The sequence below is a fragment of the Algibacter pectinivorans genome (assembly GCF_900112595.1).
GTDB lineage: Bacteria > Bacteroidota > Bacteroidia > Flavobacteriales > Flavobacteriaceae > Algibacter_B > Algibacter_B pectinivorans.
Map to the genome: position 1 here is coordinate 1 of NZ_FOMI01000010.1, position 57671 is coordinate 57671.

The 57671-nt window shown below is 34.0% G+C and carries 43 protein-coding genes (1 of these 43 running past the window's edge); 17 read left to right on the forward strand and 26 right to left on the reverse strand.

The annotated features are described in order from the left end of the window. The 4 genes from BMY96_RS13575 to BMY96_RS13590 form a co-directional block, all read left to right on the forward strand. Window positions 1-3426 (forward strand): T9SS type B sorting domain-containing protein (locus BMY96_RS13575; RefSeq protein ID WP_092853098.1); only part of this gene is annotated, 3426 nt, incomplete at its 5' end. A gap of 10 nt (window positions 3427-3436) precedes the next feature. After that, the gene (locus BMY96_RS13580; RefSeq protein WP_092853100.1) at window positions 3437-4363 is read left to right on the forward strand and encodes a PorP/SprF family type IX secretion system membrane protein; all 927 of its coding nucleotides are present in this window, start codon (window positions 3437-3439) and stop codon (window positions 4361-4363) included. A 13-nt stretch (window positions 4364-4376) separates the two neighbouring features. Then, window positions 4377-6302 (forward strand): OmpA family protein, encoded by a 1926-nt coding sequence (locus BMY96_RS13585; protein WP_175473580.1) that lies wholly within the window; start codon window positions 4377-4379, stop codon window positions 6300-6302. A 97-nt stretch (window positions 6303-6399) separates the two neighbouring features. Next, window positions 6400-8133, forward strand: a complete 1734-nt coding sequence (locus BMY96_RS13590) for an OmpA family protein (protein ID WP_092853102.1) — start codon at window positions 6400-6402, stop codon at window positions 8131-8133. A gap of 398 nt (window positions 8134-8531) precedes the next feature. On the opposite strand, the gene BMY96_RS13595 is transcribed toward BMY96_RS13590, so the two are convergent. Next, a complete protein-coding gene (locus BMY96_RS13595) occupies window positions 8532-9029 on the reverse strand; it encodes a CAP domain-containing protein (protein WP_092853104.1) in 498 nt (165 codons plus the stop codon). A gap of 178 nt (window positions 9030-9207) precedes the next feature. Next, complete coding sequence (gene pdxH, locus BMY96_RS13600) at window positions 9208-9855, reverse strand: pyridoxamine 5'-phosphate oxidase (protein ID WP_092853106.1); 648 nt, start codon at window positions 9853-9855, stop codon at window positions 9208-9210. A gap of 201 nt (window positions 9856-10056) precedes the next feature. On the opposite strand from pdxH, the gene BMY96_RS13605 reads away from it, so the two are divergent. After that, complete coding sequence (locus BMY96_RS13605) at window positions 10057-10470, forward strand: hypothetical protein (RefSeq protein WP_092853108.1); 414 nt, start codon at window positions 10057-10059, stop codon at window positions 10468-10470. Here BMY96_RS13605 and BMY96_RS13610 read toward each other — a convergent pair. From BMY96_RS13610 to rpsA, 7 genes are all read right to left on the reverse strand, one after another. Further along, window positions 10467-11372: a ribonuclease Z gene (locus tag BMY96_RS13610; RefSeq protein WP_092853111.1), complete on the reverse strand. Its 906-nt coding sequence runs from the start codon at window positions 11370-11372 to the stop codon at window positions 10467-10469. The two genes, BMY96_RS13605 and BMY96_RS13610, sit on opposite strands and share 4 nt — an antisense overlap. Before the next feature lie 3 nt (window positions 11373-11375). Further along, the gene (locus BMY96_RS13615; protein WP_092853113.1) at window positions 11376-11846 is read right to left on the reverse strand and encodes a DUF3291 domain-containing protein; all 471 of its coding nucleotides are present in this window, start codon (window positions 11844-11846) and stop codon (window positions 11376-11378) included. A 1-nt stretch (window position 11847) separates the two neighbouring features. Next, a complete protein-coding gene (locus BMY96_RS13620) occupies window positions 11848-12180 on the reverse strand; it encodes a ribonuclease Z (protein ID WP_092853115.1) in 333 nt (110 codons plus the stop codon). Between the two features lie 3 nt (window positions 12181-12183). Next, window positions 12184-13113 carry an aspartate carbamoyltransferase catalytic subunit gene (locus BMY96_RS13625; protein ID WP_092853117.1) on the reverse strand — a complete coding sequence of 310 codons (930 nt, stop codon included), beginning with the start codon at window positions 13111-13113 and terminating at the stop codon, window positions 12184-12186. A gap of 86 nt (window positions 13114-13199) precedes the next feature. Continuing rightward, window positions 13200-13739: a bifunctional pyr operon transcriptional regulator/uracil phosphoribosyltransferase PyrR gene (pyrR, locus tag BMY96_RS13630; RefSeq protein WP_092853119.1), complete on the reverse strand. Its 540-nt coding sequence runs from the start codon at window positions 13737-13739 to the stop codon at window positions 13200-13202. A gap of 138 nt (window positions 13740-13877) precedes the next feature. Beyond that, entirely contained in the window at window positions 13878-14651 is a 774-nt protein-coding gene (locus BMY96_RS13635; RefSeq protein ID WP_092853121.1) for a T9SS type A sorting domain-containing protein, read from the reverse strand. A 314-nt stretch (window positions 14652-14965) separates the two neighbouring features. Next, window positions 14966-16798 carry a 30S ribosomal protein S1 gene (gene rpsA / locus BMY96_RS13640; RefSeq protein WP_092853123.1) on the reverse strand — a complete coding sequence of 611 codons (1833 nt, stop codon included), beginning with the start codon at window positions 16796-16798 and terminating at the stop codon, window positions 14966-14968. A gap of 348 nt (window positions 16799-17146) precedes the next feature. On the opposite strand from rpsA, the gene BMY96_RS13645 reads away from it, so the two are divergent. Then, window positions 17147-17524 carry a LysM peptidoglycan-binding domain-containing protein gene (locus BMY96_RS13645; protein ID WP_175473581.1) on the forward strand — a complete coding sequence of 126 codons (378 nt, stop codon included), beginning with the start codon at window positions 17147-17149 and terminating at the stop codon, window positions 17522-17524. 90 nt (window positions 17525-17614) lie between these two features. On the opposite strand, the gene cmk is transcribed toward BMY96_RS13645, so the two are convergent. The 5 genes from cmk to BMY96_RS13670 all read right to left on the reverse strand — a co-directional run bounded on the left by cmk (window position 17615) and on the right by BMY96_RS13670 (window position 23339). Next, a complete protein-coding gene (gene cmk / locus BMY96_RS13650) occupies window positions 17615-18310 on the reverse strand; it encodes a (d)CMP kinase (protein ID WP_092853127.1) in 696 nt (231 codons plus the stop codon). A 144-nt stretch (window positions 18311-18454) separates the two neighbouring features. Next, the gene (gene porQ, locus BMY96_RS13655) at window positions 18455-19474 is read right to left on the reverse strand and encodes a type IX secretion system protein PorQ (protein ID WP_092853129.1); all 1020 of its coding nucleotides are present in this window, start codon (window positions 19472-19474) and stop codon (window positions 18455-18457) included. A gap of 74 nt (window positions 19475-19548) precedes the next feature. Then, window positions 19549-20073 carry a LysM peptidoglycan-binding domain-containing protein gene (locus BMY96_RS13660; RefSeq protein ID WP_092853131.1) on the reverse strand — a complete coding sequence of 175 codons (525 nt, stop codon included), beginning with the start codon at window positions 20071-20073 and terminating at the stop codon, window positions 19549-19551. Continuing rightward, window positions 20057-22507, reverse strand: a complete 2451-nt coding sequence (gene lon / locus BMY96_RS13665; RefSeq protein WP_092853133.1) for an endopeptidase La — start codon at window positions 22505-22507, stop codon at window positions 20057-20059. The genes BMY96_RS13660 and lon overlap by 17 nt, the downstream gene beginning before the upstream one ends. Window positions 22508-22688: 181 nt before the next feature. Next, on the reverse strand, window positions 22689-23339 hold the full coding sequence (locus BMY96_RS13670; RefSeq protein ID WP_092853135.1) for a rhomboid family intramembrane serine protease: 651 nt from the start codon (window positions 23337-23339) through the stop codon (window positions 22689-22691). A gap of 61 nt (window positions 23340-23400) precedes the next feature. On the opposite strand from BMY96_RS13670, the gene BMY96_RS13675 reads away from it, so the two are divergent. Continuing rightward, window positions 23401-24285, forward strand: coding sequence for a lysophospholipid acyltransferase family protein (locus BMY96_RS13675; protein ID WP_092853138.1), 885 nt, complete (start codon window positions 23401-23403; stop codon window positions 24283-24285). Between the two features lie 234 nt (window positions 24286-24519). Here BMY96_RS13675 and aroC read toward each other — a convergent pair whose 3' ends face one another. Beyond that, complete coding sequence (aroC, locus tag BMY96_RS13680; RefSeq protein WP_092853140.1) at window positions 24520-25581, reverse strand: chorismate synthase; 1062 nt, start codon at window positions 25579-25581, stop codon at window positions 24520-24522. Between the two features lie 187 nt (window positions 25582-25768). On the opposite strand from aroC, the gene BMY96_RS13685 reads away from it, so the two are divergent. Then, entirely contained in the window at window positions 25769-26629 is an 861-nt protein-coding gene (locus BMY96_RS13685; protein ID WP_092853142.1) for a UDP-2,3-diacylglucosamine diphosphatase, read from the forward strand. Between the two features lie 51 nt (window positions 26630-26680). Here the strand turns inward: BMY96_RS13685 and BMY96_RS13690 are convergent, their stop codons facing one another. Then, complete coding sequence (locus BMY96_RS13690) at window positions 26681-29590, reverse strand: FAD-binding and (Fe-S)-binding domain-containing protein (protein WP_092853144.1); 2910 nt, start codon at window positions 29588-29590, stop codon at window positions 26681-26683. 135 nt (window positions 29591-29725) lie between these two features. On the opposite strand from BMY96_RS13690, the gene BMY96_RS13695 reads away from it, so the two are divergent. The 3 genes from BMY96_RS13695 (at window position 29726) to BMY96_RS13705 (ending at window position 32860) form a co-directional block, all read left to right on the forward strand. Next, window positions 29726-30205: a hypothetical protein gene (locus BMY96_RS13695; RefSeq protein ID WP_092853146.1), complete on the forward strand. Its 480-nt coding sequence runs from the start codon at window positions 29726-29728 to the stop codon at window positions 30203-30205. Between the two features lie 209 nt (window positions 30206-30414). Then, on the forward strand, window positions 30415-32130 hold the full coding sequence (locus tag BMY96_RS13700) for an FAD/NAD(P)-binding protein (protein ID WP_092853148.1): 1716 nt from the start codon (window positions 30415-30417) through the stop codon (window positions 32128-32130). A gap of 169 nt (window positions 32131-32299) precedes the next feature. Next, window positions 32300-32860 carry a hypothetical protein gene (locus BMY96_RS13705; RefSeq protein ID WP_092853150.1) on the forward strand — a complete coding sequence of 187 codons (561 nt, stop codon included), beginning with the start codon at window positions 32300-32302 and terminating at the stop codon, window positions 32858-32860. Here BMY96_RS13705 and BMY96_RS13710 read toward each other — a convergent pair. The 9 genes from BMY96_RS13710 to BMY96_RS13750 all read right to left on the reverse strand — a co-directional run bounded on the left by BMY96_RS13710 (window position 32857) and on the right by BMY96_RS13750 (window position 44507). Then, window positions 32857-34383, reverse strand: coding sequence for a GH3 family acyl-acid amido synthetase (locus BMY96_RS13710; protein ID WP_092853152.1), 1527 nt, complete (start codon window positions 34381-34383; stop codon window positions 32857-32859). The genes BMY96_RS13705 and BMY96_RS13710 overlap by 4 nt on opposite strands. A gap of 82 nt (window positions 34384-34465) precedes the next feature. Further along, window positions 34466-35602 (reverse strand): N-acetyl-alpha-D-glucosaminyl L-malate synthase BshA, encoded by a 1137-nt coding sequence (gene bshA / locus BMY96_RS13715; protein ID WP_092853154.1) that lies wholly within the window; start codon window positions 35600-35602, stop codon window positions 34466-34468. 117 nt (window positions 35603-35719) lie between these two features. Further along, on the reverse strand, window positions 35720-38638 hold the full coding sequence (locus tag BMY96_RS13720; RefSeq protein WP_092853156.1) for a serine hydrolase domain-containing protein: 2919 nt from the start codon (window positions 38636-38638) through the stop codon (window positions 35720-35722). Window positions 38639-38933: 295 nt separating this feature from the next. Beyond that, entirely contained in the window at window positions 38934-39419 is a 486-nt protein-coding gene (locus BMY96_RS13725; protein WP_092853158.1) for an ABC transporter ATPase, read from the reverse strand. A gap of 74 nt (window positions 39420-39493) precedes the next feature. Continuing rightward, window positions 39494-40285, reverse strand: a complete 792-nt coding sequence (locus BMY96_RS13730; RefSeq protein WP_092853160.1) for a (Fe-S)-binding protein — start codon at window positions 40283-40285, stop codon at window positions 39494-39496. Window positions 40286-40438: 153 nt separating this feature from the next. Beyond that, complete coding sequence (locus tag BMY96_RS13735; protein ID WP_092853162.1) at window positions 40439-41092, reverse strand: hypothetical protein; 654 nt, start codon at window positions 41090-41092, stop codon at window positions 40439-40441. Window positions 41093-41094: 2 nt separating this feature from the next. After that, complete coding sequence (locus BMY96_RS13740) at window positions 41095-42408, reverse strand: 4Fe-4S dicluster domain-containing protein (protein ID WP_092853164.1); 1314 nt, start codon at window positions 42406-42408, stop codon at window positions 41095-41097. Between the two features lie 5 nt (window positions 42409-42413). Continuing rightward, complete coding sequence (locus tag BMY96_RS13745; RefSeq protein ID WP_092853166.1) at window positions 42414-43355, reverse strand: MlaD family protein; 942 nt, start codon at window positions 43353-43355, stop codon at window positions 42414-42416. 51 nt (window positions 43356-43406) lie between these two features. Continuing rightward, window positions 43407-44507 (reverse strand): N-acetylmuramoyl-L-alanine amidase family protein, encoded by a 1101-nt coding sequence (locus tag BMY96_RS13750; protein ID WP_092853168.1) that lies wholly within the window; start codon window positions 44505-44507, stop codon window positions 43407-43409. A gap of 173 nt (window positions 44508-44680) precedes the next feature. Here BMY96_RS13750 and BMY96_RS13755 point away from each other — a divergent pair, with 173 nt between their 5' ends. After that, the gene (locus BMY96_RS13755) at window positions 44681-47428 is read left to right on the forward strand and encodes a putative LPS assembly protein LptD (protein WP_092853170.1); all 2748 of its coding nucleotides are present in this window, start codon (window positions 44681-44683) and stop codon (window positions 47426-47428) included. A gap of 85 nt (window positions 47429-47513) precedes the next feature. After that, window positions 47514-47894, forward strand: a complete 381-nt coding sequence (locus BMY96_RS13760; RefSeq protein ID WP_092853172.1) for a Rid family detoxifying hydrolase — start codon at window positions 47514-47516, stop codon at window positions 47892-47894. 6 nt (window positions 47895-47900) lie between these two features. Here the strand turns inward: BMY96_RS13760 and BMY96_RS13765 are convergent, their stop codons facing one another. Continuing rightward, entirely contained in the window at window positions 47901-49277 is a 1377-nt protein-coding gene (locus BMY96_RS13765) for an ATP-binding protein (RefSeq protein ID WP_175473582.1), read from the reverse strand. A 169-nt stretch (window positions 49278-49446) separates the two neighbouring features. Here BMY96_RS13765 and BMY96_RS13770 point away from each other — a divergent pair, with 169 nt between their 5' ends. From BMY96_RS13770 to BMY96_RS13785, 4 genes are all read left to right on the forward strand, one after another. Next, entirely contained in the window at window positions 49447-50484 is a 1038-nt protein-coding gene (locus tag BMY96_RS13770; protein ID WP_092853176.1) for a GMP reductase, read from the forward strand. Between the two features lie 192 nt (window positions 50485-50676). After that, complete coding sequence (locus BMY96_RS13775) at window positions 50677-54003, forward strand: transglutaminase family protein (RefSeq protein ID WP_092853178.1); 3327 nt, start codon at window positions 50677-50679, stop codon at window positions 54001-54003. Window positions 54004-54313: 310 nt separating this feature from the next. Next, window positions 54314-56875, forward strand: a complete 2562-nt coding sequence (locus BMY96_RS13780; RefSeq protein ID WP_092853180.1) for a circularly permuted type 2 ATP-grasp protein — start codon at window positions 54314-54316, stop codon at window positions 56873-56875. 2 nt (window positions 56876-56877) lie between these two features. After that, window positions 56878-57671 carry the 5' portion of a transglutaminase family protein gene (locus tag BMY96_RS13785; RefSeq protein WP_092853182.1) on the forward strand. 97 nt of this gene lie beyond the right edge of the window, so 794 of the gene's 891 nt are visible here — the first part of the coding sequence; its start codon is at window positions 56878-56880; its stop codon lies off the right edge, out of view.

Here is a 57671-nt window from a genome sequence, read left to right on the forward strand (position 1 = left end):
AGCGTTCCAGAAAATGTTGTTACAGATGTACAATGTATTGCTGATGCTACCCTACCTGAAGCTCCACAATTAACTAATGCTTGTGGTGATGATATTACTCCTGTAGTTACTGAAAATGCAGACCCTGAGTGCGAAGGTCAAAAAATATACACCTTTACGTATACGGATTGTGCAGGAAACGAAGCCGTATATACATACACTTACAACATTGAACTTACAGCCTTTATCTTACCTGCTAATGGTTTTGAAACGGTTGATAATTTAGATGATGCTGTAGAGCCTACTCCTCCAACAGTAAACGATAATTGCAATAATCCAATTACACCGTCTGAACCTGTAAAAACTGAAACTCCAGATTGTCAAGGGTCTGTAACCTATACATATACGTACACAGATTGTGCTAATAACACAGCCAATTGGACGTACACTTACACTATAGAATTAGCACCTTTTACCGTGCCTGAAAATGAAACTTCTAGTGTGGAATGTATTTCTGAAGCTATCGCTCCAACACCTCCAACGGTTAACGATGCTAATGGCGATGAAATTATACCTGTAATGACTCAAAGCACAAATCTAGCTTGCGAAGGAAACAAAACATTCACATTTACCTATACAGACTGTGCCGGTAATACAGATATTTGGGAATATACCTATGAAATTAATCTTATAGAATCACCGGTTGTTCCGGAAAATGCAGGCACTACAGTTAGCTGTCTTGCAGAAGCTATTCTACCAGAAGCCCCAGTTGTTTCAGATACATGTGGTAATGCTATTATACCAACTGTTTCGCAAAGCCAAGATCCAGATTGTGAAGGTGAAAAATCATATACTTTTACGTATACGGACTGCGCAGGTAACGAATCGGTTTATGTATTTACCTATACTATCGAAATATCAACAGGACCAGTTGTACCCGAGAATGCTAGTTCTAACGTGGAATGTCTAGCAAATGCTACTTTACCAGAAATTGCTGAAGTATATGATTCTTGTGGAAATGAAATTACTCCAGTAATTACAGAAAGTCCAGATCCAGATTGTGAAGGTCAAAAAGTATATACCTTTACATATACAGATTGTGCCAATAACATTTCTGTTTTCACCTATACTTATACTATTGATGTAACAAATGCACCTGTAGTTCCTGCTAACGACGGTTCTATTGTTGAGTGTATTGAAGACGCTACACAACCAGCAATACCAGATGTAACAGACCCTTGTGGAAACGATATTACTCCTGTAATTACTCAAAGTCCAGATCCAGAATGTGAAGGCGACAAAGTCTATACATTCACATTTACAGACTGTGCTGGTAACGAATCGGTTTATGTTTACACTTACACCATTCAAAAAACAGCTCCAGAAGCTCCTATTAACGAAAGTACTACAGTAGAATGTATTGATGAAGCTTTACAACCTACAGCTCTTGTACTAACAGATGCTTGCGGAAATAACATAACTCCGGTTATTACAGAAAACGAAGATCCTGTTTGCGAAGGCGAAAAAATATACACCTTCACATATACCGATTGTGCTGGAAATGAAATCGTTTATACTTATACATATATCATTAAGGATAACACACCTCCAGTAATTTCAATTCCAGAGAGTGTAACCGCGGAGTGTAGTGATGATTTTTCTCCATTAACCCTCGATGAGGCAACAGCAACAGATAATTGCGACCCTAACCCTACTATTACGTTTAACGATGTAAGAACAAATGGTACGTGTAGTGGTGTTTATACCATAGTTCGTACTTGGACAGCAACAGATGCATGTGGTAACTCAATAAGTAAAGACCAAGTAATATCTATTGCAGATACTATTGCTCCAACATTCGATCAAGAAACACTGCCAGGACCTATTGTTGTAGAATGTAATAACATTCCAGAACCGGAAACTTTAACAGCTACAGATAATTGCGGTACTGCAATTGTAACTGTCGAAGACGAAAGGATTGATGGAAACTGTCCGTATAACTTTGTTATAAAACGTTCATACATTGCAACAGACGATTGTGGTGTAGCCAATATACATGTACAAAATATAACGGTTCAAGATACAACACCTCCGGTTTTTGTTGAAGATTTACCAAGCCCTAATTTAGTTGTAGAATGTGATGCTATTCCAGATCCTATAATATTAACGGCTACCGATACTTGTGGCAATGCAACAGTAAGTATTACCGATTCTAGAACCAATGGAACTTGTCCTAACAACTATACAATAACCCGTAGATGGGTAGCAACAGATGAATGTGGAATAACAACAACCCACACTCAAAACATTATTGTACAAGACACCACGGCGCCAACTTTTGTTGAAGCCCTACCAGAAAACGTAACGGTAGAGTGCGATATGATACCTGAAGTGGCTATAATTACAGCAATAGACAATTGTGGTGAAGCTAAGGTAACCGTTAGCGATGTTAGAACTGATGGTAACTGTCCTTCTAATTATATAATTGCAAGAACTTACCTAGCTACGGATGAATGTGGATTAACAGAATCGTATACCCAAATTATTACGGTACAAGATACTACTGCTCCTATCCCTACTTCAGACTTTCAAGACGTTCTTGATGTAAGTTGTACTGATATTCCTGAAGCACCAGAGATGACCTTTACAGATAACTGTTCTTCTAATGTAATTCAACAATTTACTGAAACTAATACATTTGATGAAAACGTCATTGCAGATTACCAAATTATAAGAACATGGACCGTAAGTGATGCTTGTGGAAATACAGAGGATTATACCCAAACTTTAAATGTTTCTCTCGATGAAATTATAAATGAAGTTGTTGCAGAAGATATATGTTTTGATAATGGTGTAGTAAACTTAGACGGATTCTTATCAGAAGGTGTAACAGGTGGTTCTTGGGAACTTATTGAAGGTAGTCCAGTAGCAACCATAAATGGAAGTATTTTTGACCCAACAAATTTAGACACTATTTATTCTGAAGAATTTAATCCTAATACGCAAGGTATTCAATATATTTTACGCCATACAGGTTTCCAATCTGGGTGTTTAAATATCACAGATGTCATTATGGTTGTAGACGCAACATGTAAAGTACTACCTTGTGGTGAAAAAGACATTAGCATCTCTACAGCATTAACGCCTAATGGTGATAATTTTAATGACACATTTGATATTGAAGGGATTACATTATGTGGCTTCGTTGCCGAAGTTAAAATATTTAACCGTTGGGGCGCCCTAGTTTATGAATCTAATGAATACACCTTAGGAAGCGAAAGAGAAGGAAATGCTTTTGGAGCTTTCGGAAAATGGGATGGGTCATCAACCAAAGCATCATTTGGTAATAATGGAAAATTACCTAATGGAACGTATTATTATATCATTAATTTAAGAAATAGTGGATTGGACCCAATTACCGGTCCTGTATACTTAGGAACCAAATAAACCTTAACCTATGAAGTTTATTAAATTTAATTTAATCGCTCTTGTATTATTTAGTAGTACAATTGCAGTTGCACAACAACTACCCCAATTTACCCAGTATATGTACAACACTATTTCAATCAATCCAGCGTATGCAGGAAGTAGAGAAGTTTTAAGTGTTGTAGGTTTACACAGAAGCCAATGGGTGGGTTTTAAAGGTGGACCAATAACGCAAACCTTATCTGTACATACACCGCTAAGAAATGACAGAATTGGTTTAGGTTTATCTTTAATTGAAGATGATTTAGGTCCGCAAAATTTCACTTATTTATATGGTGATTTTGCGTACAACATTCCAACAGGTAGAGATGGAAAACTAGCGTTCGGTATTAAAGCTGGTTTTACACAATTTAGTTTCGATACTAATTTTAGATTAGATGAAGATAACCAAAATGATCCTTTAATATTTGGTACAGAAGATAGATGGTCGCCAAATATAGGTGCTGGTGTATATTGGAGTACAAACCGTGTATACGCAAGTATATCCGCCCCAAGAATATTAAATAATGGCAGTAACAATAACAGATCCTTTGAGGCTTTAGATAATATAAGTTATTATTTTACTGCGGGTGGTGTTATTGATCTTACAAAAAGTATTAAATTTAAACCAGCTACTTTAATAAAAGCTACTAACGGGGCTCCTGTTTCTTACGATCTAACTGCCAATTTCCTTTTTAGTGAAAAATTTTGGATAGGTGGTTCGTATAGAATCAACGAAAGAACAGCAGCTATTGGAATCATTGCTGACTTTCAACTATCTAGACAATTACGTGTGGGGTATGCTTATGAGAAACCAACATCAGAAATTGCAGATTATACCACAGGAACCCATGAAATTTTACTTATGTATGAGTTTAAATTCTTAAGTTCTAAACTAAAATCACCAAGATATTTTTAATCCTAACTTATCTATGAACACTAAAAATTACATATTAGTTTGTATGGCTTTATTACTAAGCCTTTCTCTGTTCCCTCAACAAAGAAAACAAAAGAGAGCAGACACATTATTTAATAAATTCTCCTTTGTTAAAGCCGCAAAGCTATACAAAGAACTTGTTCAAGATAATTACAACAGAAACTACGCTACAAGAAAACTTGCGGATAGTTATGCCCTTTTAAGAGACCCTAGAAATGCCTCTCGATACTATAAAAGTGCTGTAAAACAAAAGGATGTACCGGTAGAGTATTATTATAAATATGCGCAATCGCTCCGAGGCATGAAAAAATACGACGAATCTCAAATTTGGCTCCAACGCTACAAGGATTCAGGAGGTGTTGTAGATACCGACGATTTTTCAAAAGACCTCAATTTTATAACCAGTGTTTTCGGGGCAAAACAACAATACTTTCTAGATCGAGTACGCTTCAATTCAAAATATAGCGATTTCGGTGCTTTTGAGCATGATGGATTAGTTTACTTTGCATCTTCTAGAGACGAAGGTGTTGCCATTAAACGCTTATATGGATGGGACGAACAACCCTTTTTGGATATTTATGTAACCAAAGCGGGCTCCAAAAGAAATGTAAATCACACTGCTAAATTAAAAGGTGATATTAATTCCATTTATCACGATGGACCTGTTACTATTACCAAAGATGGTAAAACCATGTATTTTTCTAGAAACAATTTCAAAGATGATATTGAGCTGAAGGATAAAAACGGACTTACCAATATGAAAATCTATCGCGCCACAAAAGTAGATAGCTTATGGACAAACGTAGAAGACCTATCCATAAACAGCGACGATTATTCTACACAACATGCTGCCCTAAATGTTGATGAAACAAAATTGTATTTTACATCCGATAGACCAGGAACGCATGGGGGATCGGATATTTGGACTGCCGATATTGCTTCAGATGGTTCTTTAGGAAATATTCAAAACCTTGGAGATGTTGTTAACACAGAAAAAGCCGAAGGCTTCCCGTTTATAAATAATGAAGGTGTTTTATTTTTCTCTTCAGACGGCCATACTGGCTTAGGTTTATTAGATATTTATGCCGCTATTAAAGGTGAAGACGAAGAAAGCATTGTAGATGTTATTAACCTGGGTGTCCCAGTAAATTCCAATAAGGATGATTTTGCTTTTACCATGAACCAAAACGGAATTACGGGATATTTTGCTTCTAACCGTCAAGGAGGCAGAGGAAGCGACGATATATATGCTTTTCATAGAGAACCAGCACTACACGTTGAAGGCGTAGTTACAGATGCTATTAATACCTTCCCTATTGTAGGCGCTAAAATCACTTTGTTTGATGACACCAATAATCAAATTGCTTTTATGGAAACCGACGAAAATGGTTACTTCCAAATAAATATAGATAGAAACCAAGATTATAAAATTATTGCAAATCAGGATAAGTATATTGAAGATTACAGAGAATTTACTTCAAAAAATTTACAAACTGAATTAACATCTGTTAGAGCCAACTTATTACTTAACCCAGTCCAAGATGTAGTTAAGCTTGCCGAGATAGACCTAAACACCATTTACTTCAACTTCGATAGTCATGTCATTAGAGATGATGCCGAAGTTCAATTAAATAAAATTGTAAGCCTAATGCAAAATGATTATCCAGAAATGGTAATTCGAATTGAATCTCACACCGATTCTAGAGGTACACTTTCTTATAACGATAAATTATCCATTGATAGGGCAAACAGTACTTACGAGTATTTAATTTCTAAAGGTATTGATCCTTCTAGGATTACAGAACACCAAGGCTTTGGAGAACGTAAATTAACCAACGGTTGTGAAGATGGTACAAAATGTGAAGAAGAAGAGCATCAATTAAACAGACGTACACAGTTTATAGTGGTAAAAATGGAATAGTTAATTTACCGCTATACCAAATAGATACTGCCAAACACGATTTAAATGTTTGGTAGTATATATCTTTAATATTTTTTTTAATTAAATAGCACCCCAAATGAAATTAAAAAACGATATAGCAACAGTATTACTGCTAACCATTTCAGTTTACACGTATTCGCAAAATGCTAAGCAACAAAAAGCAGATAATCTATTTAATAATTTTGCTTTTGTTCAAGCTACAAATGCGTATCAAGAATTGATTGAGCAAGGTATAAATACCGAATACGCTACTAGGCAATTAGCCGATAGCTATTCGTACTTAAGAAACCCCGATAGCGCTGTTATTTACTACGAAAAAGCAGTTAAACAACGTAATGTGCCAATAGCCTACTATTATAACTATTCGCAAGCCTTACGAGGTATTGAAGACTACGAAACGTCTAGATCTGTAATGAAACAGTTTAAAGATGCTGGTGGTGACATTGAAGAAGCGCTCTACATTAAAGATGCAGATTTTTTAAACGCTATTTTTAACTCAAAACAGCACTTTACATTAAATACCGTTAAGTTTAATTCTAAATTCAGCGATTTCGGTGCCTATAAACACGATAATAAACTATATTTTACATCGGCTAGAGATAAGGGCGATATAAAAAAACATATTAATGCCTGGGACCAGGAACCTTTTCTAAACATTTATGCCATTAATGCAAACTCTAATGATACTCTTATTGGTAACAAAGCTAAATTAAAAGGACGTGTAAATTCAGTTTACCATGATGGCCCACTTACTATCACTAAAGATGGAAAAACTATGTATTTTTCTCGAACCGATTTTATAAAAAATGTTTTAGGTCGTAATGGTAGTGGTATATCAAACCTTAAAATATATAAGGCCACATTAGTAAACGGAAAATGGAAAAACATTGAAGAACTTCCCTTTAATAGCAACTATTTTTCTAATGGACACCCTGCTTTAAATGAAGATGACACCAAATTATATTTCACCTCAGACCGACCCGGAGGACATGGAGGATCCGATCTTTATTATATAGACCTAAATAATGGGGCCTTTGGAAAACCTCGAAATCTTGGTCCTAAAGTAAACACGAGTAAAAATGAAAAATTTCCTTTCATAAATACCAAAGGTGCTCTGTTTTTTTCTTCCGATGGTCACCCAGGACTAGGACTACTCGATATTTACGGCACTGTAGCAGATAAGGATAAAAATATTGTTAGCGTTATAAATTTAGGAATACCTGTTAATTCTAGTAAAGACGATTTTTCCTTTTTTATGAATGAGGATGGCCTAACGGGTTATTTAGCATCCAATAGAAAAGGTGGTGCTGGAAGCGATGACATTTATGCTTTTGAAAGAGTTACAAAATTAGAACTTAAGGAAACTAATAAGGAAACGAATTTAGAACCACAAGAAGATAACCCTATTGCTAAAGCACCAAATAATACTATTGAGGTTGAAAGTCCTAAAAGGGTTAGCTTCGCTCCTATTCATTTTAATTTTAATAGTGCAAGTATTAGAAATCAAGATAAATCAGCATTGGATAATTTAGCCAATACGATGCTAACCGTATATCCAAAAATGAGTATTGCCATTGCTTCTTACTCTGACGCTCGAGGTACGGAAAGTTATAATGATATGTTATCGCAAAAAAGAGCCACTAACGTTTATAACTATTTACTATCAAAAGGTATACTAGCATCGCGCATTACAAGTTATATGGGTTACGGTGAGAAGAACTTAATTAATAACTGCAATAGCAATGCAAAATGCACCGAAGCACAACATCAACAAAATAGACGCACAGAATTTACTGTTCGCATGAATTAATTATTAATAAAAAGTAAAAAACACTAAAATGCGTTTAGGTTTTAAGGTTTTTTTATATAAATAACTTATTGATTTCATTATAAAGTAGTTTAAGCAAGTCTTAAATAAAGTGAGTTTCAATTCAATATACTTTTCTTTTTAATCAGAAGAAGGGAATTAAGAATCAACTATGTATAATACTAAACCCCACTAAACTTTCCTTTACTTAAATAGAAACAAAAAATAGAGCCAAAAAACGAAACTACCGTAAACGTCACAATTAACAAGAAAAAAAACCTCTCGTTAAATCGAGAGGTTTTTAGATTTGGGGCTATTAATCATAACCAATTTAAAACATTATTTAAGCTAATAAATAGTACATTAAAAAAGGTTATTTCATTTTATGCTCTTAAAAAGCATTATTTCTTTATAAAGATATTGGTATAATACCATTTACCTTCCTCATTCTTTTCTGCCGACACATCAAAATTGGTGTAGTCGCCTTCTAAATTTTCTTTATGTGCTTCACTTTTTAACCACGCTCTTACAACAGATTCTGCAGAACTATAGCCATAAGCTACATTTTCCGACACGTTTTTAGCACCAGCATTAGCTTTTAAATATTCACTACGTGTAAAAAAGTTATGATGCGATACTTCTCCTCTATCTACCATATAATCTGTGTGACTATAAGCTACAGATTTTACAATATTCATTTCTGTTAAAGCATTTAAACCTAACGAAGATCTATGGCTATTAATAAGCTTTAATATTTCGACCTCAATAGCTTTAGATTCTTGTTGTATAAGATTCATCTCAATTGCCGAAAATTCATTTTTATCGTTATCCGTGCTACAAGAACTAAAAGTAAATAAGGCATATAGCAATACCATAGGTAATTTTCTAAATAACTTCATAGGTTAAGTTAATTTAATGTTGTAATAGATTTGGTACTGTAAAATTAAACCTATACTATAAATTAACTGTTAAGAAAATGTTAAAATCGACTAAAAACATGTATTTCATCGGTTTTATGTGTTTTTAATCGTTTAAAAACATCCTTTATGAATAAAATCATGCATTTTATCGTTTTTTTTAAGGAGATAATCGATTTAGAAGCCAATTATAGTCCTCTTCAAGCAAATATCGAATACGATCATGAAGCCTGTTTGGTCGCCCCTGCCAAAATTCCATTTCTACCGGTTTAACAATATAACCACCCCAGTAATTTGGTCTTTTAATTTCTTTACCCAAATAAACATCTTCTAAATCTTTAAGTTTATTTTCTAAAAATGCCCGGTTAGGTACAGACTCACTTTGATTTGATGCTATTGCTCCGAGTTGACTTCCTCGTGGTCTAGATTCAAAATATCCATCGCTTAAATTAGGCGCTATCTTTTCGGCCTTACCTTTAATAATAATTTGTCGTTCTGCTCCATGCCAAAAGAAAGACAAACAAACATTAGGATTGGCAGTTATAGCCTTACCTTTTTCGCTATTATAATTGGTATAAAAAATAAACCCTTCAAAGGTGAATTTTTTTAGTAAAACGACCCTATTTTTAGGATAGCCATCCAAACCTATTGTAGATATTGTCATGGCATTCGTTTCATCTTCTACAAAATGCTTATCTACCTCGTAAAACCACTTTTGAAATAGTTCTATAGGGTTTTCTGGTACATCACTTAACAGTAACTCACCTTTTTCGTAAGATTTTCTGTAATTACTTAAGTCCTTTTCCATAATATGCAAATTAATTTTTTTTTAAAAAAATTATACAAATTTTTTAATATTTTAACTTACTAATTTACAGCTTGTTATTAAAAAATAAGTAAAGTTATATATGTATCAGTGTTTTGTAGTGCTAAATTATAATAGAAATAGGTAAAATAATATAACCGATTTTATCAATTTCAGTAAATTAGTAAATTATAAAACGAATTCATGACTATAGAAAATTACGCATTCTTTAAAACCTATAATTTTACAAAACTAGAATTTTCATTTGGAAATTTTTATCTTTCCAAAACATTTTTCGTAGGTGAAATTAATGAAGGGGTTCATTTTGATTGGACCTGTATTGAAGAAGCTTTTAAAAAAATAAAAGTCTTTTATGGCAAAGAAGCTAAAGTTGCTTATATCTCAAATAGAATAAAACACTACTCGATTGATCCTAGTAATTGGACTAAAGTTCAAAACAGTAACTTTCGTCCCATTGCTAGCGCAATTGTTATTTATAACAACTCTAGTTATATGAATGCCTCAATAGAAAAGAAATTTACTAATATAAGTATTAAACGCTGCATGTCGTTAAAGGAAGCCATAGACTGGGTTGAAAATTTAAATGAGTTTAATTAAAACTCAAATGTTCTACCGTCTTCAGCTAACTCAACTGTATTAAAAATGGATTTAGCTTCATCTTTAAAAGGATTAATAGTACCGTAGCGTGTTGAATAATGTCCTAGTATTAAGGTACCAATATTTGCCTGTTTTGCTATTTGTGCAGCCTCTTTAGCTGTAGAATGCTTTGTTTTAACCGCTAAATGAGCATGCTGTTCTAAAAACGTAGATTCGTGGTATAATACATCGGTATCTTTTATAATAGGAACAATATCCTCTTTATACATGGTATCGCTACAAAAAGCATAACTTTTGGGTTTAGGTCCTGGTTTTGTTACGGTTTTATGGTCTATTAGTATACCATCCTCATTTGTAACATCGAAACCTTGTGTAAGCTTTCTATAGTACGCCACATTTATATTGGCCTCTTCAACGGCATTCATTTTTAACTTACGTAAACCTTCTTTTTCTTTAAATAAATAACCATTAGTATAAATTCTATGGTTTAATGGAATGGTATGTACTTCAACCTTTTCATCTTCATAGATTAACTCCGATTCATTAGAGGTTAGCTCATGAAAATATAAATTATAATTTGTCCAGGAATCAGCCAACTTCATCTGTAAAACAACAATTTCTTTTATGCCTTTGGGCCCATAAATATGCAAATCTGTTTCTCTTGTAAGGAGTCTAAAGGTAGAAATTAAACCCACTAGTCCAAAAAAATGATCGCCATGTAAATGCGAAATAAAAATATGTTTAATGCGGTTAAACTTAATTTTATGTTTTCGTAATTGTACTTGGGTACCCTCGCCACAATCAATTAAAAACATGTGGTTATTAATTTCTAAAACCTGCGATGTTGTATTGTTTAAAGTTCGAGGTGTTGCACTGTAACAACCTAAAATGGATAATTTCATAAGCTAAAATTGCTTTTTATAAGTTAAGGCTTCGGCTAATGAAAAAGTATATTTAAATGTAAACGCATAGGGTGTAGCACCATTTGTGTTTAAATAATCTAAACGGTGTTTAGCATCTTGAAAAGTAGGTTGATAACCTTTTGGTACATACCAAAACGCCATATGCATTAGTTTCATTTTACTAAACCACTCTTTTTTGCGTTTAAAAACTTCTATGTGTCCAGATTTATAAGTGTAGTTAAAAAGGGCGTCGATATTTTTCCAAACCGATATGTTTATAATAATAGAATCGTCCTTAAACACCCAATTAGCTTCGTCTTTATCTTCGTCCTTTAAACGCCAAATAAAGCCTGGAGAGGCATCTGCAATAGCATTCATTTTATCAACATTATTAATAAAATCCTGCATAATTGGATCGTCCATTGGAGCCAACCGTTTGGCAATATTTACTTCAGCTAAATGGTAATGGTCCATATTACAACCCTAAATCACGTTCCATAACTTCCATTTCAATAATATCATGAGCTTCTACAACAGTAGGGACAACCACCAACTCATCGGGGACCGTGTCTATATCTATTTTATTGGATACTATAACAAACGAGTGTTTTGCTGCTTTATGTGTTTTAGATAAATCTAAAAACTCGGCAATGTCATCTTTACTAAGTTTATCTAAACTTGTTAAAGCCACAATTATATTATTGTTTTTATATTTAGGATATAGTGTTTGAAGCTTTTTAACCAACTCAATTAACGAAACTTTTTCTTGAGTAATTATTACTGTATTTCCATCTTGATCGAAAATCATAATCTATTGTTTTATTTTAGATGCCAGTAAATAAATTACGGCCATTCTTACTGCAACACCATTTTGTACTTGGTCTAAGATAATAGATTGTTTTGAATCTGCAACATCGCTAGTAATTTCTACACCTCTATTTATTGGTCCGGGGTGCATAATTGTTATTTCTTTATCTAAATTTTCTAGTAAATCTTTATTTACACCATACTGTTGGGTATACTCTCTAGTTGAAGGGAAATAACTAATATCCATACGCTCGTTTTGTACACGTAGCATATTAGCAACATCGCACCAGTTTAAAGCCTTACGAAGGTTAGTTTCTACTTTTACACCTAACTCATTTATATATTTAGGAATAAGCGTTTTTGGTCCGCAAACCATAACTTCTGCACCTTGTAATTGTAATGCGAATATATTGGATAAGGCCACTCTACTGTGCAGAATATCGCCTACTATTACCACTTTTTTCCCTTTAACTTCTCCCAATTTTTCCCGTATTGAATACGAATCTAATAAGGCTTGTGTAGGGTGCTCATGGGCGCCATCGCCAGCATTAATAATACTTGCATTAACATGTTTAGATAAAAATACACCAGCACCAGGGTTTGGGTGTCGCATAACAACCATATCTACTTTCATAGATAAGATATTGTTTACGGTATCAATTAAAGTTTCTCCTTTTTTAACAGACGATTGTGCAGACGAAAAATTAAGCACATCCGCCGATAATCGTTTTTCGGCAAGCTCAAAAGATAATTTTGTTCTTGTAGAGTTTTCAAAAAATAAATTGGCGATGGTAATATCTCTAAGCGATGGGACTTTTTTAATTGGCCTATTTATAACTTCTTTAAAATGATCGGCAGTTTCAAAAATAAGTTGGATATCTTTTTCTTTAAGATATTTAATTCCTAATAAGTGGTTTACACTTAATTCGCTCATAGTCTTTATTGGTCTTTCTTCTTTAGTTGGTAGTCTTTTAGATTTTAGATTTGGTTTCTCTAAAGTCTAAAAGCTAAAGTCTATTATTATTTCTCTATCAAATAAACCGCATCTTCATTATCATGTTCCTTCCAGTTCACCTTAACTTTCTCATTATTAATAACATCTACTTGCCTACCTCTGTAATTAGGTTGTATTGGTAAATGTCTACTAAAACGTCTATCAATTAACGTGAGAAGTTCAATTTCGTTAGGTCTCCCAAACGATTGAATGGCTGTTAAAGCAGCTCTTATACTTCGTCCGGTATACAAAACATCGTCAATAAATACTATGTTTTTATCTTCAACTATAAAATCAATTTTAGTTTTATTAGCCTCTAATGTTTTGTCTCCTCTTCGAAAATCATCTCTAAAAAAAGTAATATCCAAATGTCCCAACTTAATATCTTTAACCTTATAGCTTTCGCTTAAAATTTTAGCCAATCTATTGGCTAAAAACACGCCTCGAGGCTGTAAACCAATAAGTACGGTGTTAGAAAAATCGTTGTGTTTTTCAATTAGTTGACAAGCCAATCGATGAAGAATGATGTTTACCTCTTTTGTGTTAAGTAAAACTTTTTGACTCATATTGTATCCAAACGTATGTTGTGCAACAAAGTTAAGTTAAAAAAACAAAGTGTACAATGTGCTTTGAAATTAAGATTAAATAAAAAAAGACCATCTTAAGTATAGAAGGTCTTTTTTTATTTATGGTGGCAATATAAATTATTTCATAAATTTATATACTGCTTTATCTTTTACATTGTCACTATTAAGACTTAAAATATAAATTCCAGAATTAAATGAAGCTATATCTATTTTAGAAACAACGCTATTTTGTTTAGAATGAGCTATTAATTGCCCGTTAATATTATAAATATTAAACCCATTAAAAATTGAATTGTTTAAAATTTCTAAATTATTAACTCCATTAATTACTTTAATAGTAGATGTATAAAACTCTTTATAACTTAATGTAGCATCCTCAACACTAGTCATCTCTACTGTGGTGGCGTTAAACAAAGCCTCAATAGCTGGAGCTGCTAATCCTGTTGGTTTATACACACGAAGGTAAAATACATCATTAGCATTTACATTAGTTATAATTTCGTTTGAAAAACTACCACCAGGTGTTAAAGGTGGCAAACCAACAACAACATCAAAAGAACTACAAATAACTTCTTGTAAACTCATAATATCTCCTGCCGGAGCTCTTAAAATTTGATAATGAATTGTTGTATCCACACCGTAGTTAGTTTCCATTGAAACGGTAATTTTATTATCGCCACTAGAAATAGTGTTGTAATAAAAAGCATCGATACCTCCAGAAACACATTCGGGTGCCGATGTACTTGAAGCAGTAGTAGCATCTGACACGTGTTCTGCAATTATTGGTGTTGCATCAGGACATAAAACGGCATCTGTAATTTCATCACCATTTTGCGCAACAATAAAATTTGTAAAAAATAACATTAATAATAAAAAAGTAGTAGCTCTCATAAGGTAAGTATTTAGGTTAAGTATTAATTTTAAATTTTTAATTGAGAGACTACATTAATTAGTCATTCATTAAACGACTAATAATACTACTACAAACTTATATAAAAAATATTACAAATTATGTTTTTAATCGTGAAAAGATTTCTTTTTACTGTAATATTAATATATTTCAAAATAATTATTAATTAAGTATAAATACTTAGATTTATAGATAATATGCATAATTTTAATAATTAATACTTGGTATAAAGCCATAAAAAAAACCTCCAATATTTTGGAGGCTTTTTTAAAACTAAAATAAATTTATAGACTTACTATTTTTTTCCGTCCATTTTATCTTTAAGAGCTTGTAGAGCATCATTAGCATCACCTAAAGTTGGTTTTGCTTCGGCAGCTTGAGAAGCTTGCTTTTTAACAGCAGCTTTTACGTTAGCCATTTCTTCAGCTTTAAAAATTGCAGTATGCGAAGCTACTACTCTTTTAAACTCTTTGTTAAATTCAATAATTTTGAATTCTGCTTCTTCACCTTTATTAAGTTTAGAACCATCTTCTTTCTCTAAATGACGAGCAGGTACAAATGCAACGATATCTTCGTTAAAATCAATTGTAGCACCTTTATCAACTATTTCGGTAATAGCTGCTTTATGTACTGTACCTAAAGCGAATTCAGTTTCATACTTATCCCATGGGTTATCAGTTGTTTGTTTGTGACCTAAACTTAATTTACGTCCTTCAACGTCTAATTCAAGTACAACAACATCTAACTTATCACCTACAGCACAGAACTCAGATGGATGCTTAATTTTCTTAGTCCAAGATAAATCAGAGATATAAATTAATCCGTCAATTCCTTCTTCTAATTCAACAAAAACACCAAAGTTTGTAAAGTTACGTACAATACCTGTATGCTTAGAACCTAATGGGTATTTAGTAGTAATATCAGTCCATGGATCTGGAGTTAATTGCTTAATACCAAGAGACATTTTACGATCTTCTCTATCTAAAGTTAAGATTACTGCATCAACTTCATCACCAACAGTAACGAAATCTTGTGCAGAACGTAAATGTGTAGACCAAGACATTTCAGAAACGTGAATTAATCCTTCAACACCATCAGCTACTTCAATAAATGCACCGTAATCTGCGATTACAACAACTTTACCTTTTACTTTATCACCAACTTTTACCTCTTCTGCAAGAGCTTCCCATGGGTGTTTAGATAATTGTTTAAGACCTAATTGGATTCTAGATTTGTTTTCATCAAAATCAAGAATTACAACATTTAATTTTTGATCTAACTCAACAATCTCATTTGGATGGTTGATTCTAGACCAAGATAAATCTGTAATGTGTACTAATCCGTCAACACCACCAAGATCAATAAATACACCGTAAGACGTAATGTTTTTAACAATACCTTCTAATACTTGACCTTTTTCTAATTGACCAATAATTTCTTTCTTTTGTTCTTCGATATCAGCTTCAATAAGAGCTTTATGAGAAACTACTACGTTTTTGAATTCGTGGTTGATTTTAACAACTTTAAATTCCATAGTTTTATTTACATACTGATCGTAATCTCTAATTGGTTTAACGTCAATTTGAGAACCTGGTAAGAATGCTTCAATTCCAAAAACATCTACAATCATACCACCTTTAGTTCTACACTTAACAAAACCGTTAACGATTTCACCAGTTTCGTGTGCTTTATTTACACGATCCCAAGCCTTAATTACACGAGCTTTTCTGTGAGATAATATTAATTGTCCTGTTGCATCTTCACGCACATCGATTAATACTTCTACTTTGTCTCCTACTTTTAAGTCTGGATTGTAACGAAATTCGTTTAAAGAAATAACACCTTCAGATTTTGCATTGATGTCAATAATAGCATCTCTATCAGAAATATGCACTACTGTACCTTCAACAACCTCGTCATCTAAAGTGTCAACGAAATTTTCTGCTACTAATTTTTCAAATTCTTTAAGTTGTAAATCATCAACTTCATCAATACCTTCTTGGTAATTGTGCCAGTTAAATTCTTTTAAAAACTTTTCAGGATTTGCTTTTGCTTCAGATACCACTGGAGCTTCTACCGCTGGAGCTTCTGTTGCTTCAACTTCAGTTTGTTTTGCTTTATCAGCCATTTAATTAATTTCTGCGATACTTTATAAGGAGTTTTGTGTTTTCCAAATTACCTTTTACCGCGTTTGTATTCTGTTATGTTTCAGGGATTTTAAGCGAATAACACACAGAAGTGTTATATTATTTTTAAATTTCATTCCTTTCTTTATCCTGACGATTCGCTAAAAGGAGTGCAAAAATACATAATATTGCTATAAATACCTAAAAATGAACAAATAAAATAGATGTGACTAAAAAATATAAATGGTGTCTTAATTTTAGAACAATAACTTAGAAACATTTATTAAAATGCTTTAAATATTTTAGTATATTGTTCACTACAATTATTTACAAATTAATATTACTAAATCATGGTGAAAGCAAAGTATCAAGACGTTTTAAACTTAGGTGAAACGTTAAATATCCAAAACGGAGATGTATCTGAAGAGAATGGAGTTCTTAAAATTAAAGGAACAACTAATACTCCGTATGAAAAAAACATTCTTTGGGATAAAATTAAGGAAATAGGGGGTGAAAATCCTACCGATATTATGGCAAATATAACGGTAGCTGATGAAAGTATTTTTGCTAGACATACGGTAAAAAGTGGAGAAACTTTAGGTAAAATTGCTAAGCAATATTATGGTAATGCCTCAAAATATCAAGCTATTTTTAAAGCTAACTCTGATATTTTAAAGAATCCAGATGTTATTCATCCAGATCAAGAATTAATTATTCCTAATTTATAGGAATGCCTAATTTATAAAAACAGAAAAGCGAATCTTAAATAAGATTCGCTTTTCTGTTTTTATAAGTTTTTTAAAATGCTTCAATTAGACTTATTCGTAATCTTCGATAGTCATTTTAGCTAATTGAAATATTTTATTAAATTGCTCCTCTAGCGTCATGTGTGAATTATCTATCTCGATAGCATCATCGGCTTTAACTAAAGGAGAATCTTCTCGGTTAGAGTCTATATAATCTCGTTCTTGCACATTTTTTAATACGTCTTTATATTCAACCTGATCTCCTCGTTCTATTAATTCTTGATAGCGACGTTCCGCTCTAGTTTCGGCAGAAGCTGTCATAAACAACTTAAGTTCTGCATCTGGAAATACAACCGTACCAATATCTCTACCATCCATTACAACACCTTTATCCTTTCCCATTTCCTGTTGTTGTTCTACTAGCTTTCTTCGAACTTCCGATATGGAAGCCACTTTGCTTACAAAACTAGAAACCTCTAGGGTTCTAATTTGTTTTTCAATATTTACATTATTTAAATATACTTCGGCAAACCCTAAAGCCTCATTAAATTTAAAATTGATTTTAATATTTGGTAATTGATAAATTAAAGCTTCCGAATTAAAATCGGTAGCACTTATTAATCCGTTTTCCATAGCATAGAAGGTTACCGCTCTATACATAGCTCCTGTATCCACATAAATATAACTTAAATATTTTGCTAATTGTTTTGCTACAGTGCTTTTACCGGTTGACGAAAACCCATCGATAGCTATGGTTATTTTATTCATTTATCTATAAAGTTTGAAAGTGCCTAAAGTACTTAAAATGCCTAAAGTGGAAAAATACTAATCACTTTAATTATCCTCAGATGGGTAAAGAATTTTAATTGTTTGAGTAAAACTGAATACTGCAACTGTAAACTGAAAACTTTTTTACTGTAAATCTATTTGTAAACCAAAGAAATTAGAGTTTCCTGCACTTGTATATTTGGCGTGTGTATAACTAAATCTCATTTTGTTCATTTTTATGGAAAGGCCTGCAGAGAGTCCGGAGAAGTTACGCTCATCAATAATCCTTAGCTCCTCGCCTCTTCTAAAGTTATAGCCTAAACGAATATTAAAACCACTATCAGGAAATACTTCCGCACCAACAATAGTGTGTCTTATAACTTGACCAATAAAACCAACTTTTTCTGATGTTTGATTTCCAGATAAATCACTTATAGCTCGTGCCGGATTAGGCGTTGCTATTGGCCATTGCTGTAAATTCTCTAAAGTAACATGCCAACGTATAGGCACATGTTCTAGTTTTTGAGACATTCCAAAAGCAACCTCAAAAGGTAATCGCTCATTTAAATCGGCATACGTAGTAATTTGTGTTCCTAAATTACGAATTACTAATGCTGCATTAAAATCTAAGTATTCATTTACATAAATTAGCCCTACATCTATTGCAGCACCAAAGGAGCTATACTGCTCTAATTTTGATGTAATTAATTTGGCATTTGCACCTATATAAAAATCGGAATAGCCTATTTGCAAAGCATAGCCAAAGGATAGCGCCGTTTCATTACCTGAAAAGGTTCCTGTAGAGTTACCTTCTTCATCATAGCCATCGAAAGACCCATAATTTACATACGTAATACCTGCATGAAACGTTTGAGTACGCCTATCAACTGTATACGCATAAGATGCCGTACCATAGCCAATACCACCCAAATAACTAATATAATTTAAGGCCAATTGATTATCCATTTCTACATTAATGGTGGCTGGATTATAAAGGCCTTGAGCGACATCGTAATCTACATTTGTTAAAACTTTACCACCTAAAGCTGCTTGTCGCGGCGACGACACCAAGTTAAGAAATTGGTATGTGGCCTCACCACCTACTTGACTAAAGGCGATTGAAGTGATAGTTAAAAAACAAAATGTGGTAATTTTTCTTAGCATATTTTCGCTACAAAGTAAATGAATCTATACTAAAACGTCGATATCTAAGTTTTATTTTTTTAGTAAAATTAAATCTACTTTAAAAATAATTTTTGTCCTATGGCTAATTTATTACTTTTTAAACCATTTAAACGTTTTAAGGTTGCCACACTAACTCCTGTTTTTCTCGATATATTATAAAGTGTGTTGCCACTTGCTACTACCCAAACATTTAATGCTTCATTTTCTTTTACCGCTTCAAAATTTCTTACTCGAAGCTTTTGTCCTGCACTAATTAAGGAAGATTTTAATTTATTTGCTTGCTTTAATTTACTTGCTGTAAGTCCGTATTGCTTAGCTACATCATCTAAAGTTTCTCCTTGTTGGACAATATGATAATTCAATCTTTCAATTGAATTATCATCGCCATTTCTTCTAGCATTTACAATAGAATCGTTTCCTTTTGAATCTTTAAAAATAAATTCGCCAGTTGCTAACTTCAATTTGGCTTCTTTTCCATTTAGTAAAACATCTTTATAAACTACTCTTCCTTGTGCATGCATACTCATATAACATGCTAAAACCATTATAAATAATAATGCTCTATAATTTTTTTGCATTTTTTACTTTTTGTTTAGTTACCGCAATATCAATAACCTCACTCATTTCGGTAACATAATGAAAGGTTAAACCTTTTAAATATTCCGGTTTAATTTCCTCTATATCGCGTCTATTATCTTCACACAACAATATTTCCTTAATACGTGCTCGCTTTGCAGCTAATATTTTTTCTTTAATACCTCCAACTGGTAATACTTTACCACGCAAAGTAATTTCTCCAGTCATGGCTAAACTTTTCTTAACTTTCTTCTGTGTAAAAAGCGACACTAATGATGTTAACATGGTTACGCCCGCACTAGGACCATCCTTTGGAGTAGCACCTTCTGGTACGTGAATGTGCACGTTATATTTTTCGAAAATGCTAATATCTATACCAAAACTATCGGCATTAGATTTTATGTATTCCATGGCAATAGTAGCCGATTCCTTCATTACTTTACCCAAGTTACCAGTTATAGACATGGCGCCTTTTCCTTTAGAAAGTATAGACTCTATAAACAAAATATCGCCACCTACTCGGGTCCATGCTAAACCAGTTACCACACCAGCAACATTATTATTTTCGTATTTATCGCGCTCTAATTTAGGGCCGCCTAATACTTTAATAATATCTTCGTTAGACACTTTTATGTTGTAATCTTCTTCCATAGCAATATTTTTGGCTGCATAACGCACCATTTTTGCTACTTGCTTTTCAAGACCACGTACACCAGATTCTCGAGTGTAGCCTTCAACAATTTTTTCTAATTGTGGTTTGCCTATTTTTAAATGCACATCGGTTAAACCGTGCTCCTTTAATTGCTTTGGTAATAAATGACGTTTGGCAATTTCCACTTTTTCTTCAATGGTATACCCCGTTACATTTATAATCTCCATTCTATCGCGTAATGCAGGTTGAATGGTAGATAAACTATTAGAAGTTGCTATAAACATAACTTTAGAAAGGTCGTAACCCATTTCTAAAAAGTTATCGTAAAACTCGCTATTTTGTTCTGGATCTAAAACTTCTAGTAATGCTGATGATGGATCGCCTTGATGTGAATTCGATAATTTATCAATTTCATCTAAAACAAACACAGGGTTTGATGTACCTGCCTTTTTTAAACTTTGAATAATACGCCCTGGCATAGCACCAATATAGGTTTTTCTATGACCACGAATTTCTGCCTCGTCACGTAAACCACCTAACGAAATACGCACATACTCTCGTCCTAAAGCCTCGGCAATAGATTTACCAAGCGATGTCTTACCAACACCTGGAGGTCCGTAAAGACAAAGTATTGGCGACTTCATATCATTACGAAGTTTTAAAACAGCCAAATATTCTATAATTCGTTGTTTAACATCTTCTAAACCAAAATGATCTCTATCAAGAATTTTCATGGCGCGTTTTAAATCGAATTTATCTTTACTAAACTCGTTCCATGGTAAATCTAAAAATAACTCCAAATAATTTCTTTGAATAGAGTATTCTGCCACCTGCGGATTCATGCGTTGCATTTTAGCGATTTCTTTTTCAAAATGCTTCGCAACTTTTTCGTCCCATTTTTTCGATTTGGCTTTAACACGCATTTCTTCTAACTCACCATCATGACTAACCCCACCCAATTCTTCTTGAATGGTTTTCATTTGTTGGTGCAAGAAATACTCACGCTGTTGTTGGCTCATGTCCATTTGAACTTTAGACTGAATATCATTCTTAAGTTCTAATTTTTGAAACTCAACATTCATGTACTTTAAAGTAGCTAAAGCACGTGTTTTTAGCTCATCAATTTCTAAAAGCTCTTGTTTTTCATCCACTGTTAAATTCATGTTGGAAGACACGAAGTTGACTAGAAATGAATTACTTTCTATATTTTTTATAGCAAAAGAAGCCTCGCTAGGAATGTTTGGGCTTTCTTTAATAATCTCTAAAGCTAAATCTTTTATAGAGTCAATAATGGCTGTAAATTCCTTGTTCTTTTTTGCTGGTTTAGCCTCTTGAATATCTCTTATGGTAGCCGTCATGTAAGGCTCTTCGGTAAGTACCTCGGCAACTTTAAAACGTTTTTTACCCTGAATAATAACGGTAACATTACCATCTGGCATTTTTAAAACTCTTAAAATTCTAGCTACAGTTCCCGTTTCATGAATATCTTTAGCTCCAGGTTTCTCTACCGATTCGTCTTTTTGCGCAACCACACCTACAACTTTACCTCCTTTGTTGGCATCGTTTATAAGTTTTATTGAAGCATCTCTACCTGCAGTAATAGGGATAACCACACCTGGAAATAACACCGTATTTCTTAACGATAAAATAGGTAATGTTTCTGGTAACTCTTCGTTATTTATGGCTTCTTCGTCCTCGGGTGTCATTAAAGGAATTAATTCTGAGTTCTCATCAAACTCCTGTAGTGACAAACTGTCAAGGGTTGTAAATTTAGATTTTTTCATATATATTTTTAGGTCAATCTGTCATTAAAAACAGATTAATCATTTTTTAAAATTTTAATATTTACAGTAAAATACTGAATTTTAGATGTTTTTCATATAAAAAACAAGCATATCTATATTGTAATTTCAATAGCTATGCCAATATGTAATCATAAACTCTAAAAATGTAATAATTTTGGAGTTATATTTTCCCTAACTTCTTTAAAGCGAACAAAAGCGCAATAGGAAGCGCGAGTAAAACAATCATGAGTAAATTAGTTTCAAACAACCATGGCGACAACAGCAAGGTTATTACATAACCACCAATGGCTCCACCAAAATGGGCATCGTGACCAATGTTTCCTATTCTGTTTTTCATGCCATAAATAGAATACAGCAAGTAACCAATACCAAATAAATACGCCGGAATTGGAATAGGTATAATAAACAATAATAAATCCATATCTGGACGTAACAATATAGCCGAATAAATAACACCACTAACCGCTCCACTTGCACCTACTGCACTGTAATGGTATTCGTTTTTATGAAAATAAAAAGACAATAAACTCCCCACCATAAGGCTTCCTAAATAAACCAGAAGAAATTGAATGGAACTTAAATTAGAGATAACCACATCGGCAAAAAAGTATAAAGACACCATATTAAATAACAGGTGTTGGGTATCGGCGTGTAAAAACCCAGAACTAAACATTCGTATTTGTTCACCACGTTGAATCGGACCAACTTGAAACTTATACTTCTCGAAAAAACCAAAATCATTAAATCCCTTATACGAGATTATAACATTTGCTGCAATAATTACTATGGTTACAATACTTAAATTACCCATAAGGTCTAAACGTTTATTCTTAAATTAATATATATTTGCGTTACAAATCTAAAACTTATTCATGCAATTTCTAGTTTATATTCTGGTTTATCCACTTTTATGGATAATATCTATACTACCATTTAGAATATTGTATTTTTTATCTGATGGTTTTTATGTTTTAGTATTTTACATAATTGGCTACCGTAAAAAAGTGGTTTATGATAATATAAAGCTCGCTTTTCCTGATAAAACAGAACAAGATATTTTAAAAATAAGAAAACGTTTTTATCATCATTTATGCGATATGATGTTTGAGGCTATTAAATCTATCTCGATTTCTGAGGCCGAAATGCAAAAACGCTATGTGTTTACAAATGTTGAAGAAATACATAAACTTGAAGAAGAGCAACGCAGTATTGTTTTATTTATGGGACATTATGCAAGTTGGGAATGGATTTTTATTTTACAAACTCATGTAAACCATAAAGGCTATGCGGTTTATAAAAGATTAGCTAACAGATATTTTGATGCGCTTGTTAAACGTATTCGTGCAAAATACAATAGCTATTTAATTACCACTAGAGAAACGTTTCCCACATTAATAAAAGCTAAAAGAGCTAATGAATTAACCTTAAATGGTTTTGTTTTCGATCAATCGCCCAAGCTCCATAAAGCCTTATATTGGCAAGACTTTATGGGCGTAAAAGTGCCTGTGCATGTTGGAGCCGAAATACTGGCAAAACGTTTAGATATGGTTACGCTATTTTTAAAGGTTAAAAAAGTGAAACGTGGTTACTATGAAGCTAGTTTTACAGATATTATAAGAAACGCAAAAGACCACAAAGATTATGAGCTTACAGATTTATATCTTAAACGGGTTGAGGCTCAAATTTATGAAACTCCAGAATATTATTTCTGGACGCATAAACGTTGGAAACACATGGGTAAGAAACCTCAAAAATAATTTTTAGAAAAGAATAAAATCTAATTTCCAAAAATGTATTTAAAGCTCGAGTTAAGCACCTACTCTAGCAGATGGTTTAGCCCCGATTGAAACGGCATCCTTTTTTGTGAAGCTATTGAGAGACAAACCTAACGACAATTAAGCATTACCTAACTATGTTAAGCTCTCAAAACAAGTTCGAGACTGCTTCACAGAAAAGATATAGTGGAAAGCGGGAAATAGCTTCTAAACCTATTACTTATACAGTTTGTTTATTAAATGGAAATCGGCTAAAACTAGTGCTGCCATAGCCTCTACAATAGGGACCGCTCTTGGCACTACACAAGGATCGTGACGCCCTTTACCTTGCATCTCGACTGTGTTACCAGCTTTATCGATGGTTTCGTATTTCTGGATTAGCGTTGCAACAGGTTTAAAAGCGACATTAAAATAGATATCCATACCATTACTTATACCGCCTTGAACGCCTCCTGAATAGTTGGTTTTTGTTGAGCCATCGTTATTGAAAGCATCGTTATGGTCGCTACCATACATGGTACTGCCATGAAAACCACTACCATACTCAAAGCCTTTTACGGCGTTTATAGACAACATAGCTTTACCTAATTGCGCGTGTAATTTATCGAACACTGGTTCGCCTAAACCTACTGGTACATTTTTAATTATACAGCTTACAATACCACCAACGGTATCGCCTTTGGCACGAACTTCTTTAATATAGGTTTCCATTTTAGCTGCCATATCTTGGTCTGGGCAACGTACAATATTAGATTCTATTTGCGTAAGGTCTATGTCGTTATATGGTGTATCTAATTTCATGGTACCAACGCCAGAAACGTAAGCTTTTATTTCGATACCTTTTAGCATTTGTTTTGCAATGGCTCCGGCTACAACACGACAGGCGGTTTCGCGCGCAGAACTACGTCCGCCACCACGATAGTCGCGTACGCCGTACTTTTTATCGTAAGTATAATCGGCATGACTTGGTCTGTAACTATCCTTAATATGCGAGTAATCGTGAGATTTTTGGTTGGTGTTTTCTATAACAAAACCTATAGAAGTTCCTGTGGTTACGCCCTCAAAAATACCCGAATGAAATTTAACAGTATCTGGTTCTTTACGTTGCGTAACGATAGCAGATTGTCCTGGTTTTCTTCTATTTAATTCGTTTTGAATTTCATCTAAATCTAACTTAATTCCGGATGGACATCCATCAATAACACCACCTAAAGCAGGTCCGTGAGATTCTCCATAAGTTGTTAAATTAAATAGTTTTCCGAAGGAATTACCAGCCATAATTTCAATTTTTGGCTAAGTTAAATCTATTCTTATAAATACGAAAATGAAATCGTATTTAGCTTCACCTTTTTTACGTAAAAACACATAACAATTAATTAACAATCATCTAGCATTTAATTAATTATAGCGTAATAATTACATAATACAAAAACTTGTTATTTGTATTGTACCAATACCGCCACTCTTGAAAATAAAACGAAAACTTGAAATTGCTGTAATATCCGATGTGCATTTGGGCACTTATGGCTGTCATGCCAAACACTTATTAACCTATTTAAATAGTATAGAACCTAAAAAACTCGTGCTAAATGGAGATATTATAGATATTTGGCAGTTTAGTAAACGTTATTTTCCTAAGTCGCACATGAAAGTTATAAAAAAACTAATGTCCATGGCTTCTAACGGAGTAGAAGTTATTTACATAACAGGAAATCATGATGAAATGCTACGAAAATTTAGCGGCACTAGCATTGGAAACTTTTCTATAGTAGATAAAGTGGTTTTGGAACTCGATGGACAAAAGGCTTGGTTTTTTCATGGTGATGTGTTCGATATTTCTGTACAAAATGCAAAATGGTTGGCTAAACTTGGTGGCTATGGTTACGATTTACTTACACTATTAAACCGAGGTGTAAATTGGTACTTAGAAAAACGTGGTAAAGAGCGATACTCCCTTTCTAAAAAGGTAAAAAATGGAGTTAAAGGCGCTATAAAATATATAAATGATTTTGAGAAAGTCATTTCGGAGTTAGCTATTAAAAACGAGTATGACTATGTAATTTGCGGACATATACACCAACCTAAAATACAATACTTCGAGAATAAACATGGCAAAACCATGTATTTAAACTCTGGCGATTGGGTAGAAAATTTTACAGCACTAGAATACCAATTTAAACGTTGGAAAATCTATAATTTTAACCAAGATAAACTAGCGCCTTTTATTGTTGTAGACGATGATGAAGATATGAAAATAAAAGACTTAATTGCTGCCATAACTATTGTAGACCAAGCCGAAAAAAAGAAAAAGCTTAAAAAGCAATAAAAATTTAGGTTAAACTGAATACTGAAACCACGACTGAGACTGCGATTGCAACTAAACAAGCGCTTCTCTTAAAATAGTTATTGGGTGCTTAGCCTCGCGATTGGTTCCATCCTTAATTTGATGCCTACAACTCGTTCCGTTTGCCGAAATTAAAACAGAATCTGCAGCCTTTCTAACCGCCGGAAATAAGGTTTGCTCACCTACTTGCATACTCACCTCATAATGTTCTTTTTCGTAACCAAAACTGCCTGCCATACCACAACAGCCACTTGGTATTATGGTCACTTTATAATTTGTTGGTAAATTTAATACCGCAAAACTCGATAACTGGTTACTCATAGCCTTTTGGTGACAATGCCCGTGGAACTTAATGGTTTTAGCCGCTAAGGTAAATTGCTCTGGCCTTATGTTGCCTAATTCGATTTCTTTTTGAATAAATTCTTCTATTAAAAATGTGTTTTTAGATAGCGCTTTCGCGGAAGTAGTATCGTCTGCTAATTTTAAATACTCGTCTTTAAAGGTGTATATTGCTGAAGGTTCAATACCTATAAGTGGCGTTTCTTCTGAAACTTTATCTTTAAAAAGAGCAACGTTTTTATTAGCATGTTCTTTAGCTTCTTCTAGCAACCCTTTTGATAAAAAGGAACGACCAGATTCGGCATTATCAATAATTTCAACATTATAATTTAAAGCCTTTAAAAGCTCTAAGGCATCCTGTCCAATGGTAGCGTCAAGCCTATTAGTAAACTCATCATTAAACAAATACACCGTTTTAATATAACTATTAGGTTCACTTGTTTTTTTGAAGCTTTGGTAATAAGTACTTAAATTAGGTTTTGATAGCAAAGGCAAACTTCTTTCTTTAGCAATGCCAAAAGCACGCTTTAATAATGACGAGGTTAAATTATTAGAAAACATAAAATTTGAAAGCCCCGTAGTTTTACTTCCTAATTGGTTTAGTGTATTATTAAAAGCAAACAATTTAGTGCGCAGCGACACGCCATTTTCTTTTTGGTATTGGTATTGAAATTCGGCTTTTAAAGCTGCTACATCAACACTACTTGGGCATTCGCTAGAACAGGCTTTACAGCTAAGGCATAAATCGAAAACCTCCTTTAATTCCTCATGATTAAACTTATTAGGTTTCTCCGAGTTGGTTAAAACCTCGCGTAATGCATTGGCTCTTGCTCGGGTAGTATCTTTTTCGTTTCTGGTGGCTCTGTAACTTGGGCACATGGTACCGCCAAACTCTGGTAATTTTCTGCAATCGCCAGAACCATTACATTTTTCCGCCTCTCTTAAAATACCTAAAGAACTAGAAAAATCTAGAAAGGTATCTAATTCGGGCTCTTCCCTATTTGGTTTATATCTTAAAGACTCATCCATTGGTAAAGCATCAATAATTTTACCAGGATTAAATATATTATCGGCATCGAAAGCCTTTTTTACGCGTTTTAAAATGTTATAATTTGCTTCACCAATCATTAATGGAATAAACTCCGAACGCACAATACCGTCACCATGCTCGCCACTCATAGAACCGTTAAACGATTTTACTAAATGGGCGACATCGGTGGTTATTTTTCTAAATAAATCAACATCCTTAGCCTTCTTTAAATTTAAAATAGGACGTAAATGCAATTCGCCAGCTCCTGCATGTGCGTAATAAATAGCATCTTGCTTATAGCCTTTCATGAGCTTTGTAAACTCTGCAATATATTTCGATAAATCTGTTAAAGCTACGGCAGTATCTTCAATACATGCCGCCGATTTTTTATCGCCAATAATATTACCCAATAAACCTAAACCTGCACTACGTAAATTATTTGCTTTACTAATGTCCTGCCCAATAAGTTTTGGATTAGCATAACTTAAACCCGTATCGATAATTGTTTTTTCAAGCTTATTAGCTAATAGCTTAACGGCTTCTGGAGTTTCCGCACGAACTTCGCACATTAAAATAGCTTTAGGATCTCCTACTATAAACTGCCTATTTTCCTGCTGTGTTTTATTGTGTTTTGTGCAATCTAAAATGGTTTTATCCATCATTTCGCAGGTGTACAAATCATGTTGCATAACAGGTTGTACAGCATCCAAACAACTCTCAATGCTATCAAAATGTGCCGCCACAATAATAGCCTCAGTTGGTGGTAATCTATCTAGTTTTAAGGTTATTTGTGTGGTAAATGCCAATGTGCCTTCACTTCCAGAAAGCAGTTTACACATATTAAAATTTTGAGGAGCGTCCGTAAACACTGCAGATTTTATTAATTCGTCAATGGCATAACCGGTATTTCTTCGGTGTATTTCTGGTTTTGGAAAATGTTTATAAATACCAGCTCTAACCTCTTCTGGTTTTAATTCGTTATAAATCGTTTTATAAATTTCGCCTTCTAAGGTTTCTAGTTTAATTTTATCATGAAATGCTTCTTTAGACAATGCATTAAAAACAACTTCGCTACCATCGCTTAAAATGGTATGCATTTCTAAAACCTTATCTCGTGTAACACCATATTGTATAGAGGTTGTACCAGAGGAGTTATTACCAACCATCCCTCCTATCATGCATCTATTAGAGGTTGATGTATTCGGGCCAAAAAACAAACCATAAGGTTTTAAGAAATTGTTTAAAGCATCTCTAACCACACCGGGTTGCACGGTTACTGTTCGCGCCGCTTCATCAAACTTAATAATTTTAGTGAAGTATTTTGAAACATCGACCACAATACCATCTCCAACGCATTGTCCTGCTAACGATGTTCCCGCAGTTCTAGGAATTAACGATGTTTTGTTAGCCTTGGCAAAATTTATTAGCGCTTTTAAATCATCTTCATTTTTGGGGTAAGCTACTGCCAATGGCAGTTTTCTGTAAACCGAAGCATCAGTGGCATAAATGGATTTTATTAAGTCGTCGTGATATAACTCTCCCGATAACACTGATTTTAAATGGTTTAAATGCATTGCGTTAAAATATATATGATATGCGTAAATATAAACACAAAATTGGCTCTATTTTTGCTAAAGATTAAATTTTTAACAATGGTCTTTTAACGCTAAACGACCGTATATTATAACAATTAACAAAAAACAATATTTATGAAAAAATTATTTTTATTATCAGTGGCTGTATTAGGTTTTGCATTTACTTCAAATGCACAGGACATTTCGGAGAATGCTATTGGATTACGTTTAGGCGATAGCGATGGTTTAGGTGCAGAAGTATCTTACCAACGTGCATTAGGCGACAACAATAGATTAGAAGCCGATTTAGGTTGGAGAAGCTCAAATGATTATAATGCTTTTAAACTTACAGGTATTTACCAATGGGTTATGCCTTTAGATGGTAATTTTAATTGGTTTGTTGGTGCTGGTGGTGGATTAGCGTCTTTTGATGGTAAAGATGCTTTTGATGATGTTAGCGAAACGGCTTTATTTGTTGCCGGTGATATAGGTATCGAATATAATTTTGATATTCCGTTATTATTATCATTAGACTTTAGACCAGAATTAGGTTTTGGAGATTTTAGTGACGATTTAGATTTCGATATCGCTTTAGGTATTCGTTACCAATTCTAAGAATAAATAAATCAATATATTAAAAGCACCTTTTTAAGGTGCTTTTTTTGTTTATGTACTTCTCGTTTTAAAGACATCTAGATCCAACTAACAACGTAGTCACTCTAATTAAATACCATTGTCGTTTACATTTAAAAGCATCATGCATCTATTTAAATTAAAAAGCACCCTAAATGCTGCTTTTTATTTATCTTAACTAAAAAAAAGGAATGAAAAACTTTGCCATTATTGGAATTGGTCCCAGAGGATTATATGCTTTAGAAATGCTCTTAATTAATTTAAACAAGGCAAACAAAAAACTAAACATCACCATTTTTGAACCTACTGCGCACGAAGGCGCTGGCCCTGTTTGGGATATAAATCAAGCTGAAAGTAATTGGGTAAACATTCATGAACGCGCTTTAAGTGGTTTAAAAGCAAGACCTTCCTTTAATTTCGATTCAAAAATAATTAGCAGTTTCCCCGCATATCATGACTGGTCAGAGTTTAATCAAACCCAAGAAGATCCCGATACTTTTCCGTCTAGAAAAAAAATAGGACAATATTTGCATGAGCGCTACCTCGCTTTGGAAACCGTTTTAAAAACATCGAAGTTTTTCAAAAAAGTAAATAAAGAAGTTACTGCTCTAGATTATCAGGACAATTTAATAAAGCTATCCACCAACGAAAACCAAACCTACAATTTAGATGCCATTTTAATTACCATAGGCCATCAACCCACCGAGCTTTCTGATGAGATGAAACAATGGAAACACTTTGCTGAAACTGAAAAAGACAACATTCAGTTTTATGACAATCCGTATTCCGTTTGCAAATTTGAAGACCTAAAAAATCAGAAAACAAACACCATAAACATAAGAGGTTTTGGATTGGCGATGATTGATGTTATGCGTGCATTAACGATTAATAAATTTGGATATTTTAAGGTAATTGATTCGCATACTTTAAAAACCGAATACGTTCAGCTAAAACCACAAAACTTAAGCCTTGTCCCTTTCTCGTTGGATGGAAAACCAATGGCTCCAAAACCATTAAACCAAGCTATTGACGATTGGTATAAACCTAATAACGAAGTACTAAGCGCTTTTAAAAAAGAGATTGAATTAGCTGCAAAAAAAGATACTACCAATAATATACACTTTCTAATAGATGCTATATCCAAAATAGCTTCGCATATCTACTTATCTCTACAAGATAGAGCGCTACCACATAATTTAAATGATAAAGCGCTTAAACTTATAATTTCAAATTGGCTGCAGGATAACAATTATAAGCACGGGCTTATCCAAAAAACAAATATATCTACTTACAAACTTATAGAGCGCTATATACAAATGGGTTTAGGAAAAATCCCTGTGAGTTTAGATTATTGTGTGGGTCAAGTTTGGCGCCATTGCCAACCTACTTTATATGCCTCACTTTCACATTCCCTGTTAGATAATGAGGTTATTGAAGATATTATAAAACTCGATGACCACAGTAAGCGTTACTCCTACGGACCTCCAATTGAAAGTATGCAGCAAATGCTTGCCTTAGCCGATGCTAACATTTTAGTATTTGATTTTGTAGACAACCCTGACATTAAAACCACTAACAAAGGATGGAAATTGACAAATAAAGATGGAGACACCATATCAACAAATATTATGATTAATAGTGTTTTAGATGCGCCTCAGCTATTAAAAGTAAATGCACCATTAGTGACTAGTTTACTTAAGAATGATTTAATACAACCTATACACACGAAATTGGGTATAGACACCTTAGAAAACGGCCAAGTAATTAGCACGATTAAAGACCATAATTTGCCCATTTTTATTTTAGGACGCTTATGCAAAGGCAGCGTTATTGGTGTAGATGCCCTACTAGAATGTTTTGGTAAACGTATTGAGGATTGGGCAGATGCTTTTGTTAAAAAGGTTTAATAATAACAACCATTTTTGTTAGAAAAAACCTAAAACAAAGGAAATACGAACTCATATAAAACAATCATTAACTCTATTGCTATTTGGCGTATAAGGTCTAGTGGATTATGATTATATTGGAGTAACAGCGAAAAAAAATCTAAAATTTATTGAACCTTTTTATTAAATTATGACAACACACCATATTCCGAAATCTATTGAAAATGAAGTTAAAACGGCTTTAAGTTATTACCCCAAATTAGAGCACACAAAAATTAGTTTTAAGTTTAAAAAAAACATAAAAAAATCTACCATGCAGGCTAGACCCAGCTTTGGTAGCTTTTTTAAAAGCAGAAAAAATAGAAGCTATTTGATTTTAATAAGTGAAACCTTTAAAATTTCTGATAAAAAATTTCTAACCAAACATATTCCTTCTGATATATTAATTGGTTGGATAGGGCATGAATTGGGGCATATTATGGATTATCAAAACCGAAGTAAATTAAACTTAATAAATTTTGGGATTAGATATCTGTTTTCTGAAAATCATATCGTAGAAGCAGAGCGTGCCGCAGATACTTTTGCTGTAAACCATGGTATGGAAAGCTATATTTTAAAAACAAAAAACTTCATATTAAACCATGCCGATATTAATGAAAATTATAAAAACAGAATAAAGCGCTTTTACCTGTCGCCAGAAGAAATCATGGAATTGGTAAACACTAGAAATGAAAAACTACAAACAAATTAATTTTGCGTAACAAAAGTCTCCCATTCCTTGAATTTATCTTCTCCCATAACACGTTCCATTTTTACTTGCCCACCTTTTTTCTTGTTGGCACCACTCCACTCATGAAAAACTGATGGGTTTATCAGCTTTACTTTAACACCTTTTAAGGCTTTGCTTCTAGCTACCTTGTAATTTTTATTAGCTGCTTTTAAAAATCCATCTAAAGCTTCGGCAACCTCAGAATTATCAAGATTTTCGGCTTCACTACCTATATACCAAAAATGATAAAACTCATCGTCTTCTCCTCGTTTAGCACAAATAGTATATTCTGGAATTTTAGTAGAGAATTTCTCTTCTAATTTTTGCATGGCATCATCCATTTTATTCACAGAAAGTTGGGAACCTACTGTGTTTAAAAAGAATTTAGTTCGTCCCGTAATTTTAATTTCGGCACGTTCAATATCTGTAAATTCAATAGTATCGCCTATTAAATAGCGCCATGCGCCACTAACGGTACTCATAATTAACACATAATCTTGATTGCGTTCTACTTGCTCCAAAGTTAAGGCAGGAGCATCTTGAGACAACGAACCATCTTTATTTATATATTCTGGTTTAAACGGCACAAACTCAAAATAAATACCACTGTCGGTATTTAATTGCATAGCATCTGTTTCTGGACGTACTTGTGTGGCCACATAACCCTCGGAAGCTAAATATGTGTCTATAACCGTAACGGGCTTACCCATTAGGGCATTAAAACTTTTTTCATAAGGACTAAATGCCACACCTCCAGAAGTATAGACTTGTAAGTTTGGCCAAATATCGTGAATGTTCTCTAAATTGTGATGATCTATAACTTTTTGAAGCATCAATTCAATCCAAGAAGGAATACCGCTTAAAGCACCAATATCCCAATCTTTAGCACGTTCTGCAATGCGTTGAACACGTGCATCCCAATCGTCAATTTTAGCTATATCTTCTCCTGGTTTATAATAACTTCTAAACCAAAACGGGATATTACTAGCACTTATTCCGCTAATTTCGCCTTCAAGGTGATCATTATTTTCCTCTAAATCTGTTGAGCTTCCTAGCATCATAATTTCTTTTTCGAAAAAATCAGCCGGTAAATCAAAATTATGAAGGGCGAATACTTGTTTTATTCCCGATTCTCTTATGGCAGAAATCATATCGTCAGTTACTGGAATTCGCTTACTCGTTTTACCTGTTGTACCAGAGCTTAATGCAAAATAAGACGGAGCCCCAGGCCAAGTCACATCGCTTTCACCTTCATGTAATTTACTCCACCAGGCTTCATTAATTTTATTATAATCGAAATATGGAACTGTTTTGGCAAAGGCAGAAAGCATGGTATCGGATTCCAAAATTTCAGAAAATCTATAATGCGTTCCAAATTGAGTGTCTTTAGCTTTTTCTAAAAGCTGTTTTAAAACAGCCCTTTGAGCCTCAACATGATTGGTATCTGAAGTTAAAGTTCCTTTTAAATCAATTACTCCTTTAATAATATTTCCTAGAATAGCCATAATCTGTTTTTATTCAAAGATCGATAAAAACTCAGATTTAAATTAGCCTAAATACAATAAAAAGTAACTCAAAAGGATAAGTTTATAACACAAAACATTTTGATAAGGTGTCTTGATAAATAGCCTCGTATTTTGGAACAATAGCGTGTAAATCGAATTTTAAAGCTTCTTTACGTGCATTTGCTTTAAAGGTTTTTAAACGATCCTCATCACTTAATATATATAGTGCGTTTTTGGTCATATCGTCAACATCGCCTACATCGCTTAAAAAGCCTGAAGAACCATGAATATTAACTTCTGGCAATCCTCCAGTATTACTTGAAATAACTGGCACTCCAGAGGCCATGGCTTCAAGTGCCACTAAACCAAAACTTTCGGTTTGAGATGGTAGTAGAAATAAGTCTGAAAAACATAAAATCTTATCGATTTCATTACTTTTTCCGAAGAATACCACCTTGTTTAAAATACCTAATTCTTGACAACGTAACTCCACTTGTTCTTTTTCTGGTCCTTCGCCTATAAACATTAGTTTTGCAGGTATTTCCTTTTGAATTTTATAGAATATACTAATAACATCCTGAACGCGCTTTACGGGTCTTAAATTACTTATATGAGTTATAATTTTTTCATTATCCTGCGCCATCATACCACGTTGACAATCGGTAAAGGCATGGTTATACTTTTCTAAATCTATAAAGTTTGAAACTACCGAAATTTTATTCTTAATATCGAATAAACGAAGCGTATCTTCCTTTAAACTTTTTGAAACTGTGGTTACTGCATCGGACTTATTAATGCTAAAGGTTACTGCAGGTTTATAAAACGGATGGCTACCCACTAATGTGATATCTGTTCCGTGTAAGGTTGTAACAATAGGTACTAATATGCCTTCTTCTTGTAACATTTTTTTTGCCATATATGCGGCATAAGCATGCGGAATAGCGTAATGTACATGCAATATTTCTATACCATGCAGTTTAACCATATCTACCAATTTACTAGATAGAGCCAACTCGTACGGCTGATAATGAAACAACGGATATTCTGGAACTGTAACTTCGTGGTAATGCACATTATTGCTAATTAGCTCTAACCTAACTGGTTGGTTATATGTAATAAAATGTATTTCATGACCACGCTTAGAAAGTTCTAGACCTAGCTCGGTAGCTACAACACCACTACCACCAAAAGTTGGATAACAAACAATACCTATTTTCATAAAATTTATTATAAATTTTCAGAGTAAAGAAAATATAACCATAAAAAAGACACCATAAATATTGGTCTGTTTTAACCGTTTATTTCTTTATCATATACCTCTTATCAATTATTTTTATTAATCTTCTATCGCTTCATAAATTAAACGTTGAATATCTGTTCTAATATTCTCCTTTAATAATAAGTTTTTACCCGCATGTGGATAGGTTCTATTTGCCAAAAACACATAAACAATTTCTTCTTCCGGATCTGCCCAAGCATAAGTTCCTGTAAAACCAGAATGCCCGAAGCTCGTCATAGACACACAACCACAAGTTGGTCCAGAATCGCCTAATTGTGGTTTATCGAAACCAATACCACGTCTATTATTATTTCGGCAATAATAGCAGGTGTTAAACTTATCTACCGTTTCTGGTTTTAAATAGCGTTTACCACCATAATATCCCTTTTGCAAATACATTTGCATAATCTTAGCCACATCGTTTGCATTACTAAATACGCCTGCATGACCACCAACGCCATTTTGCATGGCAGCTCCCATATCGTGCACATAACCGTGTACTTTTTGGTATCTGTAATAGTCATCAATTTCTGTAGGTACTATTTTTTTGCTACTCACTTTACGATACGGATTATACATGGTATGATTTGCTCCCAAAGGTTCATAAAAATGCGATTGCACTAACTCATCTAATGTTCTGTCGTAATGATATTCAATAAATTTCTTTAAAATGTAATAAGGAAAGTCGCTATAACGATATCTTTTAGTTTCTAGAAGCTCAGATTTTCTAATTATCTCGGGTAAAGAGTCCTGATAATCAGTTCTTAAAAACAAATCTTTAGTCACCTCTACATCAAATTCTGGACTACGAACTTTTCTATAATATTTTTTACTTGGTCGTTTTGTAACCGAATCTAAAGTATGGTAATAAAAAGGCTCCCAAGGTCTTAATTGGGCATAATGCGATAACATACTTTTTAAAGTAACATTGGCCTTATTAGAGTTTTTATACTCTGGTAAAATGGTAGACAATCTAGTGTCTAGCGTTACAATACCTTGCTCCTCTAGCTCCATTAATAATGGTAGTGTTGCCAAAATTTTAGTTAATGAGGCTACATCGTAAATATTATCGAATTCTACTTTTTCTTTTTCGCTGTAGGTATGCTTACCAAAATTCTTATTGTAAACTACTTTACCTTTTCTGGCCACCAATAATTGAATACCTGGTGTCATTTGTCCTTTAATAGCGTAGTTTGCTAAAGAGTCTAATTTGGCTAATTTTTTAGAACTCATACCAACACGCTCTGGTATAGTATACCCTAAATTTTTAAGCTCGTTATATTGTATGCCCTCACCGGCTTTAAAATAATTTCCAATAGACACTGGTAATGTTCCTTTAGCAGCTAAAGATCCAAAAATTAGTTGTGCCGATTTACGCTGCGCAATTTCACTGTTTTGGTAGCTTACTACAATACCTTCAATATTTTCGATAGTATTTAAGCTAGAAAGCGCGTAGGGTTTTACAAAAGCATCTAAAATAACAGTATGAGATTGTGCCATTTCGTTAAGCCAAACCAATTCTTTACTAGTAAACTTATAAGGTTTCCAAGGATTATCATTAGACCTATGAAACCCTACTATTACTGTATTATACGGTTTTAATTTATTCATTAAAGAGAACAAATTATCCGATTGAATTTCGTGTACTTTGGTGTATTTTTTTAATTCATTAAGAAAGGGTGCTCCAGAGTCGTCTCCTAGCTTTACGTAGGCCATAGTTTTAGTTTCTAAACGACGTAATGGTAAAATGTCTGCTTTATTTTTTACAACCGTAATAGCATTTTCAAGTAATTCCTCATATAAAATATCGTCCTGCAACCTGTTTAAATCATTCGATAAATTATAAAGCCCAATAGGTTCGTAATTATGAAGACCTACTTTATATTTTGCTTGAAGAATCTTTTTTACCGAATGTGCTAAACGAGCCTCTGTAATGTCACCTTTATTATATGCTTCTATTATTTTAGAAACACCAATACCTACGTTTTCGGACATAAGCATGACATCGTTTCCTGCTTTAAAAGCCGCCAAATCAATATCTCCTGTTTCGCTAAAATCGGCTGCTCCTTTCATGGTTAAAGCGTCGGTATAAATAAGACCTTTAAAACCTAAACGTTCCTTTAAAATATCGGTTACAATATGTTTTGATAAAGATGAAGGATAATTTTCTCGTGTTTCTAAACTTGGTACATTTAAATGCGCCACCATAACACTTGATAAGCCTTCGGTAATTAATTTTTTATACGGATATAGCTCAATGGAATCTATACGTTTTTCATTAAAACTAATAGTTGGTAAGGTTTTATGGGAATCTTGATCGGTATCGCCATGTCCAGGAAAATGTTTGGCATTTGCTAAAACACCAGCATCTTGCATACCTTTCATAAAGGCTAATGCTTTTTCGGTTACATTGTCTCTATCTTCACCAAAAGACCTATTACCTATAATAGGGTTTTTAGGGTTTGTATTAATATCAACCACTGGGGCAAAATTAAAATGTACACCCAAGCGTTTACAATGCTCGCCTATTTGTCGTCCTGCTTGCTCTACTAACTTGTTGTCTTTTATAGCACCAAGTGTCATATTCCATGGAAATGCATACGTAGAATCTAAACGCATGCTTAAACCCCACTCCGCATCCATACCAATAAGTAATGGAATTTTTGAAAGTGATTGTAACTCATTATTTAACCTTGCTTGCCTGTTAGGTCCACCTAAGGAATAAATAATACCGCCAATATGATGGTCTTTAATGGTTTGCACCACTTTATTTTTTGTGTCTTGATCTTGATTAGACATTACCTGAACCATATACAACTGCCCCACTTTTTCTTTTAATGTCATGGAGGCATACACGCTATCTACCCACTTTTTTTGTGCAGCAACGTCTTTAGTTAACAAGGGATTAATTGAAGTTTGTGCAATTACAGGTAATACAAATAAACATGTAATTATGGAAATATAGATATGACGCATAAAAGATTTGTTAAGGGAAATTATTAGTTATACTAGTAAACACTAATAATCATGCCAAAATAATACATTTAAAAAGAAGATTAAAAGACTTTAAGATAGATTTATAAAGAAGTTAAAAACAATTTTTATAATTCTACTTTGGACTTTTGGTTTTGTAATGCTTATTTAATTCGAATACTTATGGTTTTAATATAGCTGAATACTAAAAAAAATGCCACAGACAAATGATTATAGTAGTTTTACCCACTAAAAGAAACTTTTAAAATATAAAAAATTGATAATTTAAATAATAGGCTTATTTAACAAAACGCCCGTGCCAGCTTTCGCTTGCAGGTACTTCCCAGTTTTCCTTAAACTCTGCAATATTAGTAACTAAGTTATTAAAAACAATGGTGTTTTTAGAAACTGCTTTATCCTTTGCCATTTTTCTGAAATCTGAAAGTGTTTTATGAGCTACATATTCGCCTTGTTTGTAAGACACATTCATTTTATCCATTAAATCGACATTATAGTCTTTTTCTAATTGTTGAATAAAATGCACCGACGAATCTATGGAGCAACCCGTAGCTTTGTTTACATCTTGATTTAAAGCTAACACAATAAAACGCTTATACTTAATGGTATAGCCTGCTTGTAAATCGCTACCATGAGCTGTCCAATTTTCTATAAAGATATCGAGTTTAGCTTGGATTTCTTCAAGTTCGGCCTCTGAAAATGAACGGTTGGCTTGGTAAATCCAAACTCTTGATTCTTCTGGTAATGTTGTAAAATCTACTAGCATTTAATTTACTTATTGGGGGTTTTAATTTTAACTAAAAATTAAATTTAGATTCCTGCTTTTGCGGGAATTTATTTTTATAAACCTTGAGCGTTTGCAATTAATTCTGCAATGTCCAAGACTTGAACTTCGCTTTCTTTTTCTTTTGCTTTTACACCATCTGTCATCATGGTATTGCAATACGGACATCCAGTAGCAATAATATCTGGATTGGTTTCTAGTGCACCTTCTGTACGAAGTACATTAATATCCATATCTCCTTTTTCGGGCTCTTTAAACATTTGGCCTCCTCCAGCACCACAACATAACGCTGTACGCTTGTGTCTTTTCATTTCGGTAAGGGTTGCTTTGGTTTTTTGCAACACTTCTCTTGGCGCATCGTACTCGTTATTGGCTCTACCTAAATAACAAGGGTCGTGAAACGTAATACGTTTACCTTTATAGGTATCGTTTAAACCTTCTAGCCTGCCAGCGGCTATAAGTTGATTTATAAATTGCGTATGGTGTAACACTTCGTACTGCCCACCTAAACTTGGGTATTCGTTTTTTAAACAGTTAAATGAATGCGGATCGCAGGTTACTATTTTTTTTATTTGGTAAGCGTTTAAAACCTCGATGTTTGTAACAGCTTGCATTTGGAATAGAAACTCGTTTCCGGCACGTTTTGCAACATCGCCCGTACAACTTTCTTCGGTTCCTAATACGGCAAAATCGACATTGGCTTTGTTTAAAATTTTAACAAAGGCTTTGGTTATTTTTTTTGCTCGATCGTCAAAACTACCTGCAGATCCTACCCAAAATAATATTTCGGGTTGTTTTCCTTCTGCCATAAAATCGGCCATTGTTGGTACTTTTAGTAATTCGCTCATAATGTTTTATTTAATACCTACTTTGATTTTACGCTTTGCAGGATTATTATTAAATGTTGGTTGCTACGTTAGGGATTGCAGCGGCATCCTTTTTTTGCTGCCATAAATGGCAAAAAAAGACCTGCCTGCCGGCAGGCAGGCGCCCAAATTATTTTATTCGTCTTCTTTTTTACGTAATAACATTAACTCTTGGTTATAGTTTTTTGCACTTTCTATTAGGCTAACCGGGACAATGTTATAGAATAACGGGGAATCGGCATCGTAATTAACCATAACCCATTTGTTATTTGTGTGGTTGTCTTTTAGGATAATGGTGATGCGATCTTTCATGAATACTTCGAGAGCATTATTAGTTTTGAATGTAACATCCATACCTTTTCCGGCCATCATGGTTTTCATCATGGTTTTAGCTTCGTCGTTAAATTCTTGTTTATGAAAGCTCATATCCATTTTCATATCGTAAGAGACAAAAACGTACGTAACACTATCCTTTTGGTTTGTATACACTTGGGATAATTTATAGTTAGGTACTGTTTTTGGAATGTTTATTGAAAAGTCTTCGTTACCCTCGAACATGCTTTTAAAAACCTCTTTTATGGATGCTTTGGGTGCTATTTCGAATACTTTTGGATGCGTCATGTCTATAATTGCATCGTAATCCCTATTATTCATGTCTGTGAACATTTTTAGGGCGACATCATTGACTTCCTTAAGGGCTTGCTCGTTATTTTGTGCGAAACCAAGCCCACCTAAAAGTAGCAAGGCACTGAATACAACGATTTTTATTTGTGGTGTTTTAATTGTCATAGCTATTCGTCTTTCCAGTTTAACCTATCCATTTGATTGTATGGCCAAGGTGCTCCATTATTCTCGATATTAGTCATCATGTTATTTAATTCTACTGGTGCTGCAGATTGCTCCATAACTAAATAGCGACGCATTTCTAGAATGATAGACAGCGGGTCGATACTTACCGGACACGCTTCTACACAGGCATTACAGGTGGTACATGCCCAAAGCTCTTCGTGGGTAATGTAATCGCCTAGTAATTGTTTACCATCGTCTTTAAACTCTCCATTATTGGCATCGATATTTTTACCGACTTCCTCTAAACGGTCGCGAGTGTCCATCATTATTTTTCGTGGCGATAATTTTTTACCGGTAAGGTTTGCTGGACATTCGCTAGTACACCTACCACATTCTGTACAGGTATAAGCGTTTAATAATTGTACCCAGTTTAAATCTTGCACATCGCTAGCTCCAAATTTTGCTGGCACGTCATCTTCGGCACCTTCGGCAGGAGCTGCAAATGGATCTGCGTTTGGATCCATCATCATTTTTACCTCGTTGGTTACCGCCTCTAGGTTATTGAACTGTCCTTTAGGTTGTAATTTACCGTAATAGGTATTTGGAAAGGCTAATAATATGTGTAAATGTTTTGAATAGTATAAATAGTTTAAAAATACTAGTATGCCTACAATATGCAACCACCATGCACCACGCTCGATAAAATGCAGTGTGCCTTCTGAAAGCCCTGAAAACCAAGGCGCCATAAATTGACTAATTACATTACCCGAGTTTAGGGCTTGAAACTGTACATCGGTAGCATTCATGATTAAAAACAGTGACATTAATACCATTTCGAAATACAGAATATAGTTACCATCGTTTTTAGGCCAGCTTGTCATTTCGCTTTTCCAGAAACGTGCAATTTTAATAACGTTTCTACGCAGCCAAAATATAATTACAGCTATAAAAACTAAGCATGCTAAAACCTCGAATGTTCCTATTAAAAATCCGTAAACCGATTGTGGTAACACACTTAAACCAATACGGTGTGTGCCCGCTAAACCATCGATAATAATTTCTAAGACTTCTATATTGATAATGATAAAGCCAATATAGACTACAACATGCAAAAAACCAGAAATTGGGCGACGTACCATTTTACTTTGGCCTAAGGCAATCATAGCCATGTTTTTCCAGCGTTGCGATTTATTATCGCTAACCGCTTTATCTTGTCCTAATTTAATGTTCCTTATTAGCTTTTTAACATTTTTGGCAAAAAAGCCAATGCCCAAAAAAAGTACTACTGCAAATAGTATGTTTGGTATATATTCCATAGTGTTTAGTTAGATTCTGGTTCTTGGTAAGGTATTTCTTTTTTAGAAAGAATTCTGGTGTAGCGGTTAGGATGCAATTTAAAATCTAACAATAGAGCTTCCAATTCGCTAGTAGCTCCTTCTAGATTATTATACAATTGATCATCCTTTAATAATTTACCCATAGTACCTTTACCTTGTTCTAAATCAGCCAAAAGTGTATTAAAATTAGCTAAAGTAGATTCTAAATTTTTAACGGTTTGTCCTAAATCTGACTGCGATAATGATCCTGAAATTTTAGTAAGATCGCTAGTTGCTTTCTCTGCATTTGTTAATACCGCATCAATTTTAGCTTCGTTAGCTATCATTAATTGATTTAATGAATTAGATGTGCTTTTAAAAGAATCTATCGTAGAACTTAAACCGGCTATACTTGTTTGTAGGTGTGCTTTAGTTTTCTCGTCGAAAATATCGTTTATATTGTTAAGCAAGGAATCGGCACCAACCATCATAATTTCTATTTTTTCTTGCAATGGCGTTAAGCGTTGGTTTACCAACTCGGTTAAACCTGCTTTTATAGAACCTTTTAAAACGGCACCATTTTTAGCTTGTTCTGCACCATCAAATGCAGGCACTATAGCAACAGCCTTACCTCCTATTAAGCCAGTTTCATACAACTCTGCTTTACTATTTTTCGAGAATTTAAAATCGCTATCTACTATAAGTTCAATTAGAAGTTTCCCTGATCCATCGCCTTTAAACCCTATTTTAGTAACTTGCCCAACTGCAAGTCCATTAATGGTAACAGGTGTAGATGGTACTAAACCTTCAACATTATCGTACTCTGTATAAAAAGTAAGCGACGAGTTAAAAAGGTCTCTTCCTTTTAAATAATTAAAACCATAATATAATAATATGATGCCCAATAATACGAGTACGCCTGTTTTTACTTCTCTTGTTATTTTCAAAATAGAATGCTTTAGATAAACAAATTTAATATAAATTTAAGAAGAATACCTTTATTTAGGTAGCGATTTTAAAGCTTCGCTAAGGGCAATCTTTTTACCGTCTTTAAAAGCGACAATAAAACTGGATTTATAACCATTACTTTTAGCTTCGCGTTCTAAAACTCTAATATTTTCATAATTAGAAGTATTACCGTAAAAGTACTTATATAAACCGCCTACCTTTACTCTAGAGATATTGCTTAAGCCTTTAAAGTTATAAGGTTTCGTTTCTAAAGCTTTTGAACTGGCTGCTATTTGTACCTTAAAAACTAAATTAGAAGCATTACTTGGGGTTATAGATACATTATTTTCGCCAATTTGATAATGGCTAACATTGGTTTCTAGACTTTCTTTATACTGCAAAATGGCTTCTTTTATAGCATTTGCCATTTGAGTTTGTCCTTTACTAGAATTTAAATAAGCGCCTTCGATTTTGTTAGTTAAAAAACCCAGTTCTACCAGCACACTAGGCATTACTGTTTGGTGTAAAACTATAAAACCAGCTTGTTTTACCTTTCTGTCTTTTCTGTTTAATTGACTAGTAAACTTTTTTTGAATTAAGCTTGCCAATTGTATACTTTGGTCTAAATACTCTTCTTGGCTTAACAAAATACTCATAACCGATTCTGGTGAGTTAGGATCGAACCCCGCATAGTTTTTTTCGTAGTCGTCTTCCATAAAAATTACAGAGTTTTCTTTTTTAGCGACTTCAAAATTGGTTTTGTTACGGTGTGTTCCTAAAACAAAAGTACCAGCTCCGTAGGCTTGCGATGTATGCGAATCGCAATGAATAGAAACAAATAAATCAGCCTTTTCTTTATTTGCTATTTTACCTCTTACAAATAAATCGATAAAAACATCTGTTTTACGAGTGTAAACTACCTTTATATCTGGATGCTTTTCTAACTCTTTACCAACGGCTAAAACAGTTTTTAAAGCAATATCTTTTTCCTTGTAACCATTTCCTAAATTACCAGGATCTTTACCTCCATGGCCAGCGTCTAGCACCACCACAAATTTATTTTTGGCCGTTTGCAAGTCGCTTGCTATAAATGAAGATAATGTTAATACTAAGATAAAAGATACGAAAATTAATAACTTGTTCGTTTTCATTGGATGAATACTATTTTAAATCGTTTGCTGTTTAAATCTGTACAAAGCATCTTTTAATAATGCCTAAATAGAATGAACTATGTATTTGATTTTAACGGCTAAAAAAGTGGGGTTATTTTAATTTTAAATTTTTAGTTGATTATTAAATCAATCACAAAAAAATATATGTAATTTTGACTTTTCAAAAACCGAGCCATACTTTTACAAAAATACATTTAAAAGCGTTGCATACAAACAACTTTAAAATACTTTTTGCACTTAGTTTTACTGTGTTTATCAACACGTTAAGCTTTTCTCAAGATATCCCTAAAAAAGGAAAAAGCATTAACGCAACTGTTAAAGATAGTTTAGTTACTAGTGTTGACAGTCTTGATGTTTTAAATACTTCTGAGAAAATTAAGGATACCATTACCTCAGATTCTATAAAACCTAAAAAGGAGTTGTTAGAAAACATAGTTAAGTATCACGCTAAAGATTACACTACTTTTAGTAATAAAAAACAAAAACTATACTTATATAATGAAGCCAAAATAGACTATGGCGACATGAATATAACCGCTGGAAGTATAACCATAGACTATAATACCAATACGGTTTATGCTGTAGGAATTACAGATTCTACTGGAACCTATAGTCAAAAACCAGTTTTTACTCAAGGTAGTAATGTAGTAGAGCCCGACTCTATCGTATTTAATACAGAAACCCAAAAGGCTTTAATTTACAACTCTAAAACAGAACAAGGAGAAGGTACTGTTATATCCGAAATTACTAAAAAAGAGAACGACTCTGTTTATTTCATTAAAGACGCAAAATATACAACAGCTAGTAATTTAGAAGATCCCGAGTATTACTTAAAATTAAGAAAAGCTAAAATTGTACCAGGTAAAAAAATTGTAACTGGTTTGGCAAACCTATTTATTTACGATGTTCCTACACCTTTAGGTTTACCTTTTGGCTTTTTTCCGCAAAGTGAAACACAAACATCTGGCGTGATAATCCCAACTTTTGGAGAACAAAATACCAGAGGATATTTTTTACAAAACGGAGGATACTATTTTGCTATAAATGATTATGTAGATTTAGCAATTTTAGGGGATTACTACACTAATGGAAGTTATGGTATACGTTTAGAAAACAAGTATAAGAAGCGCTATAAATACAGTGGAAATGTTGGGTTTAGCTATGAACATTTAATAACAAGTGAACGTGGTTTTTCAGACTATGCAACAAGTACTATTTATAATTTGAGGTGGTCGCATAGTCAGGATTCAAAGGCCAACCCTAATTCACGTTTTTCAGCTTCTGTAAACTTAGGAAGTAGTAATTACTATCAGCAATCCCTTAATCAAATAAACGCTGCAAATTTTTTAAATAACACCCTGTCTTCATCTGTTTCCTATTCCAAAACATTTCAAGGTGAACCACAGGTTAATTATAGCTTAACAGCTACACATTCACAAAACACAAATACAGAAGAAATTAACATGACGCTTCCAACCTTTCAAGGAAGCGTTGGTAGAGTTTACCCTTTTGCCTCAAAAAACGGATCAAAAAAGGGTATAATTCAAAATATAAATTTACAATATAATATCCGTGGCGAGAATAGGATTTCTACAACAGACTCGTTGTTCTTTAAAAAAGAAATGTTTGATGATGCCAAAATTGGTTTTCAGCACTCAATTCCAATATCTACAAATTTTAAACTTTTTAAATATTTTAGTGCTAGTGCTAGTAGCAGCTTTAATGAGGTTTGGACTTTTAAAACCGTAAGTAAAACTTTTGACACCGTTGAACGAGAAACCATAACTGAAACTATAAGTGGTTTTGATGCTTTTAGAACATATAATTTTAGTACAAGTTTAGGAACAACAGTTTATGGTATGTTTAATTTTGAAAAAGAAGGAAAAGATCGTAAAATTAAAGCTATAAGGCATGTTATTAGGCCATCCATTAGCTATAACATTAACCCTGCTTTCGACCAGTATTATGACACCTATGAAGTAGTTAGTGCCGATGGCTTAACAACTAGTGATGTAGATTTTACTCGTTTCGAAGAAAGTATATTTGGCACACCCAATAAAACCTTTTCCAGTTCTATGGGAATAACAGTTTCTAATAACCTTGAAGCTAAGGTTAAAGACAAAGACAGTACAGCTACAGAAGATAAAAAAATAATTATTTTTAATAACTTAAACTTTTCTACCTCTTATAATTTTGCTGGCGACTCATTAAAATGGAGTCCAGTTAGGGTAAGTGGAGGAACACAGTTGTTTAAAAATAAAATGAGTATTAATTTTGGAGCTACGTTAGACCCATATGCTTTAGATAATAATAACACAAGAATAGACACTTATAATATTGACAATGGTGGTAGTTTGTTTCGATTAACAAGCGCCAACATGAACGCTAGTTGGTCTTTTTCTAGTAAAGACGGCAATAGTAAAGATAAAAACGATAATTCAGAAGAAAATAGGCAAAGGGGAGGTAGAGCAGACGACTTATTTGGAGTATCACAAGATTTTTCTAATCAACAAATACAAGAAAAAAGAGGTGAAAAGGAAGAAAAGCCTAGTGAGTTCTATAATTTTAAAATACCATGGAGTTTTAGAGTGGCTTATGCTGTAAATTACTCCAATAGCGCTAGACAAAATGAAATATCGTCCCATGCACTAATGTTTTCTGGAGATATAGATTTATCATCAAAATGGTCTGTGGGTGGATCTTCGGGTTACGATTTAAAAAATGCCGGTTTCACCTATACGCAACTCCGTTTTGAACGTGATTTATTAAGTTGGAGAATGAACTTTAGTTGGATTCCTTTTAGTGCCAATAGCTCTTGGAATTTCTTTATAGGTATAAAATCTAGTATTTTAAGCGATCTTAAGTACGAAAAACGTAGACAACCGGATATTCAATTATAACCCCGTTTAGGTTCATCTAATTAATAGACTAAAAGACGTAAACCAAGAATTCGTTTTTTTTCAGATTATTAAAAATTATACTATTATGAAAACCATTATTACAACAAAAAATGCCCCCGCTCCTATAGGTCCTTATAATCAAGCTATCCTAACAGGAAACACCTTATATACTTCTGGACAAATTGCAATAAACCCAGAAACAAATGCATTAGTGCTTGACTCTATAGAAGACGAAACTAAGCAAGTTATGCAAAATTTAAAAGCCGTTTTAGAAGCCGCAGACATGACGTTTAAAAACGTTATAAAATCTTCTATTTTTATAAGTAACATGGATAATTTTACAACAATAAACGCCGTTTACGGTAGTTATTTTGATGAGGCCAATGCACCAGCAAGAGAAACTGTAGAAGTGGCAAGATTACCTAAAAGTGTAAATGTAGAAATTAGTATAATTGCCGTAAAATAAAAAAAATTAATAATGGATACTCGCAAACTTTTCTAACAAGTCTTTAAGTTTTAAAACGTCTATTGGCTTTGGTAAAAAATCATCGATACCTGCTAGTTTTGCCTTTTCAATATCCCTTTCAAACGCACTTGCAGACACACCAATAATTGGCGTTTTATTTATATAGTATTTATCGGTCTCTTTTATAAGTTTTGTTGCCTGGTACCCATCCATATCTGGCATATAAATATCCATAAAAATCATATCGAAATCTAGTATTTTATAAAGTTCTACAGCTTCTAAGCCATTTTTAGCAAAAGTACAATCTGCACCTTGCTTTTCTAAAAGAAATTTAATTACCTTTTGGTTCATTCTATTATCCTCGGCAATAAGTACATTAAATTTTGTAGCAAGTAACGGTTTGCTTGTTTCTTCAACTTTTTTAACATTTAATGTTTTTTTAAGTTGAAGGCTAAAATAATAAGTAGAGCCTTCATTTTCTTTACTTTCTAATTTAAGCTCGCCGCCCATAAAATCAACTAACTTATGTGATATTGATAAACCCATACCACCGCCTCTATAATCTTTCTTAATTTTATTTGCATAAACTCCATCAAAATTATTAAAAACGTGTTTAACGTCTTCCTCCTTCATGCCTATACCCGTATCTTTAATATAAAATGTAATAATTTGATCATTATCTATACCTACCGATTGGTCTACGATTACTGATATTTTACCTGCATTAGTAAATTTTATAGCATTATTTATTAAATTTACTAATACTTGTTGAATCCTTTTAGAATCAGCTAAAACTAAAAACTTCCCTTTTTCTTCAGATATAAATTTATATTCAAATTCCAATCCCTTTTCCCACGCCTGATACTCCAGAATTTTAAAAAGCTGAGATAAATCTGTTTTAAGATCCGTTGTTTGTAAATTAAGCTCTAAGTCCTTTTCACTTACCTCTTGGTTACTAGACACCATATTTACTAACTGTAATAGGTGTTTCGAAGAGTATTCTGCAATTTCAACCTGAGCCGTTTGATCACTATTAAGTTCTGTTTGTCTTAACATATTTAACATACCTAAAACAGTATTTAGTGGGGTACGCACTTCATAAATCATATTTGCTAAATAAATAGATTTCTGGTTTGCAATTTCATCTGCGTAGTCTAAACTTTCTTTTAATTCCTTTACCCTAATTCTAAGGTTTTTTTCTATTACAACATTTTTAAGTTGATTCTTTAAAAAATACTGTAAAACAAAAACTTGCATTATAGCTAACACAAATAAAAATACAGCCGCACTTTGATCATAAATTTTCTTTTCTAAATAAAAATAACCTAAAAGTAAAATAGCGGCAATAGATATAAATATGAAAAAAGACAATTGCTTCTTCATTTTTATCCGTTTAATACATTTAGGGAAACCTTTCATTAATTTGAGCTTTTAACAAACTTATCTATAATTATAGTAAATAACAAGAGTATTATTTAGAATTATTTGGTTTAATTATTACTAATTTACTTAAATTTAAGCTTTAATCAATTAATAAAAAAACAGTTGTTTAATGCGCATAGAACACGAAATAAAATTAGGGTTTAAAGATGTCATGATTCGCCCAAAACGTTCAACACTTAAAAGCCGTTCTCAAGTTAACCTAAAACGCGAGTTTAAATTTCTTCACAGCCAAACAACATGGAAAGGCATACCAATTATAGCTGCTAATATGGATACCGTTGGCACATTTGAAATGGCAAAAACGCTATCTAAAAACAAACTTTTTTCGGCCATTCATAAACATTATAGTTTAGAAGAATGGGACGGCTTTTTAAAAAGCGCACCAGCAGGCATTGAAGATTATATTGCTGTTAGTACCGGAATTGGTGAACATGATGCCGATAAGCTATCTCAAATCATTACTAAACACCCGCAACTTAAATTTATTTGTATTGATGTTGCCAATGGCTATTCGGAATATTTTACAGATTTTGTTAAGCAAACACGTAGCACATACCCAGATAAAGTTATCATTGCAGGTAATGTAGTTACTGGCGAAATGGTAGAAGAGTTATTACTCTCTGGCGCCGATATTGTAAAAGTAGGTATTGGTCCAGGTTCGGTATGTACAACACGTGTTAAAACAGGCGTAGGTTACCCCCAGTTATCTGCTATAATAGAATGTGCAGATGCCGCTCATGGATTAGGCGGTCAAATTATTAGTGATGGCGGATGCGCTATTCCAGGAGATATCGCGAAAGCTTTTGGTGCCGGAGCAGATTTTGTTATGCTAGGTGGTATGCTTGCAGGACATGATGAAAGCGGTGGAGAAACTATTGAGCGAAATGGCGAAAAACACAAAAAATTTTATGGCATGAGTTCTGAAACGGCTATGGATAAACACGTTGGTGGCGTTGCAGAATATCGTGCTAGCGAGGGCAAAACCGTAGAAGTACCATATCGTGGTAAAGTTGAAAAAACCTTGCAAGATATTTTGGGTGGTATTCGAAGTACCTGTACTTATGTAGGTGCAGCACGATTAAAAGAGCTTACAAAATGCACCACCTTTATTAGAGTTGCAGAGCAGGAAAACAAAACTTATACATAACAAATTTTAACCCTAGAATAAAATTTAAATTATAGCAATATCACCAATATTCTTAGTGATTTTAAATTTTAGCATTTATCAATGAGTATAAATATTAAAATGATAATTTAATTCTATTAATTCTGAGACTTTTTAAGTGTTTTCTTAATATAAAACCCTTAAATTGTAATATCTAATTATTAAATAACAACTATGGCGTTAAAAATTGTAATTTCTCATAAAACAAAGTATAAATATGATAGACCAGTGTCATTATCACCACATATCTTTAGATTAAGACCTGCACCACACAGCAGAACGCCTATAGAAGCTTACTCGATAAAAATTACGCCCGAAAACCAATTCTTTAATTGGCAACAAGATCCATTTGGAAATTATATGGCGCGGTTAATTTTTCCAGAAAAAACGACTGAGCTTACTATTGATGTAGAAATTATAGCCGATTTAAAAACCATAAATCCCTTTGACTTTTTTGTTGAAGAATACGCCGAAGAATATCCTTTTGAATATAAAGAGGAAACAAAAAAGGAGTTACTACCCTATTTAGAAATTACCGATAAAGGAAAACTGCTTCAGGATTTCCTTAAAACATTAGATTATACGCCTAGAAAAACCATTTATTTTTTAATTGATATCAATCGAAAAATATATGAATACTTAAATTATAACATCAGGATGGATCCTGGTGTACAATCCTGCGAAGAAACTTTAAATATTAAAAGTGGCTCTTGTCGCGATTATGCTTGGTTATTTGTGCAAACCTTACGCCATTTAGGTTTTGGTGCACGTTTTGTATCTGGTTATTTGGTACAGTTAAAATCTGATGAAAAATCATTAGACGGCCCATCTGGACCCGAAGAAGATTTTACCGATTTACACGCATGGGCCGAAGTGTATTTGCCTGGTGCTGGTTGGATAGGATTCGATGCTACCTCTGGCCTATTAGCCGGAGAAGGCCACATTCCATTAGCTTGTACGCCTACTTTTGAAAGTGCTGCGCCCGTTACCGGAATGTCCGATGTTTGCGAAACCGAGTTCTTTTTTGAAAATTCTGTTAAACGTATTTTCGAATCGCCTAGAGTTACCAAACCTTATACCGAAGAACAATGGAAGGCCATTTACAAACTAGGTTTTAAGGTAGAAAAACAATTAGAAAAAGGAGACGTACGTTTAACCATGGGGGGCGAACCTACATTTGTATCTATCGACGATATGGAATCGCCAGAATGGAATACCGATGCCGATGGTCCGCATAAAAGAGAATTAGCCAAAAACCTTTCGGCACGATTGTACGATGAGTTTGCCAAAGGCGGTGTATTGCATCAAGCACAAGGTAAATGGTATCCTGGAGAACCTTTACCACGCTGGTCTATAGAATTATGTTGGCGAAAAGATGGCAGAAACATTTGGCATAACAAGAAATTATTATCCTTGTTTGCCGATAATCCTACCGTTCCAGAAAATGCCGATATTCTATTTCTAGAAACCCTAACCAAACATTTAGGAATTACCGATACTACAATAGTGCCCACTTACGAGGATGCCTTCTATTTTATGTGGGAAGAAGGCAAACTACCAATAGATGTCGATCCTACAAAAGATGATGGCGCCCTATTAGTAAAAAACAAACTTAAAGAGATTCTTAAGGATGGTAAATCTAAAGCCGTTGGTTATGTATTACCACTAAACAACTCTATAGGAACTTGGTATACTAGCGACTGGACTTTTAGAAGAAACCACTTGTTTTTAATACCCGGAAACTCCCCTATTGGTTTACGTTTGCCATTAGATTCTTTAATACGAAAACCAGAACATGGCGAATTCCCGCAGTTTGTGCCCGATAATTTTTCTGTAAAAGGACGATTACCAAGCTATAAAAAAACAGCAGCCACACGTTACGAGAATGTGGTAAACAATGGCGCACCTATAAATAACAGTTATTTTATAAGAACCGCCTTATGTTCAGAAGTTAGAGATGGTAAATTATACTTGTTCTTACCACCAATGGACTCTGCCGAAATATTTTTAGACCTTATTGCGTCCATTGAAGCCACGGCAAAAAAATTAAATATTCCTGTTATTTTAGAAGGTTACGATCCTCCAAAAGATCATAGACTAGAATCTATGAAAATAACACCAGATCCGGGAGTAATAGAAATAAATGTACATCCAGCCAAAAACTGGGAAGAGTTAACCCATAACACCTTAACGCTATACAAACTAGCAAAGCAATCGCGTTTAGGAACCGAAAAGTTCATGCTCGATGGTAAGCATACCGGAACAGGTGGCGGAAACCACGTGACTTTAGGTGGTATATCACCAGCCGATAGTCCTTTACTTCGTAAACCTAGTTTATTACGTAGTTTATTAACCTTTTGGCAACATCACCCAGGACTATCTTATTTATTCTCTGGGGCATTTATTGGCGCCACAAGTCAAGCACCACGAATAGACGAAGCCCGTATGGAAAACCTATACGAGCTCGAAATAGCCTTTAGTCAAATACCTAAAGATGGCGACGTCCCTTTTTGGTTAACCGATAGATTGTTTCGCCATTTACTAACCGATTTAACAGGAAACACACACCGTGCAGAATTCTGTATCGATAAATTATACTCACCAGACTCTTCTTCAGGGCGCTTAGGTATCCTCGAGCTTCGTGCTTTCGATATGCCACCGCATCCGCAAATGAGTTTAATGCAAAACCTATTAGTAAGAACGCTAGTAGCCTGGTTCTGGAAAAAACCATACGAGCACGATTTAGTGCGTTGGGGAACAGAATTACACGATAAATTCCTAATCGAGCATTATGTAAGAGAAGATATTAAGGATATTGTCGAGCAACTTAACCGAGCCGGATATAAATTTCAAGAAGATTGGTTCAACCCATTCTTCGAGTTTAGGTTCCCGCTTCACGGTATGGTTCAAATCAATAATGTGCATTTAGAGTTACGTGCAGCTATCGAGCCATGGAATGTATTAGGGGAAGAAATGACCGGTGGCGGAACCGCTAGGTATGTCGATTCTTCCGTAGAGCGTATTCAAGTAAAAGTAAATCATTTTATCGAAGAGCGCTTTGTACTTACCTGCAACGGCGTAAAAGTGCAATTAAACAGCACCGGTGTAAAAGGTGAATATGTTGCTGGCGTGCGTTACAAAGCATGGAATCCGCACTCGTCGTTACATCCAACCATCGATGTAGATACGCCATTGGTTTTCGATATTGTAGATACCTGGAACAAACGCTCCATTGGCGGTTGCACCTATTATGTGGCACATCCTGGAGGCCGTTCGTACGATAGCTACCCTATAAACAGTTACGAAGCCGAATCGCGACGCATTAACCGTTTCTGGGAGTTTGGCCATACACAAGGCAGCATCCAAGAAACAGAAAGCATCATTCAAGGTGGCGAAAGCACATCGAAAGTCGAAAAACAAGAAAGCTCTAAAAAGTTTAGTTACAAAGAGCTGCCAATTAATTTCGAGTTTCCGTACACGCTCGATTTGCGTAAAAAATAAAGTCAACACTATTCCTCATAGCACGCTCATGTGTTATAAGGAATGGTTATTACCATTACATCCATTAATATTTTGGGCGCCTGCCTGCCGGCAGGCAGGTTACCCAAAAAGGGTCGGGCTTTCCGTTGTATCTTTTTTTGCCATTTATGGCAGCAAAAAAAGGATGTCACTTCAATCCCTAACGCAATGGTGCGCACAACCCCAAAACAGTGCAATCCCAAGCTATTTTCTTTAAATAAAAAACCATACCACATCTTTAGTACTTATAACAAGATTTTACATTAATTTTGCATTTCTATAATCTCAAAAAATGCCCATTACAACTAAACCATTATTCCAGGATTACTTTTCTGATTTTAAAGGCTACGACGAGGTTTTAAAACCCGATATGTCTATTAATACAGAATGGAAAACACTGTTAAACAAATTTTCTGAAGTCGGCACCGAAAATCTTCTCTCTAAACAAGACGAGATAAATTGGCTCATGGAAGAAAATGGTGTAACCTATAACGTGTATAACGATCCACATGGTCTTAACCGTTCTTGGGGTTTAAATGTAGTACCTTATGTTATCCATCAAACCGAATGGGAATCAACCATAGAAAAAGGTATTAAGCAACGCGCCGAATTACTAAACCTTATTTTAAAAGATATTTATGGTAAGCGCGAACTAATTAAAAACGGTATTGTACCCGAAGAGGTTGTTTTAGCACACCGTGGTTTTTTACGTCAATGCGATCAAATTCAATATAAAACAGCAAAACAATTACAAATCTACTCGTTAGATTTAGCTCGTGGACCCGATGGGCGTATGTGGGTAGTTAGCGATCGTACGCAAGCGCCTTCTGGTATGGGTTATGCTCTAGAAAACAGGTATGCGCTTAACCGTGTTGTGCCCGATGTGTTCGAAAATATTAATGTTAAACAACCGCTAGCGTTTTTTAACGATTTAAAACAAATGCTAATTGAAGCCGCACCGCAAAACCACAGCAACCCCAATATAGTTATCCTTACTCCTGGTCCGCATAACGAAACCTATTTCGAGCATTCGTATCTCGCTTCGTTTTTAGGATATCCTCTAGTAATGGGTAGCGATTTAGTGGTTCGTAATGGTAAGTTATGGCTTAAAACACTTAAAAAACTAAAGCAGGTCGATGTGGTTCTAAGACGTGTAGACGATGCTTTTATGGATCCTTTAGAACTACGAGAAGATTCTTATTTAGGCGTTGCAGGCTTACTAGAAGTGGTACGAGAGCAACAAGTAGCTGTAGTAAATCCTATTGGCTCTGGCATTTTAGATAATTCGGGCTTAATTCCGTTTATGAATGCCATTTGCAAGTACTTTTTTAAAGAACCTTTAATACTACCGCAAATTGCATCGTGGTGGTGCGGACAAAAAAAGGAATTCGATTATGTTATAGAGCATTTAAAGGATTTGGTGGTAAAACGTATAGATCGTTCTAACCGAGAGAACATTTATTTCTGCGAGTTTCTAGACGACAATGCGCTTAAAAAATTAAAAGACGAAATTGCCTTAGCACCTTATCAATTTGTGGCTCAAGAAAAAATATCCTTTTCAACAGCACCAAATTTTGTAAAAGGCAAATTAGAACCTCGAAAAGTATCCTGTCGTACCTTTGCCATTGCTAAAAAAGATGGTTACAGCGTAATGCCTGGTGGCTTAGTGCGTGTAGCAGCCGATAGAAAAAAAATATTTGTATCCAATCAACGTGGTGGTATTAGTAAAGATTTCTGGATCGTTTCAGATGCTGTTCAAAACCCATTACGTAATTACGCGTGGGATTCGTCATCAAACAATACCATTTCAGATATTAACGATTTATCGAGTAACACCGCCGAAAACCTATTTTGGTCGGGGCGTTATTTAGGACGCTCGTTAGTTACTGCACGTTACTTACGCGTGGTACTTAATAGAATGAATCAAGAGCAATCCACCACACGTAAATCAGATTCAGATACTTTAATTTTACTGTTTCAATCTATAACCAATATTACCTCTACATTTCCAGGGTTTGTTGGCGAAGGTGCCGAAGCACGATTAAAAGAGCCTCTAAAAGAAATTTTATCGCTGTTAAAAGACGAAACTCGCATAGGTAGCCTTGCACAAACCATGAATAGCTTTAACAACGCTTATTACTCGTTAAGAAGCTTATGGTCTAAAGACATGTGGCGCGTTTTTGATGGCATTAAAAAACAATGGGAAAACTTTAATGGAGCTAAAGACTTTTCCATAAATAAACTTATAAAATTCCTAGACCGCATTATTACGCGCCTTATTGCATTTATGGCACTTATTGAAGAAAGCATATTAGTAAACCAAGGTTTATTACTATATTTTATTGGCTTGCAAACCGAACAATCGATGATGCATGTCGAGAAATGCCGCTCACTACTCGTTATAAACTACGAAGAGCAAGTACAATATGAGGTCCTAGAGGCTCTTTTAAATAGCAACGAAAGTCTAAATATTTATAGATATAGTTACCGGTCCTATTTAAGTGTAGAAAATGTAATAAAACTATTGTTGGTTGACAAAAATTATGCAAAATCCTTGGCCTATAAAATTACTCGTATAGAAAAAGATATATGCAGGCTTCCTTATTCTGAAGGTTCTAACACTGTAGCTGCTTGCAAAGCTAAAATTTTAAGAGCACATACCAAAATAGAAAGTTTAACTATAGAGCATCTTTTAACCTTAAACGACGATCATACCATACGACAAAATCTAGATGACGCCTTAGCCAAAATTAGCGAGCTATTGCATGAAACATCTATGGAGGTTTCAAATACCTATTTCAATCATTCGTACACTCAAAAGCAACTAACAAACCAAAACTTTCCACTACAATAACCATGTTATTTCAAATATCGCATACTACAAGTTATATATATGAAGTTGGTGTAACCTTCTGCCATAATATTGCTACCATAAAACCTAAGGATATGTTGGGACAAAAAGTGGTGGATTATAAACTAGAAATTAGTCCAACACCAACCGAATTTTCGGAGAAATTGGACTTTTTTGGTAATACCATTACGCGGTTCTCTATACAAGAGCAGCATAAAACCTTAAAAGTAACTGCGCTTAGTAAAATACTACGCGATCATACGTTAGAACCTGATATTTATAAATCGGAAAGCGGTCCAAAAATCACCTTAATAGAAGCTTTAGCAGCGCTAAAAACAGAAAATCGAGGTCATTTAGACATTAAACAGTTTGTATTAGAATCTATTTTAATTGCCAATATAACCAAAGATATTAGGGCTTACGCCGAAGTATCTTTTAAACCTAATCGTCCTATTTTTGAAGCGGCTTACGAGCTCATGGAACGCATTTTTAAAGATTTTGAGTTTAACCCTAATGTTACAAACGTAGCCACGCCCATACACGAGGTTATGGTTAACAAAAAAGGGGTTTGTCAAGATTTTGCACAAATAGCCATTGCTTGTATTCGTTCGGTAGGCTTACCAGCACGTTATGTAAGTGGTTATATTGAAACCTTACCACCTCCAGGAAAAGAAAAATTAGTTGGTACCGATGCTTCTCATGCTTGGTTTTCAATTTATATCCCATCGTTTGGCTGGGTAGATTTCGATCCTACAAACAACCAAATTCCAAAAGACCAACATATTGTTGTGGCTTATGG

Coding starts and splice junctions, on each gene's coding strand:
- BMY96_RS13645 (WP_175473581.1), top strand. CDS start 17,147: ATGGTGAAAGCAAAGTATCAAGACGTTTTAAACTTAGGTGAAACGTTA.
- BMY96_RS13750 (WP_092853168.1), bottom strand. CDS start 44,507: ATGAAAACGAACAAGTTATTAATTTTCGTATCTTTTATCTTAGTATTA.
- BMY96_RS13615 (WP_092853113.1), bottom strand. CDS start 11,846: ATGGACCATTACCATTTAGCTGAAGTAAATATTGCCAAACGGTTGGCT.
- BMY96_RS13635 (WP_092853121.1), bottom strand. CDS start 14,651: ATGAGAGCTACTACTTTTTTATTATTAATGTTATTTTTTACAAATTTT.
- BMY96_RS13585 (WP_175473580.1), top strand. CDS start 4,377: ATGAACACTAAAAATTACATATTAGTTTGTATGGCTTTATTACTAAGC.
- BMY96_RS13730 (WP_092853160.1), bottom strand. CDS start 40,285: ATGAGCGAATTACTAAAAGTACCAACAATGGCCGATTTTATGGCAGAA.
- rpsA (WP_092853123.1), bottom strand. CDS start 16,798: ATGGCTGATAAAGCAAAACAAACTGAAGTTGAAGCAACAGAAGCTCCA.
- BMY96_RS13690 (WP_092853144.1), bottom strand. CDS start 29,590: ATGCATTTAAACCATTTAAAATCAGTGTTATCGGGAGAGTTATATCAC.
- BMY96_RS13705 (WP_092853150.1), top strand. CDS start 32,300: ATGACAACACACCATATTCCGAAATCTATTGAAAATGAAGTTAAAACG.
- BMY96_RS13700 (WP_092853148.1), top strand. CDS start 30,415: ATGAAAAACTTTGCCATTATTGGAATTGGTCCCAGAGGATTATATGCT.
- porQ (WP_092853129.1), bottom strand. CDS start 19,474: ATGCTAAGAAAAATTACCACATTTTGTTTTTTAACTATCACTTCAATC.
- BMY96_RS13625 (WP_092853117.1), bottom strand. CDS start 13,113: ATGAGCGAATTAAGTGTAAACCACTTATTAGGAATTAAATATCTTAAA.
- aroC (WP_092853140.1), bottom strand. CDS start 25,581: ATGGCTGGTAATTCCTTCGGAAAACTATTTAATTTAACAACTTATGGA.
- BMY96_RS13695 (WP_092853146.1), top strand. CDS start 29,726: ATGAAAAAATTATTTTTATTATCAGTGGCTGTATTAGGTTTTGCATTT.
- BMY96_RS13780 (WP_092853180.1), top strand. CDS start 54,314: ATGCCCATTACAACTAAACCATTATTCCAGGATTACTTTTCTGATTTT.
- BMY96_RS13760 (WP_092853172.1), top strand. CDS start 47,514: ATGAAAACCATTATTACAACAAAAAATGCCCCCGCTCCTATAGGTCCT.
- pdxH (WP_092853106.1), bottom strand. CDS start 9,855: ATGGAAAAGGACTTAAGTAATTACAGAAAATCTTACGAAAAAGGTGAG.
- cmk (WP_092853127.1), bottom strand. CDS start 18,310: ATGAATAAAATAACCATAGCTATCGATGGGTTTTCGTCAACCGGTAAA.
- BMY96_RS13740 (WP_092853164.1), bottom strand. CDS start 42,408: ATGGAATATATACCAAACATACTATTTGCAGTAGTACTTTTTTTGGGC.
- BMY96_RS13720 (WP_092853156.1), bottom strand. CDS start 38,638: ATGCGTCATATCTATATTTCCATAATTACATGTTTATTTGTATTACCT.
- BMY96_RS13675 (WP_092853138.1), top strand. CDS start 23,401: ATGCAATTTCTAGTTTATATTCTGGTTTATCCACTTTTATGGATAATA.
- BMY96_RS13710 (WP_092853152.1), bottom strand. CDS start 34,383: ATGGCTATTCTAGGAAATATTATTAAAGGAGTAATTGATTTAAAAGGA.
- BMY96_RS13735 (WP_092853162.1), bottom strand. CDS start 41,092: ATGACAATTAAAACACCACAAATAAAAATCGTTGTATTCAGTGCCTTG.
- BMY96_RS13620 (WP_092853115.1), bottom strand. CDS start 12,180: ATGATTTTCGATCAAGATGGAAATACAGTAATAATTACTCAAGAAAAA.
- BMY96_RS13580 (WP_092853100.1), top strand. CDS start 3,437: ATGAAGTTTATTAAATTTAATTTAATCGCTCTTGTATTATTTAGTAGT.
- BMY96_RS13595 (WP_092853104.1), bottom strand. CDS start 9,029: ATGAAGTTATTTAGAAAATTACCTATGGTATTGCTATATGCCTTATTT.
- pyrR (WP_092853119.1), bottom strand. CDS start 13,739: ATGAGTCAAAAAGTTTTACTTAACACAAAAGAGGTAAACATCATTCTT.
- lon (WP_092853133.1), bottom strand. CDS start 22,507: ATGAAAAAATCTAAATTTACAACCCTTGACAGTTTGTCACTACAGGAG.
- BMY96_RS13725 (WP_092853158.1), bottom strand. CDS start 39,419: ATGCTAGTAGATTTTACAACATTACCAGAAGAATCAAGAGTTTGGATT.
- BMY96_RS13775 (WP_092853178.1), top strand. CDS start 50,677: ATGGCGTTAAAAATTGTAATTTCTCATAAAACAAAGTATAAATATGAT.
- BMY96_RS13660 (WP_092853131.1), bottom strand. CDS start 20,073: ATGCAAAAAAATTATAGAGCATTATTATTTATAATGGTTTTAGCATGT.
- BMY96_RS13605 (WP_092853108.1), top strand. CDS start 10,057: ATGACTATAGAAAATTACGCATTCTTTAAAACCTATAATTTTACAAAA.
- BMY96_RS13590 (WP_092853102.1), top strand. CDS start 6,400: ATGAAATTAAAAAACGATATAGCAACAGTATTACTGCTAACCATTTCA.
- BMY96_RS13610 (WP_092853111.1), bottom strand. CDS start 11,372: ATGAAATTATCCATTTTAGGTTGTTACAGTGCAACACCTCGAACTTTA.
- bshA (WP_092853154.1), bottom strand. CDS start 35,602: ATGAAAATAGGTATTGTTTGTTATCCAACTTTTGGTGGTAGTGGTGTT.
- BMY96_RS13765 (WP_175473582.1), bottom strand. CDS start 49,277: ATGAAGAAGCAATTGTCTTTTTTCATATTTATATCTATTGCCGCTATT.
- BMY96_RS13770 (WP_092853176.1), top strand. CDS start 49,447: ATGCGCATAGAACACGAAATAAAATTAGGGTTTAAAGATGTCATGATT.
- BMY96_RS13670 (WP_092853135.1), bottom strand. CDS start 23,339: ATGGGTAATTTAAGTATTGTAACCATAGTAATTATTGCAGCAAATGTT.